Below are 43319 nucleotides of genomic sequence, written 5' to 3' on the forward strand. Positions count from 1 at the left end.
CTTCACGTGCTAAACTTCTGATTCCAAACCTATCTCTGCAATCTATATGAAAATATCTCCAAAATATATTTATATTCATGTATAATATATATTAGTTAATATACATTTGTATTTATAATATTAACAAGTTAAAAATTAAATTCAAAAACATAAAAATATAAAAGGAGTTAGCTATGTTGAAATATAAATGTTTAGTCCTTGACCATGACGATACCGTTGTTAGAAGTACACCCGAAATACATTTTCCAGTATTTAGAAATACATTATTTAAACTTCGTCCAAATATAGAAATAACTCTAGATGAATTTATGATGTATTGTTTTGATCCTGGATTTAATTCTTTATGCTTTGATATTTTGAAGTTTACAGAGGAGGAAATGAAATATCAACTTACTACATGGAATGAGTATGTAAAAAACAATGTCCCTGCTTTCTATACTGGATTCGAAAGAATTATTCAAAGACAAAAGGAAGAAGGTGGACTAGTTTGTGTTGTCTCTCATTCCTACAGTGAAAATATAAATCGTGATTATTTAGAGAATTGTAGTCTTGTTCCAGACATGATTTTCGGATGGGAACGCTGTGAAGAAGAGCGTAAGCCTAATCCATATCCTCTTCAGGAAATTATGCGTAAATATGACCTTAAACCTAATGAACTTATAATGATTGATGATTTAAAGCCAGGCTTTGATATGGCAAAGAGTTGTAATGTAGATTTTGCTAGTGCTGGATGGTCACACACAAATAGCTTAATTATAGAATTTATGAAAAAAAACTGTGATTATTATTTTAATAAGGTTGAGGAACTTGAAAAGTTTTTATTTGAATAACATTAATCCCAAAGTCAATGAATAGATATCTCTTTCCAGAAGGTGTACATGGAACTTTTTTTCAATAATGTATTATAATAAAAAAATAAATACCTCTGCCAAATAACTATGGCAGAAGTATTTATTTTTCTACTATCTAAGTAGAATTTTACTCACTCCCTCAACAGCTTTTTTATGCGTCTTTTTACTACGTTTGGTTCCAAAATTGCTTGCCTTCTTTTACCTGTTGATTTATACAAAACAGTAATGTTTTTACTTATGCGTTCATACATCCTTACAAAAAATAAAATTTACTAAAATCCACACAATTAACCCCTAACTTCTTATCCTCAATAATATTATTATTCATATTTATCCAACTCTTACATTTATCAATGATAATTGCATCACTAGATACTACATTTTCTTTTGTTTCTAATATACTATCCACATTGTTAATAATCTCTACATCCACTTTAAATTGTAAATTTTCTAGCAATTCTAAGATTCTCATTTTCAGTCTCCCTGAATTTGAAACTGGTTTATCTAAATAGAATATAGCTTTATTAACTTTATATTGTTCTAATCTTTCACCTAGTAGTTTAATTGCTATATCTGTTTTATCTATGACTGAATATGTACCCCGAAGTCCTGCTAAATCTCTTATTGTACCATCCATTGACTTTATAATTAGTGAATTAGAAAGTGCAACTTCTAGAGTTATTATTGTATTAAAGCCATCTATGTTTATTATTTTCCCCGAAAAAGAACCAATAACTTCTTTAGCTTTTCTATTTGTAACATCTTCACTTTTAGAAATTCCCCTCACTAAAGCAAGCCTCTGCCTTTCAGATAAAAGATAGTGATTTCCTATAAAAGTTGATGCTCCTTTTATGTTATATTCCCTATTTAATAGAAACAATAGCTCTTCTCCTGCTTTATGTAATTTACATCTGTATTCATCTCCAAATTCCTTTTCATCCCTTGGGACATACCCTCTTCTAGTAGTTTTACTCAATATATTCACCTTACTTTCAACAGTAATATATTTTATATTATTACCTTTCAGTGGCCTTTTCTACTACCTTTCTTTTTTCACCATTCATTATGCTCCACATTATAAGCATTATTCATCTCTTTTGTATGGAATCTATTAAATTGATAAATACTTTAATATGTGTTACTATTAGGCATTGAATAAAGGATGAAAGGTATGAGTAAATGAATTTTATAGAATTAGGAATTAGTACAAATATAATAGATATATTAAATAAGTCTGGGATAAAAGATCCAACTGATATTCAAAGAGAAAGTATTCCATATATTAAAGATGGAAAAGACCTTATAGCTGAAGCTCAAACTGGCACAGGTAAAACTTTAGCATTTCTATTGCCCATTTTTGAAAATATTAATCCGAACCTTGATGCTACACAAGTGTTAATACTGACTCCAACCCGTGAGTTAGCTATTCAAATTACTAACGAGGCCTCTAAAATAGCTGAGAGCGTAAATATAAATATTTTAGCTGCTTATGGCGGAAAAGATATAGGTTCCCAATTAAATAAGCTTAAGGGAAGCATTCACTTAATAATAGCTACCCCTGGAAGACTTCTTGACCATCTTGAGAGAAAATCAATCAATTTATCTAAGCTTAAAACCTTTGTTCTTGATGAGGCAGATCAAATGCTGCTTATGGGTTTTAAAAATGAAGTAGAAAATATAATTAAGCATACCCCTAAAAACCATCAAACATTATGTTTTTCTGCTACTATGGATTCTTCTGTTAAAAAACTTGCTTATAGATATATGAAAGATCCTATTGTGGTGTCTGTAAAAAAAGAAAGCATAACTCTTTCTACTATAAATCAAGAAATCGTTGAAACTACAGATCGCTTAAAGCAAGATTCTCTCTTCAAAGCTCTTGAAGAAGATAACCCATTTATGGCAATAATCTTCTGCAGAACTAAAAGAAGAGCTGATGCTCTTGAAATGGCTATGGGTAAAAGAAAATTTAATTGCGAGAAAATTCATAGCGATGTTCCTCAAAATAAAAGAGAAAGAATAATGAAGTCCTTTAGGAATGCGGATATTCAATATCTAATTGCAACGGATGTAGCTGCAAGAGGTATTGATATTTCTGGTATTACTCACATATATAACTATGACATTCCAGAATCTCCAGAAAGCTATATTCATAGAATTGGTAGAACAGCTAGAGCTGGTGAAAGTGGCTATACTTGCTGTTTTATGGACCCAAAAGATACCTATTTACTTGAAAAAATTGAAGAAAAAATAGGATTTAAAATTTCTAGAAGAAATATAGATTTAGTGTAACTTGAAGTTTAACATGATATAAAATAATAAGGTACTAGGGGATTTATTTCCCTCAGTACCTATCTTTAAATTATATTTTTTACATTTATATTAACCAAAGTTTAATTCCGCATTTTTTAAATGGTTAACATCAAAAATAAAGGTTTCTATTTTTATTATTAATCATATTGTATATAACTTCATCTATTTCTAATAATTATTATTAGATAAATTTTTTTATTAAATCAAGGTTATTCTTTAAACGCTTATTACTAGGTGATATTTCAACTGCTTTTGTTATATAATAATATGACTTCTTGTAAAGTTGTAAATTAAAACAAGCTATGGAAGCAAGATCATATGGTTCTGAACCCCATGGTCCTGGTTCATTAATATAAGATAACGGTCTATCTTCTATTTTAAGTGCACATTCTATCATATAAAGCACCCCTGACCATTCTTGTAATCTATATAATAAATTTGCCATATCTACATAGGGTTCTCTCAAATTAGGTTCCTCTAAAATGGATTTGGCAAACCATTCCTTAGCTTTACTAATATCTCCTTTCTCCATATAAGATTTTGCTATATATCTCATAGAAGCAGAACGTTCAGCTTTCCATAATGCTGTTGGTAATTCTAGGTGCTTTAATAATGTACTAATACATTTATCCCACATCTCCATATACATATATTCTCTGCCTAAATAGTGTAAGTTTCTATCATCAGTTGGATCTTCTTGTACCGACAATTCAAGAAGACCTAAATATTGTGCCCTAGATTTTGATTTTTCAGGATAGTGATTTAGTTGTATTTTGGGTTCAGTACTAACAATATATTGTTGATCACCATAATAATTCAAAACTTCATGAACAGGATGAACCCATTTAAAGCCATTACGTGCATGAATTTTTTCGTATAAAAATACATATCCTTCATTTCCATCTTCATCAAAATTCCAAGTATATCTATATCGTAACTGTTGAGTATTCTCTTTCCATGCATTCTCAACCTTTTCTCTCCAACCCTTTTCAAATACCTCATCTAAATCTGTGCATACACAAATATCAGTGTCTTCTGGCACTAGTTCTAACGATTTATTTCTTGCTACATCAAACCTCCATGGATTAAAAATTTCTTTATATACATTCACTCCTAATTCTTTCAGCTTGTTTACTGTATTATCTGTTGAACCAGTATCTAAAACTATTATACTATCAGCTTCAGACATTGAGTCTACCCATCTTTCTACGAACTGTTCTTCATTTTTACATATTGCATATACACAAATTTTATATGAATTCATCATAAAACACCTCACTATGCTCTAAAATCTTTACAATTTATACATTCATTTTTATAATCTTTAAGTATTTCTATTACTATCCTTAAATTTAGCTGGGGTTATTATAACCCCAGCTGAGTAAATTTTATAGGTGTACGCTAACTATTGATAAAGATGCACGAACATTTGCGTCTGTAGCCAGCAATACTGAACTCGTACTTATATTGGTTAAGTTAATTGTATCACCAACAGCTCCATTTATTATTACAAATCCAGAAATTTGATCTCTTACATTACTAGGATTACTTGCTGGCCCCTGTATGGACCCATTTTGCAAGACTGCAAAAGAAACATAACTTGCTGTTGTTCTCTCATAAGAAACCCACCAACTAATGTAGTAAATTCCTGCTCTGTTAATAGTAATAGTTGTGTTTGTATTCCAAACTAAATCTCCATCATAATTTGCATTAATAGCATCAAATATGATTGGAGCATTTGCTAGAACTTCTTGTTGTAGATTTCTAGAAACTTGAAGTCCTCTTAATTGTGAATTTCCACCAGTAGGGCCTGTCGGTCCTTGTGGTCCTGTTGGTCCTTGTGCTCCCGTTGCTCCTTGTGGCCCTGTCGCTCCTGTTGCTCCAATTGGTCCTTGTGGGCCTGTTGGTCCTTGAGCTCCTGTTGCTCCTTGTGGCCCTGTCGCTCCTGTTGCTCCAATCGGTCCTTGTGGGCCTGTTGGTCCTTGAGCTCCTGTTGCTCCTGTTGCTCCTTGCGGTCCTGTTGGACCTTGAATTCCAGTTAACCCTATTGGTCCTATTGGGCCTGTTGGTCCTTGAGCTCCTGTTGCTCCTGTTAGTCCTTGTGGGCCTGTAGAACCAGTTGCCCCCGCTGCTCCTGTTGCTCCTTGTGGGCCTTGTGGTCCTGTTGGGCCTGTTGCTCCTGTTGCTCCTGTTGCTCCTGTTGCTCCTGTCGCTCCTGTTGCTCCTTGTGGGCCTGTTGGGCCTTGAGCTCCTGTCGCACCCGTTGCTCCCATTGCTCCTTGTGGGCCTGTTGGGCCTATTGGGCCTTGTGGCCCAGTTGGGCCTTGAGCTCCTGTTGCTCCTGTTGCTCCAGCTGCTCCTGTTGCTCCTGTTGTTCCTGTCGCTCCTGTTGCTCCTGTTGCACCTTGTGGGCCTGTTGGGCCTTGAGCTCCTGTTGCTCCTGTTGCACCTGTTGCTCCTGTTGCGCCTTGTGGTCCTGTTGGTCCCTGTAATCCCATGTAACCTCTTGGACCTTGTGGTCCTGTCGCTCCTTGCGCACCAGTTGAACCTGTTGCTCCTATTGGACCTGTTGGTCCTTGTGCACCTGTCGCACCTGTCGCACCTGTTGCTCCCATTGCTCCTTGTGGTCCTGTTGGCCCTTGCGGTCCCATGTAACCTCTTTGTCCTTGTGGTCCTGTTGGCCCTTGCGGTCCCATGCATCCTCTTGGACCTTGTGGTCCTGTTGGGCCTTGTGGTCCCATGCATCCTCTTGGGCCTTGTGGTCCTGTTGGCCCTTGCAATCCCATGCACCCTCTTGGACCTTGTGGTCCTGTTGGCCCTTGCGGTCCCATGCATCCTCTTGGACCTTGTGGTCCTGTTGGGCCAATACAGCAGCAACACTGTTGTTGACATTGATTGTAATAAGGACATTGTGAGCAATTATATTGATACTCTGGACAATAGCTTGAATCATTACTATAATCACTATTGTCTACATTTAAACCTTGGTTTGTATAATTTATTTGATTGATGTTTTCACCATTATAATATTCTGACATAAATGATTTCCCCCTATATCTATATGAAATTTTATTTCTATAAGATTCATTATTATTATACTCACCTATAATAATAAATGTTCATAAAAAACAATAAGGTACTAGGGGATTTATTTCCCTCAGTACCTATCTTTAAATTATATTTTTTACATTTATATTAACTCAAGTTTAATTCCATTCTTCTATTTCTTACTGTCATTCCCAATGATTCATAGAATTTAATAGCATCTTTATTAAACTCCCATACAATCAACTGTAAAGATAAAGCTCCTTCTGATTTTGCATAACTTACAACATAATTAAAAAGCAATCTTCCAATACCATTCTTTTGCTTACTAGCTTTAACACAAAAATCTTCTATATAGGCAAATGTCATTGGTCTAAGTATCTGAATAGTTCTATGGGCCATAATTTTCACTATGCTATATGCTACCAACTCCTTATTCTTAAGATCTTTTACTACAAATACCTTTGTGTCACTGGTGCTTAATAACTCATAAAAATCTTCTTTTATCAAAGGAGTATCAGTATTCACATAAACATCTGGTCTATTTTCAACATGTAAATTATGTACTTCTTTAACAAGATTATTGATCTCAATATAATCGCTTATAATTGCTTCTCTTACATGCAAATTCATAAAAATCTCCCCTCTTTACCCTTGTCTTCTAAATTAGAACTTGATTTAATTTATCTGTAGTTTGAGTTCATTATCCCCAATCATCTTTTATTGTATTTATGCACTTAAATCCATTATTCAAATACAATTCAGTAGCTTTACTATTCAAGTCTGCAACATATAAAATAATTTGCTTGACTTCAGATTTTTGCAAATAATTAATAGCAAAAAACAATAATTTCTTTCCATATCCTTGATTTTGATACTTTTCGTTTACAAACAAATGGTCTATAACATTTTCATTTATTTCAACAGAACCTATCATTTCTTTTTTTATAAACAAAATAAAAACAGAAGAATTCTTTTTTATCATTTCCTCTCTAGTATAAAATGAATCTGGATCTAGATTTGTAGCTATACTCAAACTACGAAAACAATCACAACAAATGCTTCGGTAATCATTGTAATATTCATCACTATAATTAACTACATCTATGTCCGAATTCACTTTTTCACCATAATATTGCATTTCATGTACAATAACTTCAGCCATTTTATACCTCCACTCTTTCTTCCCATGAACAGCTTCTTAGTAAGAAACTACTATCCTACCATAGAAATTTCTAATAAAATTTAACTATAGACTATAATCGTAATCTATACTTCTTAACGATAAATAAAATGCTTTATTTCCTTTGAATTATTTAATGTTAATACTTCTGCAACTCTATAGCTAAAACAAAGTCATCAATTTTAAACAATATATCTTGATTCACTATACAAAATATCCTCCTTAAAAATTATTATAATATTTATCTATCATTACCCTATGACTATTTGGTATATTGTCAGGTAATTGTTCATAACTAAAAAATTTCAATTCCTTCGTTTCAAAATCATCTATATTTAATACTCCACTAAAACTTTTAGTAAAATATCCAACAGTTATAAAGTATGCTTTATCGCCATTAGGTAAGTCCATATAGCATTTTTCTCCTGATGTAGTCCCTAGTAGCCTTAGCCCCTTAATATCTAATCCAGTTTCTTCCTTTGCTTCTCTAATAGCAGTTTCTTCAAGGGATTCTCCTAATTCTGTAATTCCTCCAACTAGTCCCCACTTATATGGAAATGTTCCCCTTCTTTGAAGCAAAATTTGATTGTTTTTGTTGATTATTAAAATATTTACCCCTGCTAAGTTTATTGCATCATGTCCAACTCTATCACGTATGTATTCTACGTAATTCATATTCTCAAATTTGCTCATCCTATTGATTATTTCAAGAATCTGACTTACTATAGCCTCTACTGGTAAGGAACCATCTATTACAAAATCAGAGTTTGGTTTAATTGAATTCAACGCTTCTAAATAACCTAATCTTCCACGTGATAAATAAACATCTAAATCTTGCCTTATACTTTCAAAAGAAAATTCTTTAAAATCTCTCAATATACGCCTAGCCATGGCAATATCCAGAGGTGTATCAATAAATATTGTCAAATCTATATATTTACTCATTTTATCATATTTATAAGCAAATGGATAATCAAGTATTATGTAGTCTAATGATTCTATAGAATTGGAAAGTAAGGAATTTAAATCATTAATTAAAGGTGTCAAGTTCCATTCATTATAATCTGTACCTCTCTCAACCCACTCACATATATCTTCAGGACTATCAAATTCATAATCATCAAAGTATAATGCTTTAGAATTATGTAATTTTTTATTTAATGCAGTTGTAATAGTAGTCTTTCCACCACCAGATACTGCTGCTATAGCAATAACTAACTTCTTCTTAGTATCCATTCTAATCCTCCAATTCTTAATTTATATTTCTCTTATTATATAATTTTACTGCAAAGTTTCAATATTACCGGTATTACATATTATCAAATAAAACTTTCAAATTTCTTGGAATTACTTCATACCATTGATCAATTCCTAGCATATACACTTTCGATTTAAAGCCCGCTGAAAAAGAATCAATGGATTTCCCTTCTAATAACATATTGGTTTCTTCTTCTGTAAAAATTATATCCTCAATAATTTTCTCTTTTTGCTCCGAATTCATTGGACAAATACGCTGACAAGCCAAACAATCATATAAGGTGTGATGGGCAGTTATAGGAATCCTAATACACACTTGTGAAACAAGCCCTAAATATCTTTGATAAAGTTTCAAATGGTATTACCTGATTATCAAATACTTGTAATGCGCCTTTTGGTGTAATTTTATATTCTAATAACTCATCTTTATATTGAAATACTTTATCTACAAAAATATTTATATGATCATTGAATACGCGAATAACAATAGTTGTTCTATCTATATAGAGACATGGAACTTTAGTCCACATTTTTTCTTTTATATCAGGAACTATATCATGAATTATATTTCTAATAGACTCCAATCGTTTTTCTTTTTCCACTCCATAACTAGCAAAATAATCTGAAACTTCTTTACATTTAATCCCCATAATTTCCTCCCACTTTTATACTTAATAATTTAACTATAGAGTATACTCACACTGTCAGAGTAATTTTTCATATAATCTAAACCAATTCAACCCATAGTTTCCAAGCCCTAAGTCAACAGTATCAATATATTTAAAACCACATTTCTCATATAGTTTAATTGCAGGTATATTACCTTTATAGACATCCAATCTAATTGATTTAACCTGTGACTTAATACTATGCTCAATAGCAAAATCCATTAACGCTTTACCTACACCACATTTCAAAAACTTTGGATGTACTACAAATGTATATACTACAAAAACATCTGAATAATCAGACTTAAATCCCCATTCTGCATTATAATATGCAGGTTCAGGCTCATGGCTTAAAATAATAGAACCAACTATTTTATTATTATGCTTTGCTACATAAAGATTTCCATGTTTAACTCCATCAATTGCATTTTGCCTTACAGGATATATCCCTTTTATCCATCCGGGATAGTTTACTCCTTCTGCTAAATGGTCATTTAAATCGTTATAAAGCTGTTCTAACTCATCAAAATCATCAGCTTGTCCTAGTTCAAAAACTATATCCATATATGTACCCCTCCAATTAACTTAAATTTATCTTCATTAGTCACTATATCCAATTAACCATTCTTCTCTCAAAATTGCATAGTGAACAACATCATAGAAAATACCTTTTACTTTTACTTCCTGTATGCCAGTTCCTTCATATCTCATACCACATTTTTGCATAACACGACCAGAGCCCTCATTTCCTATGTAGTGCGTAGCTTCAACACGATTCAATTCTAGTTTTGAAAAAGAAAAGTCTAGTATTAGATTTAAAGCCTCTGACATATAACCCTTATTCCAATAACCTCTATTCAAAACATAACCAAAACTCGCTTTATTATCTTCAATATATAGTCTTAAATCAATGCATCCAATACATTTTTCTTCTTCTAATTCAATTGCAAAAACTCCACTTTTATCAATATAGTATGTTTTCACAACGTCCTCTATTTCTGATATCTCCTTATATGAAGGCCATGTTAAATATTTTGTTACAACATCATCACTGGCATATAAAAAAACATCATCTATATCATCCAAAGTGAATGGTCTTAAAATTAACCTCTTTGATTTTAAGACTAAATTTTCTCTTAAAATTTCATTGTAATCAATCACGGTATACACCTCACTAAAATATTCTTCATAAATCTAGTAATCAATGTCCTTCATTAATTCTAATAACTTTTCTATTAAATTTCTTTTTAATTATCAAAATGGAAAGGTTGCGAATTAACACAACCTTGCATTATATTCATTTCACAAAAATTAATCCCCGTTACTCAAAAAATTTAAGTATACTACCATCAATGGTGGTAACCTCACAGGTTTTTCCTCCCCATGGCTCCGTTACAATCTCTGTTATTTGATCCCATCCATTCTTCTTGACAAATTCATATAATTGTTCTATACCTTGCACAAGCATGAATCCAACCATTATTGAAAGTGCATCTCCCTTAAACATATGAATTCCTGTGAAGGGCGCAATATGCAACACTTCTATTTCTATAGGTATGTTGCTTACACAACCATAATTACCAATGCCATCTTCATCTCTTGCATCAATTTGTCCATACCATCCAAGTACTTCTTTAAACCATTTTAACGTTTTATCCATATCTTGGGTGTAATATACCGCTCCTGTTTCTTTTACAACATAGCCTCTTTCACTAAAATCACTCATAATTACTTTTCCTCCTGATAAATTTGATTTTACAGATATACGGGAGAATGTTTTTAAATTACTCCTCTTCTTTCTTGCTATGGATGGAGTTATCCCATGAAATCTGGAGAATGCTCTTGTAAAACTCTCATTAGTTTGATAACCATACTTTATGGCAATGTCCAAAATACTGCTTTCTTCCCTCAAAAGTTCATACCCAGCTAATGTCAGTCTACGGTTTCTGATATACTCTCCTAGGGTGCAATCACACAATATTGCAAATATACGTTGAAAATTAAAACTTGATGTGTATATCTTTGCAGCTAATATATCAGCATTTAGTTCTGACTCAATGTTATCTTCAATATAGTCAATTGTGTTTTGAATACTCACTATCCAGTCCACATTCTCACCTCCCTACAATTCTTATCATACTAAAATACAATTTATCATTCTTGACATTTTATGCATAATTTTGTTCGGATATTGTGCTCTCCTTTTAGTTAAGTGGAGCACGCGCATAGTATATTGATATTTAGATATAAATGCCATTTAATGGTTAGATAGTACAATTCCCTTGCGTACAGTTAAATAAATTTTTACTTATATTGTTTTTTCTTTATCCATTTTTAAATCTATCTAAAACTTTATATTCTACTGATTATTTATTCTATTAAGTATTATTTCTCTATGCCTTGATATTTCCTCATATATTTCTTCTCCATATAGTATTCGTCCATGTCCTGGAACAAGAATTTCAGGTTTTAAATCTTCAATTAATTCTAATGTTTTTAGCCAATCAATCCATAATTCTTTATTTCCAAAAGCTAATGTAGGTAAAAAATCTGAATATATAGTATCGGCAACATATATAACCTTGTCCATTGGTTCATAGACCATTATATTCTTATCTGTATGCCCATTGGCTATATATATTTTAAGATTAACACCTTCAATTTCTAATTCTGTATCTCCCTTAATTTTTATATCTGTTTCAAAAGACTTAACCCCTTCAAAATATAAATAAGCTTCTTTATTTTTTCTTCTTCTTTCAATTGTAATTTCATTATTGCATTCCTCTATATAACTATCTATCTCCTCTTGTTTTAGACTTACTCCCTCACGGGCTAATATTTTTACTCCTTTAGATTTGAAAAAAGAACTACCAAATATATGATCATAATGACCTTCTAAGTTAATAAGATAAGATACTTTATTCTCTGGAGCAACCGCGTTAGCGTATCCTAAAATAGTTTGAGCTGACTCTTTATTAAATCCTGAATCAATAATAACAGTCTCCTTTTCTCCTATAATAAACCCTGCATTAACAGAAAAACAATCAGCATGAGATAAACCTGTTATACAATAACATTTATTAGATAGTTTCATATTTTTCCTCCATACTATTTTAATATAATTATTTTAACCAACTTTTTATAATAGTAATTTCAAATAAAATTTAATAGATTAATTATAAATTACGCTCTTTTCTACTTTATACCTTTAACAACAAACTCATGTACACGTTCTTTTATAAAACCTACCTTTTCATATAAAAACCTTGCTGAATTTCCTTCAACTACCCAAAGTGCCACTGTTGTATATCCTTTATCTAACAATCTATTAACAGCATAGCTTAACAATGCTTTTCCATACCCTTTATGTTGATGCTCTACTCCTACTGCAAGTGAATCTATTTCATTAGCTTCAAGTCTAACAGCTGCTACTATTTCATCATTTTTACGTAGCAAAAATATATTTTCTGCATTTTCTTTGTAATGATTTCTCTCCTCCTCACTTGGAAGGCTCAATGTAGAATCTAGGCCCACAGATAAACGCATTTTATGAAATGCTTCACTGAAAACTTTTTGACATTCATGATAATACTTATCTTCATAATTTATAATTTCATCGTTATCTACCGCCAATTTGCTACCATTATAAGTCATAAAATTAGATTTAAACCAATAGTTATATCCATTCTTATACAAAAATGTTTTTTCAACATCATTAACTCTAAAATCACAAACTATTTCCTCGACTCCAACATTTCTCATTGTATCCTCTAAGTGCTTTAACAAGGCAGTTCCAATACCTTTTTTTCTTTTTGCTGGTTTCACATAAAAAGTCATACTAGTCTTTTTACTTACTCCAGTAAATACACCTACACCAACTACTTCAGATTCAACTACAACAATGCTCCCATACTGAGGCCATCTATTTAAGCAGCTAATTACATCGTTTCTTACAAAATCATCATCTGAAATAAGCTTATTTACTTCATCTTTATATTCATACTTATACTCTTTAATACATAAGTTCATAATTAAATACATCCTCCAAAACATTTATCATAAAGATATTTCTACTATATATCCTTTTCTATTCTGCTATTTTTCATTGATATCCCACTAATCCTTTATTTTAATAGCATCTTTTTACCATCTTTTATATATACGCTAAAAACTTTAATATTCCTCTTTTTATAAAGTTATACTATATTTTACATGAATATTTATTTAACTTATGAGCAAATCAAACAAATTTAAACAAAAATAAACTTCAGAAGAGCACTATCTCCTCTGAAGTTTATTTACTTATATTTACTATTAAATTAAACTTTATAAAACTAAGGCTTTCCTAACCAAGTTATAATCCCTTAGATTCACAGCATTTTTTATACTTTTTACCACTACCACATGGGCAAGGATCATTTCTTCCAACTCTTACCTTTTCTATGTTAACTCTATTAGAATTATTTTTCTCTGCTTCTGTATACCCATTATATTTCCAAGCTGGGATTTTCCTACAAACATCATCTATTGCATTAATTATTTCGCTTTCCAAAAATTCTGGTACAGAAAGATGATCAAGAGCCTTCTTAATTAGTTCTTCCTTACCTTCTAATTGATATGTTTCATATGTAAACTCTAGTAATTGTTCTATGCCATCTCCTGGTATATCATAGTTATCCTTAATAACTTTTATAAATTTTTTATAGTTATTTTTATCACCTATGTAATCTCTTCTACTAGCCTTAAGCAACTCTGTTTTTGTAAGTTGTTTGTAGTCATCTGTTAATCCTTGTAATTTTAGAGCTTCCAACTCTTGTATATCGCATAAAAAACCATTTAACCCAAAACTATCTTCATAGATATACTCAGCACAAGTTTTTTCTCCCATAGCTAAAATTTTCTCTACTTCTTCTAAGGGTAAATCTATCTTTGCATCCTCAGGTAATCTTTCCATAAATTCTTTTGCAGAAATCCCACCATAATAGTAAAGCATACCTCTAAATAACTTTATTATCTCATCATTTTTTTCTATAGACTTCTTGTCTATTTGTGGTATAACTTTAAGAAACTGCTCTGGTGCACAAAGATATAATTTATCATCACTTTCAGCAATATATAACATTCCCATTTCTTGCATAAATATAGAGTTTTCGGACTCATCCATATGTCCACTTATAGGAATAATTCCATTATTTTTTAGTATTTTTTGTAAAGAAATATAACAATCACTATCTACATATTTCAATACTTTTAAGATTGCATCTTCATAATTAATGGCAATTTTATCAATCAAATCATCTTTTTTATCAGCTGACTTATATTCAATGTTTAATTCATTCATTATCTCTTTTAAAGTATCCTTGGTTTCCACTTTTAGAAGTTCCTTTAAATCTTTAGAACACTGTCTTTTCAATGCACTCTTAGCTGTCCTTTGAATTCTTTTAAGGATAATTTCATCTACTAACCCTGCAATTTCAGTATCTACATCTTCTAAATATCTTTCATCCTTTAAGTCATTAGCTTCATGTTCTAGGATGTTTGTTTCATTAGTAGTTTCATCCGTAACTTGTTTTTCACAGAAATAAGATTTTTCTTTCATTGTTCCCTCCTGATTTATCTTTATGTTTCAAAAACTATTGTACTATAATTATTTATTAATTTCTATTGAAGTAAAATAGTTAATTCCTTATTTAATAAATTATAACATAAGACAATGATACTTTTAATATCATTGTCTTATGTTATAATATTAAATTAAATGCTCTCATATGTGACAATATGTTCAACAGTATCACTAATACATGTTAGTTTCTCTGCAAAGAAGCTAGGAAAAGCTAAATAATCCCTCAATTTTTCAATAGGTAGCCAATGCATATATTCACGACCACCTAGGGAATAACTATTGCTATTGAGTTCTTTACTTCCTCTTGGCTTCATTAAAAAGTAAAAGGTTATTTCATGACATTTTAACCCTTCTAATGATCCAGTACCATGAAAAAAGTTCTCATGAATAAAGGCTAATCTTTCAACCTCATATTCTACACCTGTTTCTTCAAAAACCTCTCTTCTTACTGCATCTTCTGCCTTTTCCCCAAGATGTACACCTCCCCCAACGGAGTAATAATAATCATCTACTTCATTTTTAGCAAAAAGTACTTGTCCATTTTCTATTATAATGGCTGCTGCTCTATATCTAAACCATCCATCTTCTTTTTCAAATCCACAATCCATTTTAAGCCTCCAATTAAAATTTATTTATCTTTCTCATCTAGTTTCGTTTTTATATCATTAAGTTTTTCTATAATAATTATTGTGCATACTATTATTATTGCAGCTAATATCCCTATTCCAGAATCTCCACCAGATATCACTGTAACAAAATAGTATACTAATAATCCTATAAAACCATAGACTATATATAGCACGTTTATCCTCCTTTATATACTATATAATACATTATAACCCATAAATTAATTGTAGACCAATAAAAGTAAACATAAAATAAAAAATTCTTACTTCGTTAAATCTTCCTACTAAAACATGAAAACCTCCCAAAACCCGCATGAATAAAGCAACTATTTAAATAGTTATATATTTTAATAGTTTCCTATATACCTATGTAAATAGTTTTCTATATACATGTTTTCCCATTTTAATGAAAATCCAAATACATTCTTTAGTTTTATATATTATATTGCAGAAATTATTTTATAACATAAGTGTATATAGAGTAGATTATGCTTCTTATATTTATAGTTGTATACAATAAATCTGCTCAAATATGAATTGCAAAATTCTCAAATTCAAAGACTCCAGCGTCTTGATGCAGACAACCTTCTTTCTTAATTTTAGAGAATCCTTGATTAATTTCATCAACTAAATTAATACTAATATCTAAACTGTGGTGCCCTGGAAAAAATTTTTTAATATCTAGAGTACTAATTTTTTGAACTGATTGCATGAAATCAGTAGGATTTGTTGTAGGATAAGAGGCGTCTAAAGTTCCTTTGTAAATCAAGTCACTTGAAAATAAATATTCTCTTTTCTCCTCGTAAAAACACATATGTCCAGGAGAATGTCCAGGTGTATGAATTACTGTTAATTTTCTTTCTCCAATATGAATCTTTTCACCATCCCTTAAAAGAAAACCTGGATTTCCTTGAAATATTTCATAATTGTCTATATTAAAATCACATGGGAAATCACAAGGATATTTCATTAAATTATTCTTTACTACTTGAAGAGGAATGGGAAATTTTTTTGATATCCAATCTTCTTCATTTTCATGGATCCCATATTTTGAGAAATATTTATGACCACCTATGTGATCCCAATGAATATGAGTCGAAATCACCTCTATGGGTAAATCTGTTATTTGATCAATTATATTTTTTATATTTGCAATACCAAGTCCTGTATCAATTAAAACACATTTATCATTTCCAATTAATAAATAACAATGTGTTTCTTCCCAATGCTTATATTCACTTATACAATACGTAGTATCATCTAATAACTCAACTGTAAACCAATCTGTTTTAATAGCCATTAAGTTATACCTCCCATTAGTATATTAAACTAAGCTCTATATCATCATCAGAAAACTGTAATTCTTTATCATATTTAAGATTGAATCCAAACCTTTTTATCAAAGCTAAAATACACTAGAGAACTGAATCAAATGTATTTTCTTTTATATTAGGTAACAAACTGTAAATTGATCTTCTGATTTTTTCCTCAAAATATTTTTTAATTTCAAAAGTTGACTTCCACCTTGGAATTGTATATTCGTTAACTCCTCCTCTTAATGCCATCTCTACAAGCCTTTTCTCAATTAAAACGAATCCACTTGGTAGTGCTAAATAATCACATAATTTTATTAATTTATCATAATCAGTCTCCTCTGTACGTGATAAAAACTCCTTGGCAAAATTATATTCTTCAATTGTACCATCCCATCTACCTACAATAACAACCTCATTATTATATTTAAATCCAGTATGGCTTATACAAGTTCTAGCTACTAAATCATACCCTTTCTTAACTGCATAATTATATCCATCTACACCATGCCTCATACCGTACATTCCTTCTCTTCTTCCTATATCATGCAATAGCCCTAAAATATATGCTAATTCAGGATCTAAATCATCTGTCTGCTCTGCTATTAGTTTTGCTCCTTCAGCTACATTAATTGAATGCTCCACCCATTTGCCTGGATTGAGTTTTTCAGCCTCTTCTAAAATCATATTTGCTTCTTCTAATGTAGGTACACCTTTTTTATAACAATATTCCATACTTATCTCTCCTTGTAAAAACTTTTTCATCAAAAATACAGCCACTTATAAACCTATAAATTGATTATACGACAATAAAAGCAAATTTAAAATAAAATTATTACATCCAACCCAATATTTTGAAATGCGACCTTCTTAATTTTAACTATGTATTTACTCTAATCATATATGCCATTTGGTTATATCTTTAGGTAATAGTATGTAAATGTTGCTACATGAGTTACAATAACTCGATCTTTGAAACTGAATAGAACTGTATTGGAAAATATGTTATAATGTGCATATTGATTTAACTGAATCAATATACACATTATTATGCCTTCTTAATGAATAGGAGTGAATTAGAATGAAATTATGGAAAAAATGCAAGCATGTTATCATCCTATTTGGTATATTTTTATGGATTTTAGCTAAACTTATTGGAATTCAGCAATGGGATAGTGCCATATTAATGATAACCATTCTATTGTGTAGTATTGATGATATTATTGAATATGCAAAAAAAAATGGCATTAAAAAATTTGCTATTTTGATTGGTGTATTTATAATTATATGCTTATTAACCTCACTGATATTTATTAAAATATCCCTTAGCTTTCATTTATCACTAATTTCAAAAACAGTTATTATAATTTTAGGATTAGTCATTGATTTATTTATCATAGGTTATACAATGAAGAAATTAGGAACTACTATCTAATTTTTTAGAAAATTGAGCTATTGAAAACAACTAGCACTTAGCCATTAAACAATAAGAGCTGTCAGGTATGACAGCTCAATATAAATTTATACACATTTCTATTTACACTTGGTTAGTTTAGCTAGAAGCTCCAAGAAAACGATGGTTGCTTTGGGTATGGCTGTGATTTAACAATTCTTGCAATACCTATATATTCACGTGTATAACACTGACATTTATAATTATATTTAAAATCAGAGTTTTTACAATTATTCTTATTGTACGTTTTTCCCTTAAACATGATAATCCCCCCCTTTCATTAAAGAAAATTTTTTCTTGCCAATTACACAATATGAAAAATAGGTTAAAAGGTTACTATAATAATTAAAGTAAATAATAATTGTCACTTATATGAGGAGGAATATAATGAAATTTTCGAGTCCATTAATAGTGGTTTCGGATATAGAAAAATCAAAGTTGTTTTATTATGAAGTGCTTGGTTTAAAAGTTGTTGAGGACTTTGGTGCAAATGTGACTTTAACAGGAGGTATTGCATTACAAACAAAAGATTCGTGGTGTACTTTTATTCACAAAAAAGATAATGAAATTGTATTTGGAGGAAATGACACAGAATTATACTTTGAAGAAGATAATTTTGATTGCTTTATTCAAAGGCTTAATAACATGACAGATATTAATTATGTACATTCCATAGTAGAACATTCTTGGGGGCAGCGTGTTGTTCGATTTTACGACCCTGACAATCATATTATTGAAGTTGGTGAAAATATGATCATGGTTGTCAGAAGATTCTTAAATAACGGTTTATCAATTAAGGAAATAGCTATTAGAATGGATGTACCAGTTGATTATGTAAACTTTTGCCTAAAGTAGATTATGACTATAGTAAGTTGATTTTAAGCTTTTTTTCAAAGGTTCTTCAATAAATAAAAATACCGTATTATTCATAATGAATAAGCGGTATTCTTATTTCCAAATTTAAATAATTCAATATTAATATTCTTTTTCATATCATTTAGAATTTCATTATTTCTGTTCCAAATAAGTTTGAAAGGCTCTTATAATCAGATTTTTTCCAACACCTTGCTTTCTCCATTCCTTTGATACAAACAAATCATCCACCCAACCATATTTATTGTTTAATTCATCTTCCCTTACGATAATAATAATATTACCTACAATTTCTCCCCTATGTTTAGCTGCTATACTGAACCATTGATTTTCTCTTCTTAATTCCTTTATATCCTCAATGCAATAGCCTCTAACAAATACTTCATTTTGCTTTTCTACTAATTGTTTTATCTCATCTTCGTTTATAAATTCAAGAGTATCAAAGTCTATACCCTCAATATCTGTAATCTGGAAATTTTCCTCAGTTATTTTTTTCTTTATAATATGCATTCCTTCATCATGGTTAAAGCCTTTTTTAGAAGTTTAATTATATACATCATAGTTCCCCCACTTTTTAAATTTAATTTTCACTTAAATGTTTTATTATATAAACTATGCTCTTACTACTAGATGAACTTATTACTTTTTCTTCAAGTGATTATCTTTAATAAGGAAATTATAACATATTATACTAATAAAATATTATTTAAATTTATAGTTATCCTGTTTTATCTAATAATTATTCGTCACACAATAAAGTTACACCTTACCCATGCAAACTTCCAGTATATTGCATATCATATACACTATTTTGAATTTAAGCTTTTGTTAATTGTTTCCATACCATTAACTTTTTTAAAAAAATTTCACATTTCATATTTACAATTATGTGAATTTGTTCTAATATATAAATAACATAAATTTTTCATTTAATTATTACATATAAATATGCATAAAATCTTTATGCATTCTTTCATAAAAGTGATGAACTACTTTTATAAACATCTTCAAAAATTATTCATCCAATTTTATATAATATGATTTATCTATTATCACATGATTAATTTTCAAACCCCATGTTAAAATTATAATTTTCCATAATATTATATTTGAGATAAACAACTTTAATAATTTCATATTTTAGTTGTTATCTATATAGACAAAACACACTTCATATCATAAGTTACAATTATAATAATTTAAAAGGAGGGATGTACTATTTAGATAATTTTCTATTTATTTTATCTCTATTAAATTCTAATTTTTAGGAGGGAATGTATGAAAAAATTGTTTAAATCAAAATTATCAGTATTTTTATTTCTACTGACATTTTTAGTTACTCAATGTTTCTTCGTATTTAATACTAGAACCACTTCTAGTCTTGACAATGATGGTAACTCAAATAGCACTGATGATGTTAGTGTTACTGTGTTAGAGTCTAATTCTCACCATACAGTTGTAAAATTTGATATTAATAATTTTAGTAAAGACTTAGTGAATATTAACAATAAATCTTACTATAATATTAATTGTGAGGGTACTAGCTTACCTCTTGAAGAAGGGGCTCCGGAACTTCCTCGCATATGCAGAAATATAGTTATACCAAATGATGCCGACGTTAAGTTAAACGTTATATCATCAGAATATAAAGACTATGAAAAACTACCTATAACTCCCTCAAAAGGTTCTATAACAAGGGATAAAAATCCTGAAGATATCCCTTATAAATTAGGTAAGGAATATAAAAATAAAAACTTTTATCCTTCAGAATTAGTTTCTTTTAGTGAACCTTTTATAATGAGAGAATTAAGAGGGACAACTATTACACTAAATGCATTTCAATATAAACCTAAAAATGAAACCTTAAGAGTTTATAAATCTGTAACTGTAGAAATAATAACAGATGGTGAATCATCAGTAAATTCACTTACCACTTCAAGATCTAATAAAATCACTTCTGATTTCGAACCTGCTTATTCAAACACATTTATTAACTACAGTAATGTAAAAACTCCTACTCATCGTTTAATGAATAATCCTTCAGAAACAGGCTCTATGCTTATCATATCTTATGATCAGTTTAGTAGTGCTATGAATTCCTTTATTAATTGGAAAAACTCCAGAGGAATAAACACTACATTAGTAAATATGTCTACAGTATCATCATCTAATAATCCAACTGAAATAAAAAATTATATACAAAACTATTACAATCAACACCCTGAATTAACTTATGTACTTCTTGTAGGTGACTATGCACATGTATCCTCTCCTACTTACTCTACAGGGGTTTCTGATCCTACTTATACAAAGGTTGCAGGTTCAGATGATTATCCTGACATATATGTAGGCCGTTTTTCTGCAGAAAGTATATCAGATGTTGAAACTCAAGTACAAAGATCTATTGAGTTTGAACAAAATGGTTATAATACAGCTGCATGGTTTAAAAAAGGTGTTGGTATAGCATCAGATGAAGGTTCTGGAGAAACAGATATACAACAAATGGATAGTATAAAGAGTAGACTTCTAAATGCAGGTTATACTCAAGTTGATAGTATATACGATCCAGGTGCATCAGCTTCTTCTGTTACTAATAGTTTAAACCAAGGCAGAGGTATAATAAATTATTGTGGACACGGTGCTGAAAATTACTGGGTAACAACAGGCTTCAGTAATACCAATATAAAAAATCTTCAAAACCCAGGACAACTTCCTTTTATTATAAGTGTTTCTTGTGTAAGTGGTAAATTCCAAAGCGGTACTTGTTTTGCAGAAACTTGGCTTCGCTCGAAGAATAGTAATGGAAACCCAATAGGTGCAATAGGAACATTAATGTCAACAGTAAATCAACCTTGGATACCTCCTATGAATGGTCAAGACGGAATAATTGACTTACTTTGCAACAACAGTAGGGTATCACTAGGCGGCTTGTGTTACTCTGGTGAAACTAGAATGCTAGATAACGGTACAAGCAGTGATTTATTAACCTTCAACACTTGGACATTATTCGGTGACCCATCTATACAAATCCTACCAGACTCTACGAATCCAACAGACCCTACAGATCCAGAAGAACCAGCAGACCCATATGAACCAAACGATTCTACTTCCCAAGCATATACTATAAATAGTGGTGTAGATTATAGTTCATATATATATTCAAATACAGACGTTGATTATTATAAAGTAACAACTAACAAATCTGGTGTTATCTCTGCAACATTAACAAATCTACCATATGACTATGACTTATATCTCTATAACTCATCAGGAAAAAGAGTAGCCTCTTCTACTAAAAGCTCAACATCAAGTGAATCCATTTCTTATTCAGCACGTACACTAGGCACATACTATCTTAAAGTTGTTGGATATAATGGTGCTCATAGTACTTCTACAAAATATAACCTAAATGCAAGTTATCCTATATCTAACTAAATCTATAATATATAAGGGGGTGCTTGTAGCACCCCCCTTAGTATTTAATCTATATTTTAGCCATAAAAAATAACTATCTTAAATTAATAAAATGGTTATTAATGAAGTCATTAAATTTTTATCTATACCGGCCTTCGTTTTAGTATGTTAATATCTACTTCATGTCTACCTGTCATGTCCTTTAATACTTCTATGCTTTCTTTTACTTCTTTAACATTTTTAGAAATGTTTTTTATTGATTTCTCAATTAAGTCTGTCTTCTCTTCTATTATTAAATCTGTGCTTTTAAATGAACTTTCATTTTGTTCCCTATGTGAACTTTGTACTTCTACAATCATATCTATGTTTTTTTCTATAGCTTCAATTTTTATTGAATTCTTCTTTATCTCATTTTTAACACCATTAATTTCTGTCTCAAGTCTTGTTTGACCTTCTAATAGCTTTACAAGTATATCTTCAATTTCTATATCCAAAACCATCACCCCAACAGCATATTTTTTTATTTAATAACTATAATATGAATACATTATTAAACAATGTATTCATATTATAATACTTATCATGTTATAGTTCAAGCTAAATTCTTATATTTACATATATTATTTACCATTTTTTATATATTTATACATACCTTATTTATTCATTAGCCCATAAATAATTGTTCCCATTAATTTTTTTAATATACCAATAGGAACTTGAGGTGAGAATACACCTTTACTCATATCTTCACTATGCCAGTAGTCATAGTCTGCACTTCCTTCTTCATATTTCTCCTTTGACATGGCTTTCCAAAGATTAAACATAACTACTGATTTTAAGGATGGTTTATGAATTTTTTTAGATTTTAACTCCTCACTAAATTTTTTTCCACCATTTAATACCTTTATTTTATTTTTCTCTGTAAGTTCCCTACTTCTATAAGCAATTGGTAAAGTTTGAACATGATTAAAACCCCAGTAGTTTAAAACACTTCTCACATAGTTTGCAGCATCCTTATGACCTGCGCCAGCTGTGGTGGTTATTATTAAAGCCTTCTTTGTAAATAAACTTGGTCTATGGAAATTGTAAGACATATGATCTATAAAATTTTTTAGTAATCCACTAATTTGCATAGAGTATACGGGAGAAGTAATTATTAGAGCTTCTGCTTCTTTAATTTCTTTCACAATTTTACTCATAATATCTTTGTGGGGACATTTATCTTCGCCCTTATAAATGCAATTAAAACATCCTATACATAGGGGAAGATTTTCTTTTCTTAGCTCAATATCAATAAACTCTATCTCTAAATTTTTTCTCATTTCTTCCTTTACTAGGGTTAATACGTTCCATGTATTTCCTCTTCTTGGACTACCATGAATAACTACACATTTCATATTTTTATCTCCTCATAGTCATAGTATATATACAATATTTTACCATAACCAGCCTAATTAATGAAAAGAAATATTATAGAAAAAAGGAAGGTAGATATACTTATACAAATATATCTATCCTTCCTATAATATTAACTATTTAAATAATAGATTTAGTTATTTATACAATTTCCTCTACCAGCACCTTTTCCTTGGCCAGCTCCTCTACCTTGACCCGCACCATTACCTAAGCCTTGATTAAGTCCATAGCCTTCCTTGTTTTCTCTGTTTATGCCAGCACCATCACAAGTAGTACTATTTTCAGCCATTTCAGCTTTAATTTCTTCTCCTCTTTCTGAAGTTATTGTTCCTCTTTCTACAGCTGCATCTACTCTTTCATATTTCTCTTGTAGCATAATTTCCTTTGCATCTTCTAAAGTCTTTCCTTCTTCTACTAAGCTTTGAACCTGTGTAGCTCCATTATTTCTAAAAGCTCCTCCTAAATTTTCATCCGCAAAGGCCATAGTTGCTCCCGAAGCGGTAATTACTCCTACTAGTGCTAAGGCTATCATTGATTTTTTCATATTAAATCCTTCCCTTCATTAATTATTTTTTATTTTCTTTACACCTTTATAATAACAAGGGAATGTTACATTAATGTTACAACAATCTAATAGTTAGATTAAAATAAGTATAAATTTTTATAACCTTAAGCTTATCCAAAATTCCACACCATGTTTCCTATTCTTTACTCCATAGGTACCCTCATGAAGATTTACTATTTGTTTCACTATGGCTAAACCTAAACCTAAGCGTTTTTCTTTATAGTTTCTTACCTTATCTACCCTTATAAACCCTTCCCAAATCCTAGTAAGGTTATCATCTTCAATATTACTGCCGCTATTATATACAGAGATTACCAAATTATCTTCAATTACTTTTAGATTAATATCTATTATTTTATTTTCATCTACATGGCTAAGAGCATTATTAATATAATTTTGTACTGCTTGCTCTAATCTAACTTCATCCACTAAGACTGTAATATTTTCACCTTCCGTAAAGTTAAGATTTATGTTCATTTCTTCGAATCTAAATTTATTTTTCTCTAGAGTTTTTTTCATTAAACTATTTATATTTACTTCTTTTTTATTTAATTTAAAGGTATTTGATTCTAGTTTATATAAATCTAAAAGATCATTGACTATGATCCCTAATCTTTCTGTTTCTTCACCTATTACATCTAAATAATATTTTCTATCCTCTTCTGAAGATATAATCCCTTCTTGAAGTGCTTGAATATAACCTGAAATAACAGTTATAGGGCTTTTTAGTTCATGAGATACAGAGGACACAAATTCCCTCCTGGCTAATTGATTTTTCTTTTCATTATTCATCATAGTCTCTAACTCTAAATTCTTTTCTTTAAGGTTTTTTAAGGTTTCTTCTATTTTATGGGATAAATTATTAACACTTTTACCTAGTAATCCTATTTCATCAATACTCTTTATATTTAAATCCTCACAAAAGCTTAGCTCTTCTATTTTTCTAGTTTTTTTAGTTATTTCTATTACTGGCTTAGTAAATTGTCTTGAAAATAATGCTGTGATAAAAAGTGCTATAAATCCAACCGGTATCATTATCATAAATAAAAGCTTCATAGATTTATTTACTGCATCATCAATAATAGTAATTGGTGTTTTAACACTTATTTCATAAGTATATACATTTTTTCCTACAGCAGTTAAGAACTCTACACCTGTAGATCTATCAAGGGTTATAGTTTCGCTTACACCCTCTTTTTCACCTATAAATTCTATAACTTCAAACCTATGCTGCCCATTCATCATATTTTTTTTACCCATTTTATGGCTCGAAAATATACTCTCTGATGTAAGTACATCTTTAATATCTATTTGAACACTATACTTCTCTGAAAGTCCTTCTAACTTCCCATCAACTCTATTATCATAGTCTTTATCTATATAATTTTTAATTTCTTCAATTACTTCATTCATTTCCTTTAACTTTTCTCTCTGAAAAAAGTCTTTATATGTGATTCCATAGGTTGCAATCCCTAAGATAAAAATACTGAATATGAGAACTATACCAGAAAATAGCTTTAATTTAATTGATTTCATCATAATTCTCCAAACTTATATCCGAAACCCCTTATGGTCTTTAGATACTTATTATAATCTTCCAATTTATTTCTCAACCGACTTATATGAGTATCTATAGTTCTAGTATCACCAAAGTAATCTTCATCCCATATAACTCTTAGTAGCGTTTCTCTACTTATTACTTTATTTGCATTTTTTACAAAGTAAAGTAATAGTTCATATTCTTTCGGATTTAGTTCTTTCTCCATACCATCTATTTTTACCATGTGACTTTCTTCATCTACTTCAATCCCTTTAAATACAATGCTCCCCGCCTTACTAATTTTACTTTTTAAAAGTCTATTAACTCTAGCAAGTAGTAGGGCTATGTTAAATGGTTTAGATACATAGTCATCCACTCCTATATCAAAGGCAAAAAGTTCATCTAAATCACTATCTTTAGCCGTTAATATAATTATAGGCACTTCTGATATCTTTCTAATCTCTTTACATACAATCCATCCATCATAAATAGGCATCATAACATCTAAAATTACTAAATCAATGGTATCATCAAAGTTCTCTAAAGCAAGCTTACCATCCTTTGCAGTAATTACTTCAAATTTATTAAAAGTTAAATAATCAGCAATAAGTCTTAAAATTCTCTCATCATCATCAGCAACTAAAATTTTCATAGGAACCTCCTAATATAATATATCATCTTTATTTTATACCATTATAGTATAAAATAAAGTGTATGTCCCCAAATTATTTTAGGACATACACTTCATGGTTCAAATTATTCAATACCTCTAGTTAATTAATCTTCCAAGTAAATCATTGCTTCTTTTAATGAAATCAGACATTTCATCAGCACCTAATTGTCCATGACTTATCATAGCTAAATCATACACATGGTTACAAATATCATTAACCAAGTCTTTTTTATTTTCATCTTTAGATAAATTAAATAGTTTTTTAATTAATGGATTTGAACTATTTACAACTAAAGTCTCTTCTTTAGGGAACATTGACATATCCCCTCCTCCAAACATCACACTCATCTCAGCCATTCTTCTAGATTGTTCTGATAGAGTAATCATAGCAGGAACTTCTTCTGTTTTAATAGGCTCTATAGAGATTTTTAGTTGTTCCTTATTTATAGAATTCTTAAATATCTCTTCTATAGCCTTGTTCTCTTCAGGACTTTCATCTATTGCATCAGCCTTTAATACTTCTGTTAAGTCAGAGTCAATTCTACTAAATTGTACTCCTTCTTCTTTACTCTCCATTAAAGTAATAAAATGACTGTCTAGTGTGGTATTTAAAATCACAGCTTCTAAGTTATTGTCTTTTAACATTTTAATATATTGAGACTGTTGCTTTTCATCATTAACATAAATAACTTTTTTATCATGATTTTCCTTATTGTTTTCTAGATATTGCTTTAATGTTACATGGTCTCCATTAGTAGTTTTGAAAATCAGTATATCTTTAACCTTGTCATAGAATTTTTCATCTCTTAGACAACCATATTTAATAAAGATATTTATATCTTTCCAAAAGTCATTGTACTCATCTCTATGATTTTTAAATAGAGATGTAAGTTTATCAGCTACCTTATTTACAATGTGTCTAGAAACCTTTGATACATTACTGTCCTTTTGTAGAAAACTTCTTGATACATTTAAAGGAATGTCTTCGCAATCAATAACACCTTTTAATAAAAGTAAAAACTCTGGAATAACTTCTTTTATGTTATCTGCCACAAAAACTTGTTTATTATAAAGTTTCACTTCTCCTTCTGTAGCTTCAAATTCATGTTTTAATTTAGGGAAGTACAATATTCCTTTTAAATTAAATGGATAGTCTACATTCATATGAATCCAAAATAGCGGATCATTATATTCATTGAATACTTTTCTATAGAACTCTTTATACTCTTCATCTGTACAATCCTTTGGAGCTTTCATCCATAATGGTTTTGTATCATTTAAAGGAGTTTTTTCTATATCCTTCTCTGAATCCTTATCATCTTTTTTCTCGTTTTCATCTATTAGATAAATCTCAACAGGGAAGAAGTTACAATGTTTTTTTATAATTTGCCTTAATTTATAATAATCTAAGAATTCATTACTATCTTCACTTATATAAAGAGTAACAGTTGTTCCTCTAGAAGTTCTTTCAGAAGATTCAATTTCATATTCTGTACCACCTTCACAAATCCACTTAACAGCTTCTTCACCTTTCTTATAAGATAAAGTATCAATTTCAACTTTTTCTGATACCATAAAAGCTGAATAAAACCCTAATCCAAAATGGCCAATTATACCTTTTCCTTCATCAATTTTATCTTTATATTTAGATAAAAATTCCTCAGCTCCTGAGAAAGCTACTTGGTTAATATATTTTTTCACTTCCTCTGAAGTCATTCCTATACCGTTATCTATAAATTTAATAGTTTTTTCTTCTTTATTTAAGGATACAGTAACTTCGTATTTAGACTCCTCCACAGTTGCTTCTCCAAAGGTCACTAGTCTTTCTAATTTATTAATAGCGTCGCAACCATTACTGATAAGTTCCCTTATAAATATATCCTTATCAGAGTATAGCCATTTTTTTATAATCGGCATTATATTTTCAGTGTGAATTGAAATGTTTCCATTCTCTTTAAGCATATATATCTCCTCCAAACAAAAATAATAAAATTTTATACTCAACCGTATAAAATATTTTATACCTAATTCTATATAAAATAAAGAATATATTGTGAATTTTTTGTAAAAATATCACATTTACTCTGCTTGAGTTAGTAATCTTTTCATTATATCTCTCAATTTTCTTTCTTCTAATTGGTCATTTCCAATGATAACAATAACTTTTATATCTTTATCTGATTGATCCCATTTATAAGCCTTTGCATCGATAATAGCTTCCTCTGGAATAAACTCTTCCATATCTAAGGCCATCTCTTCTGCTAAACTGAGATATTCATCAAAAACATCGTCCTCTTCCATTTCACTTAAATTAAAATCATCATATTCTTCTTCTATAATCTCATTTAAGATTGAGATTTTCACACTTAAGCAAAAGGCATGAACGTCTTCTCTTTTAGTTCCCTTTGTCATATCCTTAATTACTTTAAAATCAGTTTTACTTTCTATTATTTCTTTCATCTCATCATTATGAATTACATTTTCACCAAATAATACATACATTTATATCAGCTCCTGTTAATTAATTCTTAAGTTTTACATGCACATAATTATATCACATATATAGATTTTAATTAACAACTGTATAGATTTTTTAGAAGTTCTACTTATTTGCTATGAGTAAAAAGAACTTCTTCTCAAAAATAGCTCACTAAAACTTACAAAATGTTGAACCTACACTTTATTATAAGTGTAGGCTCAATATTAATTTAACATTTAGCTTGTTTTATGACCTTATTTTACTCTTGGTAATACTTCTTTTTTAAAGAAACTCTTTGCCGTTAAGCCTGATACACTGAATACTTCTCCGTCATCAATTTTTACAGATACAGCATCAGAACAATGACCTAAACAAAATACTGCCTTTAAGCCTACTTTATCAGATAGATTATATTGTTCAATGCTCTGTTGAAAAGCATTTATAACATTATAAGATCCCTTTACATGACAGGCGCTACCTATACAAACACTTAAGTTTACCACAGCGTTTACTCCCCTCTATTATAATTCACATGTAATAACTTATGAACTTTTCCCTTTAATAATCCTGAATAAAGAGACATCATTACTGGATTTTCTTCTGAACGTTTAAGGCTACTCATCTTATCTGCTGCATATAAACCTTCTCCACGTTTTCGCTTTCCTTCGAACATAGTAAATGGTTGTCCTGCTCCACCTACACATCCACCTGGGCAAGCCATTACTTCAATAAAATCATAATGTGCTTCTCCTGATTTTATCTTTTTCACAAGGTCATCAGCGTTTTTAAGACCACTAACTACAGCAATTTTTAATTCCTTGTCATTTACTGTAATACTAGTTTCCTTTACTCCAGACATTCCCCTTACTCCATTAAATGCTATAGTTCTTAGTGTGGATACAGATTTATCATCTAAAACCCTTCTTAAAACAGCCTCTGTAACTCCACCTGTAACTCCAAATATAACTCCTGCTCCACTACTAACACCAAATGGCATGTCTACAGCTTCTGGTTCTATCTCTGAAAATACAATTCCAGCTTCCTTTATCATAGCTATAAGCTCTTGAGTAGTTATAACATAATCTATATCCTTAACTCCATCAACTTTAAATTCCTCTCTATCAGCTTCAAATTTCTTAGCTGTACAAGGCATTATTGCTACATTAACTATTCTTTTACTAGAATGACTATAGTGCTCTTTTAAAACAGATCCAAACATCTGCATAGGAGATTTACATGTTGAGATATTACTCATCATCTCTGGGTAAGTTCTTTCTACATAGTTAACCCAAGCTGGACAACAAGAAGTAAATAAAGGAAGTCTTTCATTATTCTCTAATCTTGAAATAAATTCTCCTGTTTCTTCCAGTACTGTAAGATCAGCTCCAGTAGATGTATCGAATACTTCATCAAAGCCCATTCTCTTTAAAGCTCCAACGATTTTACCCATTACATTTTCTCCATCTTTTTGTCCAAGCTCCTCACTTATTCCAACTCTTACTGCTGGAGCTATTTGCACTACTACCTTAGTATTTTTATCACTTAAATCTTTCCATAGTTTTTGTGTATCATCTTTTACTACTATAGCTCCTGTAGGACATACTGCTGCACACTGACCACAACCTACACAGTTTGATTCTGCTATAGGTTTGTCAAAAACAGTACCTACACTCATCTCTGCTCCTCTTTTTATAAAGTCAATAGCACCTACATTTTGAATTTCATTACACATTCTTACACAGTCACCACAAAGTATGCATTTACTCTTGTCTCTTACTATACATAAAGATGATGTATCTAATTCGCTTTTTTCTGCTGTATTGTCAAACCTTACTTGTCTTATTCCAAAGCGATGTGCTAATTCTTGCAGTTTACAATGTCCATTTTTCTCACAGGTAGTACAATCCCTACAATGATTTGAAAGTAATAATTCTAATATATTCTTTCTATATTTTCTTAATCTAGGTGTATTAGTATATATCTCCATACCAGCTTTTGGTGGTGTAGAACATGCAGCTTCAATTCCACCCCACTTATTTTCTACCATACACATACGGCAAGCTCCATATACAGAAAGCTCTGAGTAATAGCATAAAGTTGGTAAATCTATTCCTGCTTTTCTAATAACCTCTAAAATATTTTTTTCTCCCTTTATTTCTACTGGGATATCATCTATAATCATAAATTGTTCATTCATTCTATTAATCCTCCTTTATAGCTTTAAAGGCACAAGCTTCAATACAGGCACCACATTTAATACATTTATTTTTATCAATTACAAAAGGTTCTTTAACCTTACCTGAAATGGCACCTACTGGACAAATTCTTGAACATTTTGAACAACCCTTGCAAAGGTCTGCATCTATATAGATAGTCTTAAGCTTTTGACATGTCTTGGTTGGACATTTCTTATCAATAATATGAGCTTCATACTCACTACGGAAATTCTTTATTGTACTTACTACTGGGAATGCTGCAGTTTTTCCCAATCCACATAAAGCTGTAGAAGATATTGTATCTGCAAGTTCTAGTAATAAATCAATATCTTCAATTTCCCCTTTACCTGCTACAATTCTCTCTAGTATTTCAAGCATTCTCTTAGTACCTTCACGACATGGTATACACTTACCACAAGACTCATTTTGAGTAAAGTTCATAAAGAATCTAGCTACTTCTACCATACAAGTATTTTCATCCATTACAACTAACCCACCAGAACCTATCATAGCTCCAGCTTTCTTTAATGAATCAAAATCTAGTGGTAAATCTAAATGTTCTTTTGTTAAACAACCACCTGAAGGACCTCCAATTTGAACAGCTTTAAACTCTGCTCCTCCTCTTATTCCTCCACCTATATCAAATATTATTTCTCTTAAGGTTGTACCCATTGGAACTTCAATAAGTCCTGTATTTTCGATGTTTCCTGTTAATGCAAAAGCTTTTGTTCCATTATTCTTTTCTGGACCCATGGTTTTATACCAATCTGCTCCCTTTTCAATTACTATAGGTACATTAGCAAAGGTTTCTACGTTATTAAGCACTGTTGGTTTTCCAAATAATCCTTGTTCTACAGTTCTTGGTGGCTTAACTCTAGGCATACCTCTTTTTCCTTCAATAGAAGCTGTTAGTGCACTTCCTTCTCCACATACAAAAGCACCTGCTCCTTTATTGATTTTTATATCCATGCTAAAACCTGTACCAAGAATGTTCTCACCTAATATTCCATACTTTTTAGCTTCTTCTATAGCATTCTTTAATCTGCTAACAGCAAGAGGATATTCTGCACGTACATATATATATCCTTCCTGTGCTCCACAGGCTACTGCTGCAACCATCATTCCCTCTATAACTCTATGTGGGTCTCCTTCCATTATGCTTCTATCCATAAAGGCACCTGGATCTCCCTCATCACCATTGCATACAATGTACTTCTCACCCTCAGGTTGACGTTTTACTTGACCCCACTTGCGGCCAGTTGGGAATCCACCGCCACCACGACCTCTTAAATTTGAATCATCGATTTCTTTTATAATTTCATCTGAAGTCATATCAAATAGTACTTTTTCTAAAGCAGAATATCCACCTATAGCAAAATATTCTTCTATAGATGTAGAATCAATATGACCACAATGTTCTAATGCCAATCTAGTTTGTTTTTTATAGAAAGGTATTTCATCTTGAGTTCTGTAAACCTTACCATCTTTTTCATAAGCCAATCTATCTACACATTGACCTAAAACAATAGTCTTATCTATAATTTCTTCACAATCCTGTGGCTTAACCTTTATGTATAAATATCCCCATGGTTCAATTCTTACTAGAGGTCCCATCTCACAGAATCCATGGCAACCACTTTTTTTAATTCCAACAGATTTTTCATGAGATTCTTTTTCTAATTTAACCTCGCATCTTATATCTTTTTCCTTCATTAGTCTTACAAACTCATCGTATATTTCTAATGAACCACCTGCTATACAACCAGTACCTCCACATACAAGAATTTTTACCTTTTCGTTGTGAAAGCTCTCTTTATAGGTATTTCTTATATTAATTAAATCCTCTCTATTAAGAAGCATATTATTTGTCCTCCTTAAGCATATTTAAAAGTTCTATTGCCTTCTCAGGAGTCATAGCCCCATAAACCTTATCATTAACAGTTAGTGCTGGTGCTAAACCACAGGCTCCAAGACATGAAACCGTTTCCACAGTAAACATTAAATCATCTGTAGTAACTTTGTTTTCTGAAAGATTCAATTCACTTCTTAGCTTATCTAATATTGGTATAGATTTTCTTACGTGACATGCTGTTCCATCACATATTTTTATTACATATTTCCCTTTAGGTTCTAAAGAAAAGTTTTCATAGAATGTAGCTACGCTGTAAATTTTTGCTTCACTAATACCTAATTTTTTAGAGAAATATGGAAATATTTCCTCTGGAAGATATCTATATATCTCCTGAGTATCTTGTAATATTGCAATTATACTACTAGGGTTATATCCATGATTTTTTAATATAACATCTAGTTCTTCATAATTAAAGGATGTATTCATTGTTTTCCCCCCTACAATGCTTGTTAAATTATTATCACTATTACATTTTATACTGAATTTTCAAATATTTCAATACATAAAAATAATTTTTTTTTTAATTAATTTCTATATATTATATTAAATATGTAAGCTATTATTCTTGCATTTTTTTATATTTACTTTAATTTTACATTAATTTCTATATATGATTATTATATATTCTCTATATTCCATAGGTATTTTTGAAAAATTTATAAAATAAAGTAGATACATTTAACATCCTGTGTTAATTAAATATATCTACTTTAAAAATTTACATATGTAACGAGTTAAAGTTTATGAAAAGAACCTTTCAGACTCTGTCAAAAATATAACTAATGCCAATAAGTCCGCTGATCCTCCCGGACTCACATTTTCGTCTATACACTGCTTTTCAAAGTCATGGGCTGCTTTAATTCCTTCTTCGCTATTGAAGCCCCCCAAGTTTAAAATTTCATAGGCACGTCTTTGAACTTCACGAAGTTTTTCTATATTTTGTCTATGTACAATGGTACTATCTTCTACTTTACTAATCAACATAAGCAATGTTTCAGAATTCAAATCATTTCCTTTTAGATTAGAACTTTTATATTTGGGTATTATTTCCTGGAAAATATTTTCAAGACCTTTTTTAATTTCTCCTCTAATTCCAGCAAAGCCATATTTTAAATATAAAGCCTCTCCATGAGTTAATTCTTTCTTTTTATGCAAATCTTTAAAATCATCCAATATATTTTCACACATATCCTTTAGTATAATTTGAACTTTATTGAAGGATATTTTCTCATATAGAGCTTTACCTAGGGCAGTAGCCACTACTCCTATTAAAAATATCATACCTTTATGGGTATTTATACCTTTAGTAACTTTAAACATAGTCTCTTCACATTTTATTCCAATAGTTCTAATAGCTTTAAAAATATTTTTTGGAGTTTCATAGCTATATCCCGCTTCTACCATTTCCTTTATAAAGGGTGCTATGGCAAAACTACTCTCTAAAAATGTATAGTAATCCATATCTTTATGAGACCCCTTTGTAACAGGTGAAACTAATCCATAAGAAGGCATAGTTGATACCTCTGTAATCATTGATTTAAGGGCTAGTTGAGATATATCATAGGACAATCTATCTCTTTTATCTACATAACACATATATTCTTCATACTTACTAATAAAATACTCTTTTATCCTCTCTATACTATGCTTTTGACTTCTAGAACATATTCTGGCTTCTTCTTCACATAAAAAACATTTTCTAGGTTCTAGGCCTATGTCACTTCTAGATACTCCACGCAAGGACGGCATCGATGGATCACTATCATCAAGATAATATACATCTATGTCTACACATCTACCTAATATATGATTTTCTTCCATATATATAAGTTGCTTTTTTACTTCAATGTTATGAATATTAAAAATGAAATGACCTATAACTCCTTCTTTATTCTTATAGATTTCTTTACAAATTATATTTTTATTATGAAATAAATATATATCCTCACAAACTATCTTGGCAATTCTATCTGTAATATAATTAGATTTTTTTATACCAGGATAGTTTACTCTTACAGTGGCAAGAGTAACTCCACCAGATGTATTTCTCAGAAGTTGTTCTTGATATAATACTCTCTTTTCTCTATGATTTAAAAATTCATCTATTTCTGTATAGTCCATATTAATGTAAGGATAGGCAATAATTATCCTATCACTTTTCCCCTTCCTTACTATGATAAAATTAAATGTTTATATTGTATATTAATTAACCTTCAATTTTTGTCATAGGAAATATTTATTATTTTAATGAGGCAAATCTCTAAGTTTAAGCTTCTCTATAATATCTTTCCCTAGGCTGCTTGTTAAAAATTCATAGGTAGTTAATGGGACTAACTTCCTTACTTCTTCTAGTCTATCTTCTTTAAGTAATTCTCTAACTCTAGACGCACTTATAGCTTTATTTTCTATCTCGCATCTCTCTATAATTTCAACTTTCACACCGTACTTAGGCAATACTTCTCTTAAAGTTTCATTATAAGTATTGGTAACATTGCAGTAAGGTTCACTTCCTACATATCTTTTAGTTATATTTAGTTCCTTACAAAAATATTTTCCAAAGACGTTTCCATCTATTTTAGTATATTCTTTTAGAATGTCGTCATCTTTTCTTAAAAAATAATTTGGAAAAGTAGCTGATGATATAATATAATTCCCACCAGGTATTACAGTTACATTATTAAATTCCTTAACTCCATCTTTTATTAGTTGAAATCTAACTTGGAATGGAAATGAGGACTTCTCTTCTTCTACCACAAAAATTATAACATTTTTATTATCCATAGCTGCTTTCTTAACTATATATTTATGTCCTAATGTAAAAGGATTACAGTTCATAATTAACGCAGCATATTGCTCTTCATCCTTTAATTCATAACTCTTCTTTATATTTTTCAACTCGCTATGGATATTTTTATTCCCTGCTTCCAATAAACTAACTTTATCCGTATCAACAATTACTTTATATCCAAGTCCTTGAAACAGAAAATTATTCGAAGGCTTTGTAAAAATAAAGTTATGGTATATGCCTTCTTCAAAGAGTTTATTAGTGATATCAGTAATAAGTATATTTGATATACCTTGCCCTTGATGATCCTCGCTTACGGCAAAACATTTAACGATATTATTTTTCTTAGAACAGGTAGCTATTATTTCTCCCTCTTCCTCTATTATTAAAGTATAATCTACATCTTCATATTTAAGGGCAAATCCCCTTAAAAATTCCTCAACCCTATTTACTTCTATTTTAGAATTAAGATTTATTTTTTGAGTGTTATAATACATTTCTTCACCTCATTTAATAAATTACATCCTATCTTAATTTTATAAGTTAAAGTATCTTCTTACAAAAGATATTATTAGTAATGCAATAATTACAATAATTACTGAAAACACAGCATCAAATCCACTTTTAAATTCATATTTCTTTTTTCCTTTAGATATTTCTTCTGCTTCACTAAACATTCCTTCTGCATGAGCTTCTTGTAAAATTTCTTTATTTGTTTTTCTATTTTTCTTTTTACTCATATCTTTCACTCCATTATAAATTTATAACTATATGATACTTACATTGTATCATAATATAAAAAGAGTGTTGACAGCAACACTCTTTTTATATTTATTTTCAAAATCTGATTTTAGAAGAACATACCAAAGGCTATACTTGCTAATATCAGCATTATTCCTCCACCAAGACGAGAAGAAATTTGTGCAAAGGACATTAAATCCATACGTTTTGCTGCTGTAAGAACCGCAACGTCTCCTGAACCTCCACGGTTTGCCATACATAATCCAGCTGAAATTGCTGTCTCTATTGGGTAGAATCCTACTAACCATCCTACAATTCCCGATCCAAGAATTGCTCCTAAAACTATTAGACCTGCTATAACAACGTTAGCTATATTGAATGCTGCTATAAGCTCTCCAAGATCTGTCATAGCTATACCAACTCCAACCATTACTACTAGTAAGAATTGTTTAGAGAAAAATCCTTGAAGCTTTTTAGCTCCTTCTTTTAATTCTAATGGAATTATATTAGCTACATTAGCTATAGCTACTAAAATAACCATCCACGCAAATCTATGAATATCAATTTTAACATTGATTCCCATTAACGTAAATTCCGGTATAATTAAAGTTTTTGATAAAATATTTCCAAGTACATAAAATGCACACGCAAGAATTAGTCCTGCTGCAACTTCTCTAGCTGTAACTTTAACTACTCTAGTTTCTTCTAATTTAGATATATCTTCTGCATTTCTTATTAATTCACCATGTCCATTAAATTTAGCTCCAGCTTTAGTTTCACCAAATTTATTTAATACTGATGCTGCTATTATAGCTATAATATTAGCTATTGTAAGAATTGATAGAGCAAAGGATAACCATGCTGCTGGATCCCCACCAGTAACACTTGAGTAAATTTCACTCATTGGAATTGCTCCTGCTCCAGTACCACCACCCATTATTGGAAGTACATACTTAGTAGCTATTTCTGACATAGGAATACCAAACATAGCTCCACCTAAAGCTCCTAATACAAATGCTGCAATTACTCCACCCAATATTGCTGGAATATATCCAAGGAAAGCTTTCATAAGTAGTTTCCTATTAACTGATAATATTGATCCTGTTATAAGTACTGCTATAAATAAGTCTAAGAAATCTGCAGTATCCATGAATATTTTTACAGCCTCAACACTTGCTTCTGGTATTATCCCATAGTAAACTAACGCTGCAGATCCTAGGAAAGCAAGAATTGGACCTCCTCCAACATACTCTTTCCATATTGGAATCCTATCTCCAATCATAGCAAATAGGATACCTACTGAGTATAATAGTGCAAAGGCACCTACAGAGTTTTTAGGTAAAAAACCTTTGATTGCTGCAAAGAAAACTACTACTGCAACTCCTGCAAAAATGTACCACGGCATGCCGTATACTTTAAAGGGACCTTTTTTTTCTTCAATAAGATTTTCTGGCATAATTAATCCTCCTAAAATTAAATTGTATAATTTCATTACTAGGCCTTACTTTTAGTAAGTCCTAATAGGGTTAACAAGTTATTTGTTTAAACCTTTCAAATCAAAGATAATATCTAGCTTACTTTTTAAGCTTTTTAACTACATCTATAATACTTCCATCTCTGTATTCTATTACAGCTACTACATCATCAGAAAACTCTAATTCCTTAGGAACTCCTATTAGCTTAACAGCAATTTTTCTTAATTCTTCCATAGTTATTAATGGAAGACCTGCCTTCTTAAACTTGTTGATTAAATCTTGTCTTCTTGGATTTACAGTTACACCATAATCCGTAACAACTACATCTACGGTACTACCTGGCGTAACAATAGTGGTTACTTTTTCAATTATAGTTGCAATTCTTCCTCTTGTAAGAGGTGATACTAAAATTGATATTTCAGCATTAGCTGCTGTGTCACTATGTCCACCTGATGCTGCTCTAATAACTCCATCAGATCCAGAAATAACATTAACATTAAAATCAGTATCTATTTCTAATGCACTTAGGACAACAAAATCTAATTTGTTAACTGCAGCTGATTTATTAAACGGATTAGCATAAAAATCTGCACTAACTTCTATATGTTTTTCATTTTTCCCAATGGACTCTGCAGCCTTTAAATCAAAGCATTGGACATCAAATAGCGTATCACAAAGTCCCTCTTCTAAAAGATCTACCATCGGTCCTGTAATTCCACCTAGGGCATAGCTTAATTTAATATCTCTTTTCTCTAATTCTTCTTTAACAAAACGAGTAACTGCTAGAGATGCTCCACCACTGCCTGTTTGCATAGAAAATCCATCTACAAACCTTCCTGATGCAAGCATTACATTAAGTACTCTTTTTGCCATTAAAAGCTCTTTAGGATTTGATGTAAATCTAGTTGCACCAGACATTATTCCCTTTGAATCACCAATTTCATCAACTACAACTACATAGTCAACTTTAGTTTGTGGAATGCTCTGTGGGAAGTTGGGATAATCAACTAAAGTATCTGTTACTACAACTACCTTATTAGCATACTCTGCATCTACCTTTGCATAACCCAAAGATCCGCATATGGATTTTCCTTTTACACCGTTGGCATTTCCCATGCAGTCAGCAGATGGAGATGCTATAAATGCTACATCTATTTTCAAATTTCCTTCTACAATAGCCCTAGCTCTTCCACCATGAGAACGAATAACTGCTGGATGCTTACCTAAAACTCCTTCAGATATTGCAGCTGCAAGTTTTCCTCTAAGACCACTGCTTTCAATTCTATTTACAACACCATTTTCTATATGTGCTACAAGTCCATCATGAGCACTTGTTAAAGAACTTGATGCTACTCTTAAATTTTTAATACCCATTTCTGCCAATGTATCTACTACCATCATTAAAAGCTTATCTCCAGCTCTAAAGTGATGATGGAAAGAAATAGTCATACCATCTTTAATTTCACATTTTTCTATAGCAACTCTTATAGATTCTACTACTTTAGTTCTCTTTACTTGCTCTTTTAAATTTTCACTATCACTTTCAACCATAGTTCCCTTTGGTTGATTAATAAAGGGAGTTTCATAAACCTTTCTATTCTCATATCCCGGTATGCTATTTAATAATTCTTTGCTTACTCTATTATTCATTATCTTCACCTCCAACTAAAACCCCCGCTGCTTTAGCAAGTTCTAAAACTCTTTGAGCTCTCTCTATAATTGGTTTATCTACCATTTTACCGTCTACAGTAAATACTCCCTTATTTTCACGTAAAGCTTCTGCTGTAGCATCGACTATCTTTTTAGCTTTAAATATTTCTTTTTCACTAGGAGTATATACACTGTGTATAAGCTCCACTTGTCTTGGGTGAATTAATGACTTACCGCCAAATCCCATTCTCTTAATAAGATTAGCTTCTTTTAGGAATCCTTCATCGTTATTTACATCTGAATAAACAGTATCTAACACTTCAAGTCCACAAGCTCTTCCTGCCATAGCAATCATTCCTCTTGCCACATAAAGCTCATCTCCCTCTGGAGTTCTTGTTGTCTTCATACTAGTTACAAAATCCTCACCACTTAAAGCCATACCTATTAATCTTTTAGTTGGAGATTTTGCTATTTCAAAGGCATGCATAACTCCTAAAGCCGATTCAATGGCTACCATTATCTTTGTTGAGCCAATTTCTCTTCCACAAGCCTTCTCTATTTTTTCTATTTCTCTATCTACAGTCATAACATCTTCTACAGTTTCAGTTTTAGGAATTCTTACAACTTCAACCCCCCCTGTAACTATTGATGCTAAATCTTCTTGCCAAAATTCTGTATCTAAACCATTGATACGAACTACCGTTTCTATATCTAGTTCTTTATAGTAATCTCCTAGATTTTTTAACATATTGTGAACTAAAAATCTTGCAGAATCCTTTTCTGATATAGCAATTGCATCTTCTAAGTCAAACATTACTGAATCAGGTTTGTATATGTGTACATCTCTTATGATTCCTGGATTATTTCCAGGAACAAATAGCATTGAACGTCTTAGTTTCATCTTAATCTCCCCTTACACCCATTTATATTCCTTGTTTTCAGCTGATCTATGAACTGTAGTCTGAACTCTACTTTTTATTACAGGGTTGATTGCGCCTTTATCATTAGCAAACACCTTTGCACTTTCTACGCCCAAGGATTTAAGAGTTTCTTTGATAACTGCTTCTATTTCCTCTCCAAATTGTGCTTTAACAGTACTTTCTAGAGTAATTTCTATTCCAGCAGTTGAGGGTTCAATTATAATTTGAATATCACTGGATTCCAATGTGCCAGCACTAGCTACTGTTTTAAGTTCCATATTTACACCTCCTGATTAAAAATATTCAATAGTTTTGTATCCCTTTTCATACTTTAAATACTTTTTGTATACATCTTGTTTATAGTGTATACAATTCGTTTATAAAAATCAATAGAAAATTGAATATTTTTTAAAATCTTCGTAATTTCAAACTTACTATAAATCATAAAAAAAAGAATTGTTAATACAATTTTAGTATTAACAATTCTTTATGTTTTATAGATAATCGTTTATAAACTACTATTTAACCACTGCATTTTGAAAAGATTTTTTAGCACGTGTAACATGAGCTCTTGCTCTTTCTTCAGCAAGTTGCTCATCTCCAACTTCTATAGCATCTACAATTTCTATATGCTCTTTAAGTGCGTCTAATTTCCTTTCTTTTGTCATTAAACTAATCTTTCTTAGGCTCTGTAAGTATTCATATATATATTCCATTTGTGATATTAGCCTTTTATTATGACAAGCATCTAAAATTATTTTATTAAATCTATTGTGAACTTCTACATATTCATTTTCTTTATTAGTATCAATAAGTTTTTTCATATTTTCTATGATTTCTCTCAATTCTCTTATTTCAATTCGAGAAATATGCATACATGCTCCCCTTACTGCAAGGCCCTCTAAAACTTCGCGAATATCATATATCTCTATAGCATCATCAATACAAATCCCCTTGACTATAGTGCCTTTTCTAGGGATATTCACAGCCAAGCCTTCACTTTCTAACTGTCTTAGCGCCTCTCTAACTGGGGTTCTACTGACACCCATAGCTGTAGCAATATTATTTTCTATCAATCTATCTCCCGGGTTTATATCTCCTGTAAATATAGCTGTTCGAAGCTCTTTAAGAACTATTTCTCTTATAGATTTTTCTTTTCCATCATCTAAATTCTTTAAAATACTACTCATAAATATCTACATCCTTAATAAAATAATTTGTGACTATACTACACATACTTTATTTTAATTATAAATTTTCATTACAAATAAAATCATTCCAATTAATATTTTAACTATACAAAAATATTAATTATATACATAAATATTACATACCTTTAACTCTTTGTCAAACTAAATCAAGTATAATACTTATGCATATAAAGTAATTATTATTTTTAAAGGATTAGATTCTTAATTTGAAGCATCCGTTTGCTTTGGTTGATTATATTTATTAATCTGTCTTTGATTCAAAAGGTGAGATAATTCTTCCTCAGATATATCTCCAAAATTTTTAAATTCGTAGTCATTATCCTTAAAATATTTTATTATAGACGGAAGCGCCTTAGGTGTAGTAGAATTTGAGGCACCATCATGCATGAGTACTATAGCAGTATTGGGATCTATAAAAGTTTTTTTAAGCTCCTTTTTAAAGGTAGATAAAAGTTTTTCTACAGGTACATTTGTAGAAAGAGCATCCTCAATAGATATATTCCAATCCACATAGTACAATCCCTCATCACATAATTCATTCCTAATAGCTCTAACAGTTCCCTTATCTCCAATGGTAGTGCTAGACCCTCCAGGCATTCTCATGAATTTTGAAGGTTCATGACCAAGGACATCTGTGATAGCTTTATTAGCTTTATTATAATCTTCTAAATATTCTTCCTTACTTGAATAGATGCAGTTCTTATGATTATAAGTATGTATACATATTTCATGCCCTTGTCCTTCAACTTGCTTTAATATATCAGAATTTTCTTTAGCTAACTCTCCTATAACAAAAAATGTAGCTTTAACATTTTCTTCTTCTAAAATCTTCAGTATCTTTAAAGTATTATTGGTAGGTCCATCATCAAAAGTTAGATATACTATTTTTTTTAAGTATTCCTTGTCAGTAGATTTCCTATTGTCTTCAGCTAAAGCTAAATTGAAAGTACAAAATATACATATAAGTATAAGTACAGCCACAGAAGAATATTTTAATTTCTTCATTACTAATCCTCCTCGTATAAATAGTTAATTATCTTAATATATATTGTGCTCTTATTTATAAAAGTATACTATTATTTTAAAGGTTAAATTAATAAAAAAAGTGCCCTTGGCA

45 protein-coding genes are annotated in these 43319 nt (G+C 30.5%); 5 read left to right on the plus strand and 40 right to left on the minus strand.

What is annotated here, in order from left to right; translation table 11 throughout:
- The first annotated feature begins 173 nt into the window (after nt 1-173).
- Nucleotides 174-830: an HAD family hydrolase gene (locus B2694_RS11975; RefSeq protein ID WP_346885938.1), complete on the plus strand. Its 657-nt coding sequence runs from the start codon at nt 174-176 to the stop codon at nt 828-830.
- A 274-nt stretch (nt 831-1104) separates the two neighbouring features.
- On the opposite strand, the gene B2694_RS11980 is transcribed toward B2694_RS11975, so the two are convergent.
- Nucleotides 1105-1827, minus strand: coding sequence for a DUF434 domain-containing protein (locus tag B2694_RS11980; RefSeq protein ID WP_346885939.1), 723 nt, complete (start codon nt 1825-1827; stop codon nt 1105-1107).
- A gap of 203 nt (nt 1828-2030) precedes the next feature.
- On the opposite strand from B2694_RS11980, the gene B2694_RS11985 reads away from it, so the two are divergent.
- Complete coding sequence (locus B2694_RS11985) at nt 2031-3143, plus strand: DEAD/DEAH box helicase (RefSeq protein ID WP_346885940.1); 1113 nt, start codon at nt 2031-2033, stop codon at nt 3141-3143.
- 202 nt (nt 3144-3345) lie between these two features.
- Here B2694_RS11985 and B2694_RS11990 read toward each other — a convergent pair whose 3' ends face one another.
- From B2694_RS11990 to B2694_RS12070, 17 genes are all read right to left on the minus strand, one after another.
- The gene (locus B2694_RS11990) at nt 3346-4431 is read right to left on the minus strand and encodes a glycosyltransferase (protein ID WP_346846652.1); all 1086 of its coding nucleotides are present in this window, start codon (nt 4429-4431) and stop codon (nt 3346-3348) included.
- Between the two features lie 121 nt (nt 4432-4552).
- Nucleotides 4553-5860 carry a hypothetical protein gene (locus B2694_RS17785; RefSeq protein ID WP_414632732.1) on the minus strand — a complete coding sequence of 436 codons (1308 nt, stop codon included), beginning with the start codon at nt 5858-5860 and terminating at the stop codon, nt 4553-4555.
- A 499-nt stretch (nt 5861-6359) separates the two neighbouring features.
- Nucleotides 6360-6842 carry a GNAT family N-acetyltransferase gene (locus tag B2694_RS12000; protein WP_346885941.1) on the minus strand — a complete coding sequence of 161 codons (483 nt, stop codon included), beginning with the start codon at nt 6840-6842 and terminating at the stop codon, nt 6360-6362.
- Nucleotides 6843-6912: 70 nt separating this feature from the next.
- Nucleotides 6913-7374 carry a GNAT family N-acetyltransferase gene (locus B2694_RS12005; protein WP_346885942.1) on the minus strand — a complete coding sequence of 154 codons (462 nt, stop codon included), beginning with the start codon at nt 7372-7374 and terminating at the stop codon, nt 6913-6915.
- A 240-nt stretch (nt 7375-7614) separates the two neighbouring features.
- A complete protein-coding gene (locus B2694_RS12010; protein ID WP_346885943.1) occupies nt 7615-8628 on the minus strand; it encodes an NUDIX domain-containing protein in 1014 nt (337 codons plus the stop codon).
- A gap of 73 nt (nt 8629-8701) precedes the next feature.
- Nucleotides 8702-8965: a hypothetical protein gene (locus tag B2694_RS12015; protein WP_346885944.1), complete on the minus strand. Its 264-nt coding sequence runs from the start codon at nt 8963-8965 to the stop codon at nt 8702-8704.
- On the minus strand, nt 8955-9299 hold the full coding sequence (locus B2694_RS12020) for a hypothetical protein (RefSeq protein ID WP_346885945.1): 345 nt from the start codon (nt 9297-9299) through the stop codon (nt 8955-8957). Before B2694_RS12020 ends, B2694_RS12015 begins: the two co-directional genes overlap by 11 nt.
- Before the next feature lie 54 nt (nt 9300-9353).
- Nucleotides 9354-9881 (minus strand): GNAT family N-acetyltransferase, encoded by a 528-nt coding sequence (locus tag B2694_RS12025; RefSeq protein WP_346885946.1) that lies wholly within the window; start codon nt 9879-9881, stop codon nt 9354-9356.
- A 36-nt stretch (nt 9882-9917) separates the two neighbouring features.
- Nucleotides 9918-10478 (minus strand): GNAT family protein, encoded by a 561-nt coding sequence (locus B2694_RS12030; protein WP_346885947.1) that lies wholly within the window; start codon nt 10476-10478, stop codon nt 9918-9920.
- A 160-nt stretch (nt 10479-10638) separates the two neighbouring features.
- Complete coding sequence (locus B2694_RS12035) at nt 10639-11427, minus strand: helix-turn-helix domain-containing protein (RefSeq protein WP_346885948.1); 789 nt, start codon at nt 11425-11427, stop codon at nt 10639-10641.
- Nucleotides 11428-11676: 249 nt separating this feature from the next.
- On the minus strand, nt 11677-12411 hold the full coding sequence (locus B2694_RS12040; protein ID WP_346885949.1) for an MBL fold metallo-hydrolase: 735 nt from the start codon (nt 12409-12411) through the stop codon (nt 11677-11679).
- Nucleotides 12412-12512: 101 nt separating this feature from the next.
- Entirely contained in the window at nt 12513-13346 is an 834-nt protein-coding gene (locus tag B2694_RS12045) for a GNAT family N-acetyltransferase (RefSeq protein WP_346885950.1), read from the minus strand.
- Nucleotides 13347-13671: 325 nt separating this feature from the next.
- Nucleotides 13672-14916 (minus strand): SEC-C metal-binding domain-containing protein, encoded by a 1245-nt coding sequence (locus tag B2694_RS12050; RefSeq protein ID WP_346885951.1) that lies wholly within the window; start codon nt 14914-14916, stop codon nt 13672-13674.
- A 155-nt stretch (nt 14917-15071) separates the two neighbouring features.
- Complete coding sequence (locus B2694_RS12055; RefSeq protein ID WP_346885952.1) at nt 15072-15548, minus strand: NUDIX hydrolase; 477 nt, start codon at nt 15546-15548, stop codon at nt 15072-15074.
- Nucleotides 15549-15568: 20 nt separating this feature from the next.
- Nucleotides 15569-15742, minus strand: a complete 174-nt coding sequence (locus B2694_RS12060; protein ID WP_346885953.1) for a hypothetical protein — start codon at nt 15740-15742, stop codon at nt 15569-15571.
- A 350-nt stretch (nt 15743-16092) separates the two neighbouring features.
- A complete protein-coding gene (locus B2694_RS12065) occupies nt 16093-16866 on the minus strand; it encodes an MBL fold metallo-hydrolase (RefSeq protein WP_346885954.1) in 774 nt (257 codons plus the stop codon).
- 115 nt (nt 16867-16981) lie between these two features.
- The gene (locus B2694_RS12070; protein WP_346885955.1) at nt 16982-17614 is read right to left on the minus strand and encodes an HD domain-containing protein; all 633 of its coding nucleotides are present in this window, start codon (nt 17612-17614) and stop codon (nt 16982-16984) included.
- 346 nt (nt 17615-17960) lie between these two features.
- Here B2694_RS12070 and B2694_RS12075 point away from each other — a divergent pair, with 346 nt between their 5' ends.
- A complete protein-coding gene (locus B2694_RS12075) occupies nt 17961-18314 on the plus strand; it encodes a hypothetical protein (RefSeq protein ID WP_346885956.1) in 354 nt (117 codons plus the stop codon).
- A gap of 121 nt (nt 18315-18435) precedes the next feature.
- Here B2694_RS12075 and B2694_RS12080 read toward each other — a convergent pair whose 3' ends face one another.
- Nucleotides 18436-18594 carry a hypothetical protein gene (locus tag B2694_RS12080; RefSeq protein ID WP_346885957.1) on the minus strand — a complete coding sequence of 53 codons (159 nt, stop codon included), beginning with the start codon at nt 18592-18594 and terminating at the stop codon, nt 18436-18438.
- A gap of 125 nt (nt 18595-18719) precedes the next feature.
- On the opposite strand from B2694_RS12080, the gene B2694_RS12085 reads away from it, so the two are divergent.
- Nucleotides 18720-19187: a VOC family protein gene (locus B2694_RS12085; RefSeq protein WP_346885958.1), complete on the plus strand. Its 468-nt coding sequence runs from the start codon at nt 18720-18722 to the stop codon at nt 19185-19187.
- A 153-nt stretch (nt 19188-19340) separates the two neighbouring features.
- Here the strand turns inward: B2694_RS12085 and B2694_RS12090 are convergent, their stop codons facing one another.
- Nucleotides 19341-19715 (minus strand): GNAT family N-acetyltransferase, encoded by a 375-nt coding sequence (locus B2694_RS12090; protein WP_346885959.1) that lies wholly within the window; start codon nt 19713-19715, stop codon nt 19341-19343.
- Nucleotides 19716-20483: 768 nt separating this feature from the next.
- On the opposite strand from B2694_RS12090, the gene B2694_RS12095 reads away from it, so the two are divergent.
- Nucleotides 20484-22640, plus strand: a complete 2157-nt coding sequence (locus B2694_RS12095) for a C25 family cysteine peptidase (protein WP_346885960.1) — start codon at nt 20484-20486, stop codon at nt 22638-22640.
- Between the two features lie 122 nt (nt 22641-22762).
- Here B2694_RS12095 and B2694_RS12100 read toward each other — a convergent pair whose 3' ends face one another.
- The 20 genes from B2694_RS12100 to B2694_RS12195 all read right to left on the minus strand — a co-directional run bounded on the left by B2694_RS12100 (nt 22763) and on the right by B2694_RS12195 (nt 43207).
- Nucleotides 22763-23113 carry a hypothetical protein gene (locus B2694_RS12100; protein ID WP_150842479.1) on the minus strand — a complete coding sequence of 117 codons (351 nt, stop codon included), beginning with the start codon at nt 23111-23113 and terminating at the stop codon, nt 22763-22765.
- Between the two features lie 159 nt (nt 23114-23272).
- The gene (locus tag B2694_RS12105) at nt 23273-24016 is read right to left on the minus strand and encodes an NAD(P)H-dependent oxidoreductase (RefSeq protein ID WP_346885961.1); all 744 of its coding nucleotides are present in this window, start codon (nt 24014-24016) and stop codon (nt 23273-23275) included.
- 152 nt (nt 24017-24168) lie between these two features.
- Entirely contained in the window at nt 24169-24579 is a 411-nt protein-coding gene (locus B2694_RS12110; protein ID WP_346885962.1) for a hypothetical protein, read from the minus strand.
- A gap of 117 nt (nt 24580-24696) precedes the next feature.
- Nucleotides 24697-26136, minus strand: a complete 1440-nt coding sequence (locus tag B2694_RS12115) for a HAMP domain-containing sensor histidine kinase (protein ID WP_346885963.1) — start codon at nt 26134-26136, stop codon at nt 24697-24699.
- The gene (locus B2694_RS12120; protein ID WP_346885964.1) at nt 26136-26792 is read right to left on the minus strand and encodes a response regulator transcription factor; all 657 of its coding nucleotides are present in this window, start codon (nt 26790-26792) and stop codon (nt 26136-26138) included. Before B2694_RS12120 ends, B2694_RS12115 begins: the two co-directional genes overlap by 1 nt.
- Before the next feature lie 117 nt (nt 26793-26909).
- Entirely contained in the window at nt 26910-28775 is a 1866-nt protein-coding gene (gene htpG / locus B2694_RS12125) for a molecular chaperone HtpG (RefSeq protein ID WP_346885965.1), read from the minus strand.
- Between the two features lie 117 nt (nt 28776-28892).
- Entirely contained in the window at nt 28893-29315 is a 423-nt protein-coding gene (locus tag B2694_RS12130; RefSeq protein WP_035133544.1) for a hypothetical protein, read from the minus strand.
- Nucleotides 29316-29546: 231 nt separating this feature from the next.
- Nucleotides 29547-29795 (minus strand): (2Fe-2S) ferredoxin domain-containing protein, encoded by a 249-nt coding sequence (locus tag B2694_RS12135; protein WP_346885966.1) that lies wholly within the window; start codon nt 29793-29795, stop codon nt 29547-29549.
- A 5-nt stretch (nt 29796-29800) separates the two neighbouring features.
- Nucleotides 29801-31489 carry a [FeFe] hydrogenase, group A gene (locus B2694_RS12140; RefSeq protein ID WP_346885967.1) on the minus strand — a complete coding sequence of 563 codons (1689 nt, stop codon included), beginning with the start codon at nt 31487-31489 and terminating at the stop codon, nt 29801-29803.
- 4 nt (nt 31490-31493) lie between these two features.
- Nucleotides 31494-33368, minus strand: a complete 1875-nt coding sequence (gene nuoF / locus B2694_RS12145; RefSeq protein WP_346885968.1) for an NADH-quinone oxidoreductase subunit NuoF — start codon at nt 33366-33368, stop codon at nt 31494-31496.
- A 1-nt stretch (nt 33369) separates the two neighbouring features.
- Nucleotides 33370-33846 carry an NAD(P)H-dependent oxidoreductase subunit E gene (locus tag B2694_RS12150; RefSeq protein WP_346885969.1) on the minus strand — a complete coding sequence of 159 codons (477 nt, stop codon included), beginning with the start codon at nt 33844-33846 and terminating at the stop codon, nt 33370-33372.
- Between the two features lie 315 nt (nt 33847-34161).
- Nucleotides 34162-35541: a triphosphoribosyl-dephospho-CoA synthase CitG gene (gene citG / locus B2694_RS12155; RefSeq protein ID WP_346885970.1), complete on the minus strand. Its 1380-nt coding sequence runs from the start codon at nt 35539-35541 to the stop codon at nt 34162-34164.
- 123 nt (nt 35542-35664) lie between these two features.
- On the minus strand, nt 35665-36702 hold the full coding sequence (gene citC, locus B2694_RS12160; RefSeq protein WP_346885971.1) for a [citrate (pro-3S)-lyase] ligase: 1038 nt from the start codon (nt 36700-36702) through the stop codon (nt 35665-35667).
- 39 nt (nt 36703-36741) lie between these two features.
- Nucleotides 36742-36945 carry a hypothetical protein gene (locus B2694_RS12165; RefSeq protein WP_150842468.1) on the minus strand — a complete coding sequence of 68 codons (204 nt, stop codon included), beginning with the start codon at nt 36943-36945 and terminating at the stop codon, nt 36742-36744.
- A gap of 110 nt (nt 36946-37055) precedes the next feature.
- The gene (gene citS, locus B2694_RS12170; protein ID WP_346885972.1) at nt 37056-38402 is read right to left on the minus strand and encodes a citrate/sodium symporter CitS; all 1347 of its coding nucleotides are present in this window, start codon (nt 38400-38402) and stop codon (nt 37056-37058) included.
- A gap of 118 nt (nt 38403-38520) precedes the next feature.
- A complete protein-coding gene (gene citF, locus B2694_RS12175; protein WP_346885973.1) occupies nt 38521-40071 on the minus strand; it encodes a citrate lyase subunit alpha in 1551 nt (516 codons plus the stop codon).
- Nucleotides 40064-40972, minus strand: a complete 909-nt coding sequence (locus B2694_RS12180; RefSeq protein ID WP_346885974.1) for an aldolase/citrate lyase family protein — start codon at nt 40970-40972, stop codon at nt 40064-40066. The genes citF and B2694_RS12180 overlap by 8 nt, the downstream gene beginning before the upstream one ends.
- Nucleotides 40973-40984: 12 nt before the next feature.
- Nucleotides 40985-41269, minus strand: a complete 285-nt coding sequence (citD, locus tag B2694_RS12185; RefSeq protein WP_346885975.1) for a citrate lyase acyl carrier protein — start codon at nt 41267-41269, stop codon at nt 40985-40987.
- Nucleotides 41270-41509: 240 nt separating this feature from the next.
- Nucleotides 41510-42181 (minus strand): GntR family transcriptional regulator, encoded by a 672-nt coding sequence (locus B2694_RS12190; RefSeq protein ID WP_346885976.1) that lies wholly within the window; start codon nt 42179-42181, stop codon nt 41510-41512.
- A 222-nt stretch (nt 42182-42403) separates the two neighbouring features.
- Complete coding sequence (locus B2694_RS12195; protein WP_346885977.1) at nt 42404-43207, minus strand: polysaccharide deacetylase family protein; 804 nt, start codon at nt 43205-43207, stop codon at nt 42404-42406.
- Nucleotides 43208-43319: the final 112 nt, after the last annotated feature.

The organism is Clostridium sp. UBA4395 (assembly GCF_002390995.1).
GTDB lineage: Bacteria > Bacillota > Clostridia > Clostridiales > Clostridiaceae > Clostridium_J > Clostridium_J sulfidigenes.

Bases quoted from the DNA above. Each gene is read 5' to 3' on its own strand.
- B2694_RS11975 (WP_346885938.1), top strand. From the start codon at position 174: ATGTTGAAATATAAATGTTTAGTCCTTGACCATGACGATACCGTTGTT.
- B2694_RS11985 (WP_346885940.1), top strand. From the start codon at position 2,031: ATGAATTTTATAGAATTAGGAATTAGTACAAATATAATAGATATATTA.
- B2694_RS11990 (WP_346846652.1), bottom strand. From the start codon at position 4,431: ATGATGAATTCATATAAAATTTGTGTATATGCAATATGTAAAAATGAA.
- B2694_RS17785 (WP_414632732.1), bottom strand. From the start codon at position 5,860: ATGGGACCGCAAGGGCCAACAGGACCACAAGGACAAAGAGGTTACATG.
- B2694_RS12000 (WP_346885941.1), bottom strand. From the start codon at position 6,842: ATGAATTTGCATGTAAGAGAAGCAATTATAAGCGATTATATTGAGATC.
- B2694_RS12005 (WP_346885942.1), bottom strand. From the start codon at position 7,374: ATGGCTGAAGTTATTGTACATGAAATGCAATATTATGGTGAAAAAGTG.
- B2694_RS12010 (WP_346885943.1), bottom strand. From the start codon at position 8,628: ATGGATACTAAGAAGAAGTTAGTTATTGCTATAGCAGCAGTATCTGGT.
- B2694_RS12020 (WP_346885945.1), bottom strand. From the start codon at position 9,299: ATGGGGATTAAATGTAAAGAAGTTTCAGATTATTTTGCTAGTTATGGA.
- B2694_RS12025 (WP_346885946.1), bottom strand. From the start codon at position 9,881: ATGGATATAGTTTTTGAACTAGGACAAGCTGATGATTTTGATGAGTTA.
- B2694_RS12040 (WP_346885949.1), bottom strand. From the start codon at position 12,411: ATGAAACTATCTAATAAATGTTATTGTATAACAGGTTTATCTCATGCT.
- B2694_RS12045 (WP_346885950.1), bottom strand. From the start codon at position 13,346: ATGAACTTATGTATTAAAGAGTATAAGTATGAATATAAAGATGAAGTA.
- B2694_RS12050 (WP_346885951.1), bottom strand. From the start codon at position 14,916: ATGAAAGAAAAATCTTATTTCTGTGAAAAACAAGTTACGGATGAAACT.
- B2694_RS12055 (WP_346885952.1), bottom strand. From the start codon at position 15,548: ATGGATTGTGGATTTGAAAAAGAAGATGGATGGTTTAGATATAGAGCA.
- B2694_RS12065 (WP_346885954.1), bottom strand. From the start codon at position 16,866: ATGGCTATTAAAACAGATTGGTTTACAGTTGAGTTATTAGATGATACT.
- B2694_RS12070 (WP_346885955.1), bottom strand. From the start codon at position 17,614: ATGGAATATTGTTATAAAAAAGGTGTACCTACATTAGAAGAAGCAAAT.
- B2694_RS12075 (WP_346885956.1), top strand. From the start codon at position 17,961: ATGAAATTATGGAAAAAATGCAAGCATGTTATCATCCTATTTGGTATA.
- B2694_RS12080 (WP_346885957.1), bottom strand. From the start codon at position 18,594: ATGTTTAAGGGAAAAACGTACAATAAGAATAATTGTAAAAACTCTGAT.
- B2694_RS12085 (WP_346885958.1), top strand. From the start codon at position 18,720: ATGAAATTTTCGAGTCCATTAATAGTGGTTTCGGATATAGAAAAATCA.
- B2694_RS12090 (WP_346885959.1), bottom strand. From the start codon at position 19,715: ATGCATATTATAAAGAAAAAAATAACTGAGGAAAATTTCCAGATTACA.
- B2694_RS12095 (WP_346885960.1), top strand. From the start codon at position 20,484: ATGAAAAAATTGTTTAAATCAAAATTATCAGTATTTTTATTTCTACTG.
- B2694_RS12105 (WP_346885961.1), bottom strand. From the start codon at position 24,016: ATGAAATGTGTAGTTATTCATGGTAGTCCAAGAAGAGGAAATACATGG.
- B2694_RS12110 (WP_346885962.1), bottom strand. From the start codon at position 24,579: ATGAAAAAATCAATGATAGCCTTAGCACTAGTAGGAGTAATTACCGCT.
- B2694_RS12115 (WP_346885963.1), bottom strand. From the start codon at position 26,136: ATGAAATCAATTAAATTAAAGCTATTTTCTGGTATAGTTCTCATATTC.
- B2694_RS12120 (WP_346885964.1), bottom strand. From the start codon at position 26,792: ATGAAAATTTTAGTTGCTGATGATGATGAGAGAATTTTAAGACTTATT.
- htpG (WP_346885965.1), bottom strand. From the start codon at position 28,775: ATGCTTAAAGAGAATGGAAACATTTCAATTCACACTGAAAATATAATG.
- B2694_RS12130 (WP_035133544.1), bottom strand. From the start codon at position 29,315: ATGTATGTATTATTTGGTGAAAATGTAATTCATAATGATGAGATGAAA.
- B2694_RS12140 (WP_346885967.1), bottom strand. From the start codon at position 31,489: ATGAATGAACAATTTATGATTATAGATGATATCCCAGTAGAAATAAAG.
- nuoF (WP_346885968.1), bottom strand. From the start codon at position 33,368: ATGCTTCTTAATAGAGAGGATTTAATTAATATAAGAAATACCTATAAA.
- B2694_RS12150 (WP_346885969.1), bottom strand. From the start codon at position 33,846: ATGAATACATCCTTTAATTATGAAGAACTAGATGTTATATTAAAAAAT.
- citG (WP_346885970.1), bottom strand. From the start codon at position 35,541: ATGGACTATACAGAAATAGATGAATTTTTAAATCATAGAGAAAAGAGA.
- citC (WP_346885971.1), bottom strand. From the start codon at position 36,702: ATGTATTATAACACTCAAAAAATAAATCTTAATTCTAAAATAGAAGTA.
- B2694_RS12165 (WP_150842468.1), bottom strand. From the start codon at position 36,945: ATGAGTAAAAAGAAAAATAGAAAAACAAATAAAGAAATTTTACAAGAA.
- citS (WP_346885972.1), bottom strand. From the start codon at position 38,402: ATGCCAGAAAATCTTATTGAAGAAAAAAAAGGTCCCTTTAAAGTATAC.
- citF (WP_346885973.1), bottom strand. From the start codon at position 40,071: ATGAATAATAGAGTAAGCAAAGAATTATTAAATAGCATACCGGGATAT.
- B2694_RS12180 (WP_346885974.1), bottom strand. From the start codon at position 40,972: ATGAAACTAAGACGTTCAATGCTATTTGTTCCTGGAAATAATCCAGGA.
- citD (WP_346885975.1), bottom strand. From the start codon at position 41,269: ATGGAACTTAAAACAGTAGCTAGTGCTGGCACATTGGAATCCAGTGAT.
- B2694_RS12190 (WP_346885976.1), bottom strand. From the start codon at position 42,181: ATGAGTAGTATTTTAAAGAATTTAGATGATGGAAAAGAAAAATCTATA.
- B2694_RS12195 (WP_346885977.1), bottom strand. From the start codon at position 43,207: ATGAAGAAATTAAAATATTCTTCTGTGGCTGTACTTATACTTATATGT.